The organism is Streptomyces sp. NPDC111802, from assembly GCF_055634335.1.
Window position 1 is genome coordinate 1 of sequence record NZ_JBVKCZ010000040.1, and the last position, 56300, is coordinate 56300.

At 70.5% G+C, this 56300-nt stretch carries 49 protein-coding genes and 2 pseudogenes (1 of these 51 running past the window's edge); 20 read left to right on the plus strand and 31 right to left on the minus strand.

Annotation, left to right across the window (positions count from 1 at the left end):
• Positions 1-122 precede the first annotated feature (122 nt).
• The 4 genes from ACZ7NC_RS34175 to ACZ7NC_RS34190 form a co-directional block, all read right to left on the minus strand.
• Positions 123-1175, minus strand: a complete 1053-nt coding sequence (locus ACZ7NC_RS34175) for an aminotransferase class V-fold PLP-dependent enzyme (protein WP_471494021.1) — start codon at positions 1173-1175, stop codon at positions 123-125.
• Positions 1176-1297: 122 nt separating this feature from the next.
• Positions 1298-2014, minus strand: a complete 717-nt coding sequence (locus ACZ7NC_RS34180) for a DsbA family oxidoreductase (protein WP_471494024.1) — start codon at positions 2012-2014, stop codon at positions 1298-1300.
• A 128-nt stretch (positions 2015-2142) separates the two neighbouring features.
• Positions 2143-2646: a GNAT family N-acetyltransferase gene (locus ACZ7NC_RS34185; protein WP_471494026.1), complete on the minus strand. Its 504-nt coding sequence runs from the start codon at positions 2644-2646 to the stop codon at positions 2143-2145.
• Entirely contained in the window at positions 2643-3638 is a 996-nt protein-coding gene (locus ACZ7NC_RS34190; RefSeq protein ID WP_471494029.1) for a GlxA family transcriptional regulator, read from the minus strand. Before ACZ7NC_RS34190 ends, ACZ7NC_RS34185 begins: the two co-directional genes overlap by 4 nt.
• 70 nt (positions 3639-3708) lie before the next feature.
• Here ACZ7NC_RS34190 and ACZ7NC_RS34195 point away from each other — a divergent pair, with 70 nt between their 5' ends.
• Complete coding sequence (locus tag ACZ7NC_RS34195; RefSeq protein ID WP_471494031.1) at positions 3709-5112, plus strand: MFS transporter; 1404 nt, start codon at positions 3709-3711, stop codon at positions 5110-5112.
• On the opposite strand, the gene ACZ7NC_RS34200 is transcribed toward ACZ7NC_RS34195, so the two are convergent.
• Positions 5072-5680 (minus strand): DUF1349 domain-containing protein, encoded by a 609-nt coding sequence (locus ACZ7NC_RS34200; RefSeq protein ID WP_471494033.1) that lies wholly within the window; start codon positions 5678-5680, stop codon positions 5072-5074. The two genes, ACZ7NC_RS34195 and ACZ7NC_RS34200, sit on opposite strands and share 41 nt — an antisense overlap.
• A 53-nt stretch (positions 5681-5733) precedes the next feature.
• Positions 5734-6330: an LURP-one-related family protein gene (locus tag ACZ7NC_RS34205; protein WP_471494035.1), complete on the minus strand. Its 597-nt coding sequence runs from the start codon at positions 6328-6330 to the stop codon at positions 5734-5736.
• Between the two features lie 220 nt (positions 6331-6550).
• Here ACZ7NC_RS34205 and ACZ7NC_RS34210 point away from each other — a divergent pair, with 220 nt between their 5' ends.
• Positions 6551-8275, plus strand: coding sequence for a sensor histidine kinase (locus tag ACZ7NC_RS34210; RefSeq protein ID WP_471494038.1), 1725 nt, complete (start codon positions 6551-6553; stop codon positions 8273-8275).
• A 92-nt stretch (positions 8276-8367) separates the two neighbouring features.
• On the plus strand, positions 8368-9030 hold the full coding sequence (locus ACZ7NC_RS34215) for a response regulator transcription factor (protein ID WP_471494040.1): 663 nt from the start codon (positions 8368-8370) through the stop codon (positions 9028-9030).
• A 281-nt stretch (positions 9031-9311) separates the two neighbouring features.
• Here the strand turns inward: ACZ7NC_RS34215 and ACZ7NC_RS34220 are convergent, their stop codons facing one another.
• Positions 9312-10841, minus strand: coding sequence for an aldehyde dehydrogenase (NADP(+)) (locus ACZ7NC_RS34220; protein ID WP_471494042.1), 1530 nt, complete (start codon positions 10839-10841; stop codon positions 9312-9314).
• A 131-nt stretch (positions 10842-10972) separates the two neighbouring features.
• Between ACZ7NC_RS34220 and ACZ7NC_RS34225 the strand changes: the two genes are divergently transcribed.
• The 6 genes from ACZ7NC_RS34225 to ACZ7NC_RS34250 all read left to right on the plus strand — a co-directional run bounded on the left by ACZ7NC_RS34225 (position 10973) and on the right by ACZ7NC_RS34250 (position 16713).
• Positions 10973-11746 (plus strand): IclR family transcriptional regulator, encoded by a 774-nt coding sequence (locus ACZ7NC_RS34225; RefSeq protein ID WP_037743746.1) that lies wholly within the window; start codon positions 10973-10975, stop codon positions 11744-11746.
• Positions 11747-11750: 4 nt separating this feature from the next.
• A complete protein-coding gene (locus tag ACZ7NC_RS34230; RefSeq protein WP_471494045.1) occupies positions 11751-12221 on the plus strand; it encodes a GNAT family N-acetyltransferase in 471 nt (156 codons plus the stop codon).
• 80 nt (positions 12222-12301) lie between these two features.
• On the plus strand, positions 12302-13303 hold the full coding sequence (locus tag ACZ7NC_RS34235) for a hypothetical protein (RefSeq protein ID WP_471494047.1): 1002 nt from the start codon (positions 12302-12304) through the stop codon (positions 13301-13303).
• Complete coding sequence (locus ACZ7NC_RS34240) at positions 13300-14556, plus strand: sensor histidine kinase (RefSeq protein ID WP_471494049.1); 1257 nt, start codon at positions 13300-13302, stop codon at positions 14554-14556. Before ACZ7NC_RS34235 ends, ACZ7NC_RS34240 begins: the two co-directional genes overlap by 4 nt.
• Complete coding sequence (locus ACZ7NC_RS34245) at positions 14553-15212, plus strand: response regulator transcription factor (RefSeq protein WP_471494052.1); 660 nt, start codon at positions 14553-14555, stop codon at positions 15210-15212. Before ACZ7NC_RS34240 ends, ACZ7NC_RS34245 begins: the two co-directional genes overlap by 4 nt.
• A 55-nt stretch (positions 15213-15267) precedes the next feature.
• Positions 15268-16713 (plus strand): peptidoglycan D,D-transpeptidase FtsI family protein, encoded by a 1446-nt coding sequence (locus tag ACZ7NC_RS34250; protein ID WP_471494055.1) that lies wholly within the window; start codon positions 15268-15270, stop codon positions 16711-16713.
• A gap of 53 nt (positions 16714-16766) precedes the next feature.
• Here the strand turns inward: ACZ7NC_RS34250 and ACZ7NC_RS34255 are convergent, their stop codons facing one another.
• Positions 16767-18218 carry an NCS2 family permease gene (locus tag ACZ7NC_RS34255; RefSeq protein ID WP_471494057.1) on the minus strand — a complete coding sequence of 484 codons (1452 nt, stop codon included), beginning with the start codon at positions 18216-18218 and terminating at the stop codon, positions 16767-16769.
• Positions 18219-18478: 260 nt separating this feature from the next.
• On the opposite strand from ACZ7NC_RS34255, the gene ACZ7NC_RS34260 reads away from it, so the two are divergent.
• Both ACZ7NC_RS34260 and ACZ7NC_RS34265 read left to right on the plus strand, forming a co-directional pair.
• Positions 18479-19048, plus strand: coding sequence for a SigE family RNA polymerase sigma factor (locus ACZ7NC_RS34260; RefSeq protein WP_471494059.1), 570 nt, complete (start codon positions 18479-18481; stop codon positions 19046-19048).
• Positions 19045-19893, plus strand: a complete 849-nt coding sequence (locus tag ACZ7NC_RS34265) for a hypothetical protein (protein ID WP_471494061.1) — start codon at positions 19045-19047, stop codon at positions 19891-19893. Before ACZ7NC_RS34260 ends, ACZ7NC_RS34265 begins: the two co-directional genes overlap by 4 nt.
• 174 nt (positions 19894-20067) lie before the next feature.
• On the opposite strand, the gene ACZ7NC_RS34270 is transcribed toward ACZ7NC_RS34265, so the two are convergent.
• The gene (locus ACZ7NC_RS34270; protein WP_471494063.1) at positions 20068-21222 is read right to left on the minus strand and encodes a right-handed parallel beta-helix repeat-containing protein; all 1155 of its coding nucleotides are present in this window, start codon (positions 21220-21222) and stop codon (positions 20068-20070) included.
• Positions 21223-21430: 208 nt separating this feature from the next.
• Between ACZ7NC_RS34270 and ACZ7NC_RS34275 the strand changes: the two genes are divergently transcribed.
• A complete protein-coding gene (locus tag ACZ7NC_RS34275; RefSeq protein WP_471494065.1) occupies positions 21431-23629 on the plus strand; it encodes a glycoside hydrolase family 43 protein in 2199 nt (732 codons plus the stop codon).
• Position 23630: 1 nt separating this feature from the next.
• Here ACZ7NC_RS34275 and ACZ7NC_RS34280 read toward each other — a convergent pair whose 3' ends face one another.
• The 16 genes and pseudogenes from ACZ7NC_RS34280 to ACZ7NC_RS34355 form a co-directional block, all read right to left on the minus strand.
• Positions 23631-24743 carry a right-handed parallel beta-helix repeat-containing protein gene (locus tag ACZ7NC_RS34280; RefSeq protein WP_471494067.1) on the minus strand — a complete coding sequence of 371 codons (1113 nt, stop codon included), beginning with the start codon at positions 24741-24743 and terminating at the stop codon, positions 23631-23633.
• A gap of 86 nt (positions 24744-24829) precedes the next feature.
• Positions 24830-25972 carry a pectinesterase family protein gene (locus ACZ7NC_RS34285; protein WP_471494069.1) on the minus strand — a complete coding sequence of 381 codons (1143 nt, stop codon included), beginning with the start codon at positions 25970-25972 and terminating at the stop codon, positions 24830-24832.
• Positions 25973-26062: 90 nt separating this feature from the next.
• On the minus strand, positions 26063-27382 hold the full coding sequence (locus ACZ7NC_RS34290) for a pectate lyase family protein (protein WP_471494071.1): 1320 nt from the start codon (positions 27380-27382) through the stop codon (positions 26063-26065).
• A 30-nt stretch (positions 27383-27412) separates the two neighbouring features.
• Positions 27413-28213 (minus strand): rhamnogalacturonan acetylesterase, encoded by an 801-nt coding sequence (locus tag ACZ7NC_RS34295; protein ID WP_471494073.1) that lies wholly within the window; start codon positions 28211-28213, stop codon positions 27413-27415.
• 108 nt (positions 28214-28321) lie between these two features.
• The gene (locus ACZ7NC_RS34300) at positions 28322-29671 is read right to left on the minus strand and encodes an ABC transporter substrate-binding protein (protein WP_471494076.1); all 1350 of its coding nucleotides are present in this window, start codon (positions 29669-29671) and stop codon (positions 28322-28324) included.
• Between the two features lie 50 nt (positions 29672-29721).
• On the minus strand, positions 29722-30018 hold the full coding sequence (locus ACZ7NC_RS34305) for a hypothetical protein (RefSeq protein WP_471494079.1): 297 nt from the start codon (positions 30016-30018) through the stop codon (positions 29722-29724).
• 91 nt (positions 30019-30109) lie between these two features.
• The gene (locus ACZ7NC_RS34310; protein WP_471494081.1) at positions 30110-31618 is read right to left on the minus strand and encodes a glycoside hydrolase family 43 protein; all 1509 of its coding nucleotides are present in this window, start codon (positions 31616-31618) and stop codon (positions 30110-30112) included.
• Entirely contained in the window at positions 31615-32460 is an 846-nt protein-coding gene (locus ACZ7NC_RS34315) for a DUF6807 domain-containing protein (RefSeq protein WP_471494083.1), read from the minus strand. The genes ACZ7NC_RS34310 and ACZ7NC_RS34315 overlap by 4 nt, the downstream gene beginning before the upstream one ends.
• Positions 32460-33614, minus strand: a complete 1155-nt coding sequence (locus ACZ7NC_RS34320; RefSeq protein WP_471494086.1) for a Gfo/Idh/MocA family protein — start codon at positions 33612-33614, stop codon at positions 32460-32462. The genes ACZ7NC_RS34315 and ACZ7NC_RS34320 overlap by 1 nt, the downstream gene beginning before the upstream one ends.
• A gap of 178 nt (positions 33615-33792) precedes the next feature.
• Complete coding sequence (locus tag ACZ7NC_RS34325; RefSeq protein ID WP_471494089.1) at positions 33793-34689, minus strand: carbohydrate ABC transporter permease; 897 nt, start codon at positions 34687-34689, stop codon at positions 33793-33795.
• Positions 34686-35621 (minus strand): carbohydrate ABC transporter permease, encoded by a 936-nt coding sequence (locus ACZ7NC_RS34330; RefSeq protein ID WP_471494092.1) that lies wholly within the window; start codon positions 35619-35621, stop codon positions 34686-34688. Before ACZ7NC_RS34330 ends, ACZ7NC_RS34325 begins: the two co-directional genes overlap by 4 nt.
• Before the next feature lie 113 nt (positions 35622-35734).
• A complete protein-coding gene (gene araD, locus ACZ7NC_RS34335) occupies positions 35735-37465 on the minus strand; it encodes an L-arabinonate dehydratase (protein ID WP_471494095.1) in 1731 nt (576 codons plus the stop codon).
• On the minus strand, positions 37462-38370 hold the full coding sequence (locus ACZ7NC_RS34340; RefSeq protein WP_471494098.1) for a dihydrodipicolinate synthase family protein: 909 nt from the start codon (positions 38368-38370) through the stop codon (positions 37462-37464). Before ACZ7NC_RS34340 ends, araD begins: the two co-directional genes overlap by 4 nt.
• Positions 38367-39035 (minus strand): GntR family transcriptional regulator, encoded by a 669-nt coding sequence (locus tag ACZ7NC_RS34345; RefSeq protein WP_471494100.1) that lies wholly within the window; start codon positions 39033-39035, stop codon positions 38367-38369. Before ACZ7NC_RS34345 ends, ACZ7NC_RS34340 begins: the two co-directional genes overlap by 4 nt.
• A gap of 290 nt (positions 39036-39325) precedes the next feature.
• Positions 39326-39919, minus strand: coding sequence for a TIGR03086 family metal-binding protein (locus ACZ7NC_RS34350; RefSeq protein ID WP_471494203.1), 594 nt, complete (start codon positions 39917-39919; stop codon positions 39326-39328).
• A 90-nt stretch (positions 39920-40009) separates the two neighbouring features.
• A pseudogene (locus ACZ7NC_RS34355) lies at positions 40010-40192 on the minus strand (DUF6010 family protein); the annotation flags it as partial.
• Positions 40193-40203: 11 nt separating this feature from the next.
• Between ACZ7NC_RS34355 and ACZ7NC_RS34360 the strand changes: the two are divergent.
• On the plus strand, positions 40204-41442 hold the full coding sequence (locus ACZ7NC_RS34360; protein ID WP_471494102.1) for an MFS transporter: 1239 nt from the start codon (positions 40204-40206) through the stop codon (positions 41440-41442).
• On the opposite strand, the gene ACZ7NC_RS34365 is transcribed toward ACZ7NC_RS34360, so the two are convergent.
• A complete protein-coding gene (locus ACZ7NC_RS34365) occupies positions 41379-42542 on the minus strand; it encodes a hypothetical protein (protein ID WP_471494105.1) in 1164 nt (387 codons plus the stop codon). The genes ACZ7NC_RS34360 and ACZ7NC_RS34365 overlap by 64 nt on opposite strands.
• Complete coding sequence (locus tag ACZ7NC_RS34370) at positions 42539-43492, minus strand: 5-dehydro-4-deoxyglucarate dehydratase (protein WP_471494108.1); 954 nt, start codon at positions 43490-43492, stop codon at positions 42539-42541. Before ACZ7NC_RS34370 ends, ACZ7NC_RS34365 begins: the two co-directional genes overlap by 4 nt.
• Positions 43493-43698: 206 nt before the next feature.
• On the opposite strand from ACZ7NC_RS34370, the gene ACZ7NC_RS34375 reads away from it, so the two are divergent.
• From ACZ7NC_RS34375 to ACZ7NC_RS34405, 7 genes are all read left to right on the plus strand, one after another.
• Positions 43699-44508 (plus strand): NAD-dependent epimerase/dehydratase family protein, encoded by an 810-nt coding sequence (locus ACZ7NC_RS34375; RefSeq protein WP_471494110.1) that lies wholly within the window; start codon positions 43699-43701, stop codon positions 44506-44508.
• A gap of 261 nt (positions 44509-44769) precedes the next feature.
• Complete coding sequence (locus tag ACZ7NC_RS34380; protein WP_471494113.1) at positions 44770-45540, plus strand: DeoR/GlpR family DNA-binding transcription regulator; 771 nt, start codon at positions 44770-44772, stop codon at positions 45538-45540.
• 114 nt (positions 45541-45654) lie between these two features.
• The gene (locus ACZ7NC_RS34385) at positions 45655-47025 is read left to right on the plus strand and encodes an ABC transporter substrate-binding protein (protein WP_471494115.1); all 1371 of its coding nucleotides are present in this window, start codon (positions 45655-45657) and stop codon (positions 47023-47025) included.
• Positions 47022-47960 carry a carbohydrate ABC transporter permease gene (locus ACZ7NC_RS34390; protein ID WP_471494117.1) on the plus strand — a complete coding sequence of 313 codons (939 nt, stop codon included), beginning with the start codon at positions 47022-47024 and terminating at the stop codon, positions 47958-47960. The genes ACZ7NC_RS34385 and ACZ7NC_RS34390 overlap by 4 nt, the downstream gene beginning before the upstream one ends.
• Positions 47957-48805, plus strand: coding sequence for a carbohydrate ABC transporter permease (locus tag ACZ7NC_RS34395; protein ID WP_471494120.1), 849 nt, complete (start codon positions 47957-47959; stop codon positions 48803-48805). Before ACZ7NC_RS34390 ends, ACZ7NC_RS34395 begins: the two co-directional genes overlap by 4 nt.
• The gene (locus ACZ7NC_RS34400) at positions 48802-49791 is read left to right on the plus strand and encodes a zinc-dependent alcohol dehydrogenase family protein (RefSeq protein WP_471494122.1); all 990 of its coding nucleotides are present in this window, start codon (positions 48802-48804) and stop codon (positions 49789-49791) included. Before ACZ7NC_RS34395 ends, ACZ7NC_RS34400 begins: the two co-directional genes overlap by 4 nt.
• 270 nt (positions 49792-50061) lie before the next feature.
• Positions 50062-51285, plus strand: coding sequence for a TerD family protein (locus tag ACZ7NC_RS34405; protein ID WP_471494205.1), 1224 nt, complete (start codon positions 50062-50064; stop codon positions 51283-51285).
• Positions 51286-51357: 72 nt separating this feature from the next.
• Here the strand turns inward: ACZ7NC_RS34405 and ACZ7NC_RS34410 are convergent, their stop codons facing one another.
• From ACZ7NC_RS34410 to ACZ7NC_RS34425, 4 genes and pseudogenes are all read right to left on the minus strand, one after another.
• Positions 51358-52395 carry a LacI family DNA-binding transcriptional regulator gene (locus ACZ7NC_RS34410; protein WP_471494124.1) on the minus strand — a complete coding sequence of 346 codons (1038 nt, stop codon included), beginning with the start codon at positions 52393-52395 and terminating at the stop codon, positions 51358-51360.
• 34 nt (positions 52396-52429) lie between these two features.
• Positions 52430-53386 (minus strand): annotated as a pseudogene (locus tag ACZ7NC_RS34415) (1-aminocyclopropane-1-carboxylate deaminase); the annotation flags it as partial.
• Between the two features lie 222 nt (positions 53387-53608).
• A complete protein-coding gene (locus ACZ7NC_RS34420; protein WP_471494126.1) occupies positions 53609-54331 on the minus strand; it encodes an LAGLIDADG family homing endonuclease in 723 nt (240 codons plus the stop codon).
• Positions 54332-54952: 621 nt separating this feature from the next.
• Positions 54953-56300, minus strand: the 3' portion of a protein-coding gene (locus ACZ7NC_RS34425; protein ID WP_471494128.1) for an alkaline phosphatase PhoX. Its footprint extends 107 nt past the window's final position; 1348 of the gene's 1455 nt are visible here — the last part of the coding sequence; its start codon lies off the right edge, out of view; its stop codon occupies positions 54953-54955.

The following is a 56300-nucleotide window of genomic DNA, read 5'->3' on the forward strand; positions in this document are numbered from 1 at the left end:
CCCGCCCACAACCTGACACCAGCATGGTCCCCACCCATGACCACACCAACGAGCGAACTGGCCAGCAGTCACGGCAAGCACCGTTGCAGTACTAGCGTCCCGGGCGGGCCCGCGCCAGTGGTTCAGGCGGACAGCACGTCGAGCAGCCGGTCGACGTCCGCCGGGGTGTTGTAGAGGTGGAAGGCGGCGCGCAGGTTGCCCGCCCGGTCGGAGACCTCGATCCCGGCCGCGCTCAGCTCGGGCTGGCGGTGGCCGAGGCCGGGCACGGAGACGATGGCCGAGCCGGGCGACGGCACCGGTTCGTGGCCGAGACCGGCCAGCCCCTCGCGGAAGCGGTCGGCGAGAGCCAGGTCGTGGGCCTGGATGGCGGCCACGCCCAGTTCCTCGATCAGCTCCAGGGACGCGCGCAGCGCGGCGTGGCTGAACAGGCTGGGGCTGATGTCGAAGCGGCGGGCGGAGTGGGCCAGGTCCTCGACGGGGCCGTAGCAGCTGTCCCAGGGCAGCTCACCGGCGACCCAGCCGGCCAGCAGCGGGGTCAGCCCGCCGAAGTCCTCCGGGACGACGCAGAACGCGGCCCCGTGCGGGCCCATGAGCCACTTGAAGCCGACCGCGGCGACGAAGTCGTGCTCGCCGGCCTCCAGCGGCAGCCATCCGGCCGACTGGGAGGCGTCGACGTAGGTGCGCGCCCCGTGCTCCAGGGCCGCCGCGCGCACCGCGGGCAGGTCGGCGATCCGGCCGTCGGCGGACTGCGCGGCGCTGACCGCGACCAGGGCGGTGTCCGGGCGGACGGACTCGGCGAGGCGCTCCAGCGGGACGGCGCGCACCTTGAGGTCGGCGCGCATGTAGAAGGGGTTCACGAGGGACGAGAAGTCGGCCTCGGCGGTGAGGACTTCGGCGCCCGCGGGCAGCGACGCGGCGATCAGCCCGCCGTACTCGGCGACCGAGGCGCCGGTCGCGACCCGCTGCACGGGCACGCCCGCCAGCCGAGCGAAGGAGGCACGGACGGCCTCCACGTCCTCGTACAGCGGGCCGAGCGGCGTGCCCTCGGCCCGCATCCGCACGGCCCGCTGCAGGGCGGTGACGGCGCGGGCCGGCAACAGGCCGTTGCTCGCGGTGTTGAGATAGACGTTCTTCGGGGCGAACTCGGCGCCGACGAGGCTCTCGAAGGTCTCCATGGCTCCACTGTGGGCCCTGAACACCTATCAGTCCATTGCGATTCTTTGCGTGGTTTCGCCAAGGAACGCTTATAGATGGCCCCGAACCGCGCCTTCGCCCAGCGGCTCAGCAGCCCGGCGGCTCAGCGCTGCGGCACCGCGCACCCGTCGGGACCGCACGCGTCCGCGTCACCCTGGTCGAGGAGCCGCAGCGGCGGCCGCTCGCCCCACGCCTGCGTCAGCGCCCGCTCGAAGACCTCGGCGGGCTGGGCGCCGGAGACGCCGTACTTGCGGTCGAGGACGAAGAACGGCACGCCCGTGGCGCCGAGCTGCGCGGCCTCGCGCTCGTCGGCGCGGACGTCGTCGGCGTAGGCGTCCGGGTCGGCCAGCACCTTGCGGGCGTCCTCGGCGTCGAGGCCGGCGGCGACCGCCAGCTCCACGAGCCGCTCGTCGCCCTCGGAGAACACGGACCGCTCCTCGGCGAAGTTCGCCCGGTAGAGGATCTGGATCAGCTCGTCCTGCCTGCCCTGTTCCTTGGCGAAGTGCAGCAGCCGGTGCATGTCGAAGGTGTTGCCGTGGTCGCGGCCCTCGGTGCGGTACTCCAGACCCTCCGCGGCGGCCTGCGTGCCGAGGTTCTCCTCACCGGCCTGCGCCTGTGCCGCGCTCATGCCGTACTTCTTCGTGAGCATGGTGATCACGGGCTGGATGTCGCCCTTGGCGCGCCCCGGGTCCAGCTCGAAGGAGCGGTGCACCACCTCCACCTGCTCGCGGTGCGGGAAGGCCTCGAGCGCCTTCTCGAAGCGGGCCTTGCCCACATAGCACCAGGGGCAGGCGATGTCGCTCCAGATCTCGACGCGCATGTCTTCGGCTCTCTCCAGGTCGTACGGGATGCGGAGACCCCCTCCGCCTGATGTATGAACGTTCAAACAGCGCCGTTCATTCCCGTCCCTCGTCCCCCTCCCTCGTCCCCCTCCCTCGTTCCCCGCCCTCACTCCCCCGCCGAGGAGAAGCGCAGATTCAGATGGTGATCCCCCTCGGCGGGCGGGTTGTCCGGGTCCGGGATCCAGCCCTGGCGGGCGTAGAAGGCCTGGGCGCGGCGGTTGTCGACATGCACGTCGAGCAGGGCCGTGCGCTTGCCGTCGGCCCGCCACTCCTCCGCGCAGGCCGTGTGCAGGGCCGTACCGACGCCGCGGCCCCAGTGCTCGGGGTCGACATGGAACTGGAACAGCTTGACCGTGTCGGCGGGGGCGCCCTCGGGGGTGCGGAAGGAGGCGAGCCCGATGATGCGGCTCTCCTCCACGACGCACAGCACATGCCCGTCCGGCCGCGCGATCGCGCCCTGCCAGGCGGCGAGCCAGTCGGTGCCGTCCTGCGGCAGTCCTTCGGGGTAGTAGGTCGCCCGGGCGCGTGCGTGCAGGGCGGCGACCGTCTCCGCTTCGGCGGGCAGGACGGTACGGATCACCCGGGTTCCGGTCGCTCTGTCGCTGATCATGCAACGGAGGACGTGCCCTCGACCGCCCCGGTTCCGAGCCGGCTGAACTGCGCCCGGTACGCGCTCGGCGTCAGCCCCGTTCGGCGGACCAGATGCCCGCGCAGCGAGTCGGCGGTACCCAGGCCGCAGGCACGGGCCACCTGGTCCATGGGCAGCGCGGTGGTCTCGAGCAACTCCTTGGCGCGCTCGATGCGCTGATGCAGCAGCCACTGCAACGGGCTCACCCCGCTCTCGGCGTGGAAGCGGCGGGTGAGGGTGCGGACGCTGACGCCGGCCTGGCGGGCCAGGTCGGTGAGGGTGAGCGGCTTGTCGAGGTTGCGCATGGCCCAGCCGCGGGTGTCGGCGCAGGCGTTGCCGCGCTCGGGCGGCAACGGGGTCTGGGTGAACTGGGTCTGGCCGCCGGGCCGTACGGGCGCGACGAGGGCACGCCGGGCCACCTCGTTGGCGACGGCGGCGCCGTAGTCGGTGCGGATGATGTGCAGGCACAGGTCGATGCCGGCGGCGTAGCCGGACGAGGTCAGATACGGCCCGTCCTGGACGTACAGCACGTCTCCGCGCAGGTCGACGCGCGGGTACCGGCGGTGCAGCTCCTCGGCGTGCGCCCAGTACGTCGTGGCCCGGCGGCCGTGCAGCAGGCCCGCCTCGGCGAGTTGGAAGGCGCCGGTGCACAGGGACGCGATCCGCCTGCCGTCGGCGGCCGCCTCACGGACCGCGCTCACGATCCGCGACTCCGGCTCGAAGGGCTCCCCGGTCCCCGCCACGAGCACGGTGTCCGCCTCGCGCACGGCGTCGAGTCCGTGCCGTACGTACAGGTCGAGTCCGCCGGTGGTGGGCACCGGTCCCGGCTCGGCCGCGCAGATGACCACCTCGTAGCCGGGCCGCCCGGCCACCTCGACCTTGCCGAACAGCATCTCCGGGATGGCGAGGTTGAACATCGCGACGGGCGAGGGCGCGACGACGGCGATGCGGTGCGGGGCGAGCGGACGGGGCATGGCCAGAACCTCCGGGTGCATGGCATTCCGGCCACTACTGTACGGCGGCGGAGATGCGCAGGCTGGGGGCATGTCGATGAACATGACGCGCCGCGGCGATCAACTCGCCCATTCCCAGGGTGAGTCGACCCCGAAGGCCAGGGAATCCAAGACGCCCTCCGCCGCCCTCACCCTCACCGCCGGACTGCTCGGCTTCGCCCTCGTCTGCCTCGACGCGTCCATCGTGAACGTGGCCCTGCCCGCGATCGGTTCCTCCCTCGGCGGCGGGATGTCCGGCCTCCAGTGGGTCGTCGACGCCTACACGCTGGCCTTCGCCGCGCTGATGCTGTCCACCGGGGCGTTCTCGGACCGGGCGGGCGCGAGCCGGGCGTACGCGCTCGGTGCCGCCGTCTTCACGCTCGCTTCGGCGGCCTGCGGTCTGGCGCCGAACCTGCCCGCCCTGATCGGCGCGCGGGTCGTGCAGGGCGTCGCGGCGGCGGTCGTGCTGCCGGCCTCGCTGGCGCTGGTGCGGCAGGCGTACGCCGATCCGGCGCGGCGGGCCCGTGCGGTGGCCATATGGGCGGCGGGCGGTTCGGCGGCGGTGGCGCTGGGCCCGGTGGTGGGCGGCGCGCTCACCACGGCCTGGGACTGGCGCGGGATCTTCTTCGTCAATCTGCCGGTGGGCGCCCTGATCCTCGCGCTGCTGGTCCGGGCCCCGCGTTCGCGACGCCGTCCGGCCCCGCTGGACCTGCCCGGTCAGGTGACGGCGGTGGTGGCGCTCACGGCACTGACGTTCGCGGTGATCGAGGGCGGCACGGCGGGCTGGGCGGCGCTTGCGGTGGCCCTCGCGGCCATCGCCTTGTTCCTCCGCGTCGAGGCACGCCGGCCGCACCCGGTCGTCCCGCTCGGCCTGTTCCGCAACCGGACCGTCGCCGTGACGGTGGCCGCCGGGGCGGCGGTCAGCGTCGCCTTCTACAGCATGGTGTTCGTCTTCTCGCTCTTGTTCCAGCAGGTCCAGGGCCGTTCGGCGCTCCAGGCCGGGCTGATGTTCCTGCCGATGACGGGCCTGATCGCGGTGACGAACGTGGTCGCGGGCAAGCTCGCGGGCCGCCACGGCGCCCGGCTGCCCATGGTGCTGGGGCAGGGCCTGGCCGTCGTGGGACTGCTCATGACGCTGTACGTCGACGCCGGCACTCCTGCGGTCCTGGTGGCCCTGCTCCTCGTCCCGATGGCGCTGGGCTGCGCGCTCACGGTGCCGCCGCTGACGGCAGCCATGATGGACGCCGTGCCGGCCGAGCGGGCGGGCCTGGCGGCCGGCGTGCTCAACGCGGCCCGGCAGATGGCGGGGGCGTTGGGCATCGCCGTCTTCGGGGCGCTGATCTCCGACGGCTTCGTGGCGGGGATGCGGCTGAGCGTGGTCGTCAGCGCGGCCCTGCTCACGGTGACGGGCCTGCTCAGCTTCCGTCTCGCAGGTCCTTCGGCCAGTTCGGCCTGAACTCGAGGTGGTCGTACGTCACCACGCACCCCTCCCCCAGCGGCGACTGCGTCATGAAGCCGACGAGGGCCGCGCCGGTCTCCTTCTCGTCGCCGAGGGTGAACAGCCGGACGAAGGTCCATCGCTCGCCGTCGCGGGAAGCGTGGAAGGCGAAGGCGCGGCCGGTGCGGCTCACCCGAAGCCACACCGAACTCCCCTCCACGGTGAAGGAGTTGGCGTCGTCGGAGTGGCCCCGGGTGACGACCGTGCAGACCGTGGGCACGTCCGGGGAGTACTCCAGGCACAGCTTGGCCCAGGCCCGCTCGCCGACATGGACGTACAGGACCCCGGCGTCGAAGGCGCCCGCGAATCCGACGGTGACCCGGGCTATCAGCTGGAAGTCGCCCTCGGGCGCGCCGAGCAGCCGGGGCGCGTCGGAGGCCGGGTCCAGGGCCTCCCCGGTGGGCGGCACGAAACGGTCCTGCCGGGGGCCGGCCCAGCCGCTGAGGATGCCGTCCTCGTAGGCCCAGTGGCCGTCGGGGCCGTATGTGCGGAGCAGGAAGGGCAGTTCGGGAAGTTCCACGTCCATGCGGGGATTCTTCCAGGCGGGGCCCGGCGCCGGGTGGCCGAGGGTGGTCCCGGTCAGCGCGACTGGAGCGCGTCCAGGGCCACGGCCTGGGCGATGGCGAGGCGCAGGTCCAGATCGGGCGAGGCCACGTCGAGCAGATAGCGGTCGCGCAGCCCGATCTTCTTGTCGACCTTCATCACGGCCTTGTCGCCCGAGGCGAAGTCGAAGTGGTACGGCCACACGAACGGTATGAAGTCGAGCGGCAGCAGCTCCCAGACCCGGCGCAGCACGGCCACGGCCCGGTTGCGCTCCTGTCCGACGGCCGAGACCGAGCCCGGCTGGTCCAGCTCCCACGTCGAGCGCAGCAGGGAGGCGGCGAACTTCTTGCGGAACGTGCCGACGGGGTTGTCCATCGCGTCCCGCACGTCGTACACGGCGCCGACGTCGAGCACCTGGCGGGCCTTGGCGGTGAACAGGACCCGCTCCTTGGTCTCGTCGGTGTAGAAGGTCATCTGCTCCTTGAGGGTCATCCGCTTCTGCTCGGCGAAGGCGACGACCCTGCCGTCGGAGCCGTCCGGCAGCGCCTCGGCCACGACATACCGGTTGATCATGAAGGTCGTCTTCTGCCGGATGGTGAAACGCTCGTTCGTCTGGCGTCCCGCACTGTCCACTGTTCCGCTCCCGAGCCGGTGATCCCTGCCGCCGCGGGCTTCCCCCGGCGGATCCGTCCATCCTCATCCCGCGCCCCGGGCCGGGGCAGTCTCCGTAAGTCGACATCCCCAGCGACCAAAGATGACGGGTCGGGGGGCGAGCGGGTGTCGACTTTCGTCGTTCGGGGCCGCGCCGAAGGGCGGATGCGGGCACCCGCGGGCGGCTGTCTATCGTCTGCGCGTGGACGCAAGCCAGACACCCCGCACCGACCGGCCGCTCCGCGCCCGGCTCGCCGCCGCCTCCCCGTGGTCCCGTAAGCGGATCATCGGGGAGAGCGTGCTCGCCGTCGTGCTCGCCGGGTCGGCGGGCCTCTTCGACGGACACGCCGGATTCGGCGGGTGGTCCGTCGTCGTGGGCCTGGCCGTCGCCGTACTGTCCCTGGCCCGCCGCTCGTTGCCGGCGACAGTGCTGCTCATCTCGTCGGCCATGGCCGGATCGGTGGCCGGCGCGGTACCGCTGCTGATGTACGCGAGCTGGTCGGCGGGCAGCCGGATCATGCGCCCCGGGCGCGCGCTGGCCGCGTACGCCACCGCGTTCGTGCTCTACCTCGTCGTCGGGGCCCACGCGGCGGCCGGGGAGGAGATCGAGATGCCGCTGCTCCTGACGGCCGGGCTGGCGGCGGGCTCGTTCCTGGCGCTGGTGATCGTGCCGGGCCTCGCCTCCCGTTACCGCGCCCAGCGCCACGCGCTGCTCGACGCCCTGCGGCGGCACAACACCCAACTGGTGCGCGAGCAGGCGATGGTGGCGCGGCAGGCCCGGCTCCTGGAGCGGCAGCGCATCGCCCAGGACATGCACGACAGCCTCGGCCACCAGCTCGCCCTGATCTCCGTGCACGCCGGGGCGCTGGAGGTGGACCCGGACCTGAGCGACCGCCAGCGGGAAGGGGTGGGCATCCTCCGGGAGGCCTCCAGGTCCGCGATGCGGGAGCTGCGCGAGGCGGTCGGCATCCTGCGGGACGGCGTCGCGGCGCCCGCCGGAGGGCAGCCGGACGTGGCCGACGCCGAGCCCTCGACGGCCCGCGTGGCGGCCACCGTGGACGACCTCGTCGAGTCGTCGCGGGCCGCGGGCGCCGCCGTCGAGCTGCACCGCTCCGGCACCGTACGGCCCCTCGCGCCGGCCGCCGACCACGCGGCGTACCGCATCGCCCAGGAGGGCCTGACCAACGCGCACAAGCACGCGCCGGGAGCCCCGATCTCCGTGGCGCTGCGCTACGAACCGGACAGTCTGGTGGTCGAGGTGGCCAACGGGCCCGTGCCGGCCGGCGCACCGACGGCGCCGCCCGCCGTGAGCGGTGGTCAGGGACTGGCGGGCCTGCGGGAGCGGGCCCGGCTGGTCGGCGGCATGGTGCACACCGGTGCCACTCCCGACGGCGGTTTCCGTCTCGCCGGTGTGCTGCCCTACGGCGGTGGTGAGCCCCGGCCCGGCCCGGACGGCGCGACCTCCGTCGCCGCTGACGACGACTTTCGGGGGCAGATCGGCGGGGGCGCGGCGGGCGACGGTGGAGCGGTCATCGACCGTTCCGATCCGCAAGGGGAGTTCGCCGCCATCATGAGCAGCAAGAAGAAGGTCGCCCTCGGTTGTGCAGTCGCCTCCGTCGTCCTCGTCGTGGGCGTTCTCGCCCTCGGGGCCTGGGGGCTGACGGCGCTGTTCGACGAGGTGGAGAGCGGCACCATATCGGCGAGCGTGTACAAGTCCGCGAAGGTCGGTGACGCCGAGAAGGACGTCAAGGCCAAGCTGCCGGAGGGCAGTTCCCTGCTCACCGAGGGCCAGGAGAAGCACGGCCCGCCGCTGCCCGAGGGCGCGACGTGCCGTCACTACCTGGACGTCGACGACGACATCGTCTACCGGTTCTGCTTCCGCGACGGGAAGCTGGTCGCGAAGGAGTCCTACAAGGACGAGATATGAGCGGTCACGACGAGGTCGCACAGGTGACCGATCGGGCATGATGGCGGGGCTTTGCCATCCGTTCATCACACCCACACCGTGCAGGAGGCCGCGTGATCCGGGTCCTCGTCGCCGACGACGAGCCGCTCATCAGGGCCGGCATCAGGATGATCCTCACCTCGGCCGACGACATCGACGTCGTCGCCGAGGCGGCGGACGGGCGGGAAGCGGTGGAGACCGCCCGGAGCACCGCGGTCGACGTGGCCCTGCTGGACATCCAGATGCCGGTGATGGACGGGCTGACCGCGCTGGCCGAGATCGGCCGGGCCGCGCCGCAGGTGCGCGTGCTGATCCTGACCACGTTCGGCGAGCGCGACAACGTCCTGCGGGCGCTCGGCCACGGCGGCGCGGGCTTCCTGCTGAAGGACTCCGCGCCGCAGGAGCTGATCCACGCGGTGCGCGCGGCGGCGGCCGGCAACGCCTATCTCTCCCCGGCCGCCACCCGGCACGTCGTGGACACCCTGGCCTCCCCCGCCGCCACCGCCCGCGGCGAGCAGGCGCGCCGCCGGCTGGCCGGTCTGACCGCACGGGAACGCGAGGTGCTGGCCCTGCTCGGCGAGGGCCTGTCCAACGCGGACGCGGGCGCCCGGCTGCATATGAGCGAGGCCACGGTGAAGACGTACGTCAGCCGCATCCTGACCAAGCTCGACTGCGACAACCGAGTCCAGGCGGCACTCCTGGCCCGGGACGCGGGCCTGGAGTCGAACGCGAGCTGACGAGCTGACCACCGACCCCAGCGGCTGCCGCGCCCCGAAGCGGAGCGCCTAGGGTCTGTCGTTCGGATCAGGTCGGCTGAGAGAGACTGCGCCTCTCAACCGACCCGAGCGGGGGCGATGGGGGTGCCCCCGCGCGAGCCGAGCGAAGCCGGTTCGAGCGTGGGGGAGCGTGCAGCTGCAAGGCGGAGGAGGGAGTCGACGCGGAGCGGCGACAACCGACGACAACGCGCCAGATGCGCATGCCAGACCCCGCGACGCCGGCATGATCCAAACGACAGGCCCTAGCGCTCCAGCGCGCCGTTGAACCTCCGGGGCAGCCCCAGCGGGTTGTCGTCCCGCAGCTCCGCGGGAAGCAGCGCCTCGGGCGCGCCCTGGTAGGCCACCGGCCGCAGCCACCGCTCGATGGCGGTACCGCCCACCGACGTCGAGGTCGAGGTCGTCGCCGGGTACGGACCACCGTGATGCTGGGCCGGCGCGACGGCGACACCCGTCGGCCACCCGTTGACCAGCACACGACCGGCCAACGGCGTCAGTTCCGCGAGGATCTCCGCGCCGCGTCCCTCACCGGCCGCCTCCTCGGCCGACAGGTGAACGGTCGCGGTGAGGTTGCCGGGCAGCCGGGACAGCACCGCCTGCGCCTGCGCGTCGTCGTCGTAGCGGACCACCACGGTCACCGGGCCGAAGCACTCCTCCAGGAGCAGGTCGTAGGCCCCCTCGTCGGCCAGCTTCTCCGCCGCGACCGACAGGAACCCGGCGCTGACCGTGTGTTCACCGCCCGCGCCCGGCGTCACCGGCGACTCCACACCGTCGAGCCCGACCCGCTCGGTGACCCCGGCGATGAAGTTGTCGCGCATCCGGTGGTCCAGCAGGACGCCCGCCTCGCTGTCGCTGACGGCGTCCGTGAGGGACTTGACCAGTCCGTCGCCCGCCGCGCCGGACGGCACCAGGACGAGGCCCGGCTTCACACAGAACTGGCCGACGCCCAGCGTCATGGACCCGGCCAGACCGGTGCCGATCGCCTCGCCGCGCTCGGTCGCGGCGGCCTCCGTGACGACGACCGGGTTCAGGGAGCCCAGCTCGCCGTGGAAGGGGATCGGGACCGGGCGGGCGGCGGCCGCGTCGAACAGGGCACGGCCGCCCCGTACGGAACCGGTGAAGCCGGCCGCGGCGACCTGCGGGTGCCTGATCAGCTCGATGCCGGCCTCGAAGCCGTGCACCAGACCCACGACGCCCTCGGGGATGCCGTGTTGGGCGGCGGCCGTCCGCAGGACCTTGGCGACCAGCTCGGACAGCCCCGGGTGGTCGGGGTGGGCCTTGACCACGACCGGGCAGCCCGCGGCCAGCGCGCTCGCCGTGTCGCCGCCGGCGACGGAGAAGGCGAACGGGAAGTTGGAGGCCGAGTACACGGCGACGACGCCGAGCGGCACCTTGTAGCGGCGCAGGTCCGGGATCGGCGGAGTGGCGGTGGCGTCGGGGTGGTTGATGACGACGTCGAGGAAGGCGCCCTCGTCGACGATGTCGGCGAAGGCCCGCAGCTGGTAGCAGGTCCGGGCGAGTTCGCCGGTGAGGCGGACCGGGCCGAGCGCGGTCTCGGCGTCGGCGGCCTCGACGAGGTGGTCCTTGGCGCCCTCGAGCCGGTCCGCGGCGGTGCGCAGGAAGGCCGAGCGGACCGTACGGTCGGCGAGGGAGCCGCGCGCCTCGTACGCCGCGCGGACGGTGGTGTCCACCTCCTGGGCTGTGGCCTCCACCGCAACCTGTTCACGCTGCTTCCCGGTACGGGGGTCGACACTCCAGACTGGTGCTGCTGCCACCGCAGGTCCCTCCACATGTAATGCCGCAGTGCTGGGTCATCCACCAGGGGTGTTCGATATACTGAACACTGTCTCTGATGATGAATACGCTGTCGGAGACTATTTCCCGTCGAACGAAGGGGTCAAGGGCGATGTCGGCTGGCGAGACGGGCGGCGGGGCGCAGGTCAAGTCCGCGGTACGGACGGTTGAACTGCTCGAATACTTCGCCGGACGCCCCGGCATGCACTCCCTCGCGGCGGTCCAGGAGGCCGTCGGATATCCCAAGTCCAGCCTCTACATGCTGCTGCGCACGCTGGTCGAGCTGGGCTGGGTGGAGACGGACGCGACGGGCACGCGGTACGGCATCGGCGTACGGGCGCTGCTGGTCGGCACGTCGTACATCGACGGCGACGAGGTGGTCGCGGCGGCCCGTCCGACGCTGGACCGGCTGTCGGACGACACGACGGAGACGATCCACCTGGCCCGTCTCGACGGCACGAACGTCGTCTATCTGGCCACCCGCCAGTCCCAGCACTACCTGCGCCCCTTCACCCGGGTCGGCCGCCGCCTCCCGGCCCACTCCACCTCCCTGGGCAAGGCGCTGCTGAGCACATACACGGACGAACAGGTCCGCAAGATGCTCCCGGAGACGCTCCCGGCGCTGACCGAGAACACCATCACCGACCGCGAGAAGCTCATCGAGGAGCTCCACCAGGTCCGCGAGCAGGGCTTCGCCGTCGACCGCGAGGAGAACACCCTCGGCCTGCGCTGCTTCGGCGTCGCGATCCCGTACCGCACCCCCGCCCGCGACGCGATCAGCTGCTCGGTCCCGGTGGCCCGGCTGACGCCCGCGCACGAACAGATGGTGAAGGACGCGCTGTTCGACGCGCGGGACCGGCTGACACTGGCAACTCGTAGGCTCTGACTCCATGGATGTGGAACTGCGCGCGGTGCACGACAGCGATCTGCCCGTCTTCTACCGGCAGATGAACGACCCGGAGGCGCTGCGCATGGCGGCCTTCACCCCCAAGGACCCGGCCGACCGGGACGCCTTCGACGAGCAATGGAAGCGGATCAGGTCCTCGTCGCACGTCCTGCGCACGATCCTCGCCGACGGTGACGTGGTGGGGAGCGCGGCCGTGTACGGGGAGCCGGGCGAGCGGGAGGTCACCTACTGGGTCGACCGCGCCTACTGGGGCCGCGGAATCGCCACGGCAGCCCTGCGGGGGCTGCTCGTCGAGGTGCCCGAACGCCCGCTGTACGCACGGGCGGCGGCGGACAACGAGGGCTCGCTCCGGGTGTTGCGCAAGTGCGGGTTCCGGGTGACCGCGCAGGAGAGGGGCTTCGCGAACGCACGGGGCGAGGAGATCGACGAGCTGGTCCTGGCGTTGCAGGGCTGAGCCCCTCTCCCCCGTACGGCGGAGACGGATCATCGTCGCGCAGGACGTGCCCTGATGTCGTCGCGCGGGAGCGTGGACGCATGACGCGGACATTCGCTCCCCCGCAGGTGACCCCCGCCGTCGGCGCCGGCCGGCCCCGTCGGCTGCTGCGTGCCGTCGCGATCGCCTCCTGTGTGCCGTACCTCGCGCTCAAGGCCGCCTGGATCGCCGGGAGTCACCTCGGGATCCCGCAGGGCAGCCGGCTCCTTGAGCACCGCGGGAGCATGGTCGTCGCCAACGGCGTCACCGTCCTCATGGACGGCGCGGTGATCGTGCTCGCGCTGGTGCTGACCCGGCCGTGGGGGCTGCGGGCGCCCGCGTGGCTGCTCGGCCTCCCCGCATGGGTGGCCACCGGGCTGCTCGCGCCGATCATGGCCGGGTTTCCGCTCCAGCTCCTCGTCGACCTGCTCGGCGGGTCCCCGGCGACCTCCGACGCCGGCGATGCCGAACCCTTCCTCGACGCCTGGGTCTTCGGGGTCGTCTACACCGGCTTCATCGTGCAGGGACTCACTCTGGGCGCCCTGTTCGCGCTGTACGCCCGCGACCGCTGGGGCCGGTTGTGGGAAGGGCGGGTGTGGGAGCTTCCGGTCGGCCTCATCGGGGCGGCCCAGCGTGCCGTCGCCGCCGCGGCGGCCGTATGCGCGCTGCCGCCGCTGCTGACCCGTCTCCTGTGGGCGTGCGGCGGCACGGCCGGGCTCGACGAGAGTCATGTCACCGGCCGCACCAGTGGTTTCTACGTCATGGAGGCCCTGTCCGCCGTGTTCCTCGCCATGGCCGTCACCGGCGGCCTCCTCCTCGCGTTCCGGCGCGGCCGGGCGCTGCCCGTCATGGTGCCGCTCGCCCTCGTCTGGGTCGGGTCCGCCGCCTCGGTCTGCTGGGCGGGCTGGCTGTCGCTGGCCCCGCTCACCGACGTCGCCGACGACCCGGCACCGCTGATGAACCTCACCTACGCTGGTCAGATGATCGTCGGCATCCTCGTCGCCTGCCTCGGCGTCCACTTCCTCGCGGAGCGCTCCGCGAGCCGGAAGTGTCGTTCGGTGTGAGCGAGTTCGTCCGCTTTTTGTTCGGGCGGCGGGCGCGGCGGCGCTGGATCCATCTGATCCTCGGCGGCGCGCTCGCCATGCCGTACGTCTTCGTCGGCCAGCTCGTCGTCGGCCCCGCCACCGACTCCCGGTACGTCTTCAACGACCTGCCCCTCCAACTCCTCTCCTTCGTCGTGGGGTTGCCCCTGGCCGCCCTCACCGCGGCGCTGTTCCCGCTGACCCGGTCCCTGGAGGCGGGTGCCGTGCGGTCGCTGTGCGGGGTGGACGCGGGCCTGCTCGCCCAGGGTCCGGCCCGGTCGCGGGCCGCGAAGGGGCGGGCGGCGGCCTGGTTCACGCTGCATCTCGGGTTCGGCGGGATCATCTCGGGGATGTCGCTGGCGGTGCCGCCGTTCGCCGGGTTCCTCACCGCGCTGCCACTGCTGGTGTGGGCGGGCGGCGATGACTTCGTCGGGTTGCCCGAGGCCCTCGACCGCACCTGGGTGCTGGCGCTCGCGCCGGTCGCGGGCGTGGCGACGATGCTCGCGCTCGCCGGCTGCGCGGCCGTCTGCGGTGCGCTGCTCGCCCGCTGGGCGCCCGCGCTGCTCGGGCCGACGCCGGAGGACCGGCTCGCGGCGGCCGAGGCGCGGGCCGCCGACCTCGCCGTGCGCAACCGGCTCGCACGCGAGCTGCACGACTCCGTGGGCCATGCGCTGAGCGCCGTCACCCTCCAGGCGAGCGCGGCCCGCCGAGTCCTCGACAGCGACCCGGAGTTCGTCCGCGAGGCGCTCGCCGCGATCGAGGACACGACCCGGCGCACGGTAGGCGAACTCGACGCCGTGCTCGGCGTGCTGAGGGACGGCGACGCACCCGGTACGGCCCCGGCGCCCACCCTCGCAGCCGACCTCTCCGGCCTGCTGCGCCGCACGCGCGCGTGCGGGCTGCGGGTGACCGCCACGGTCGGCATCGACCCCGACGCGCTGCCGCCGGTCCTCTCCCGCGAGGCCTACCGCATCGTGCAGGAGGGGCTGAGTAACGCGCTCAAGCACGCCGGTGACCGGACGGCCGTGTCCCTGCGGATCGAGACCGCCGACGGGCACCTGGAGATCACCGCCGAGAACCCCCTGGCCCACGCCCCTTCCTGCCGCCCCGGCGGCGGCCACGGCCTGCGCGGTATCGCCGACCGGGCGCGGCTGCTGGGCGGGACGGCTCAGGCCGGCCCCGCACACGGGACGTGGCGCCTGCACGTACGACTGCCCATGAAGGGACCCGCATGACGACGCCGCCCATCCGGATCGTCCTCGCCGACGACGAACGCATGGTGCGCACCGCCCTGCGCGCCATCCTCTCCGCCGAGCCGGACCTGGAGGTGGTCGGGGAGGCGTCGACCGGGGCCGAGGCGGTCACCGTGGTGCGGGAGCGGCGGCCCGACGTGGTCCTGATGGACGTACGAATGCCGGAGATCGACGGCATCCGGGCCACCGAGCAGATCCTGGCCACCCTCGACGCGCCGCCCCGGATCGTCGTCGTCACGACCTTCGAGAACGACTCCTACGTGTACGACGCCCTGCGCGCCGGAGCCGCCGGGTTCCTGCTGAAGCGGGCCGAGGCCGACGCGCTCGTGCAGGCCGTACGGCTGGTCTCGCGCACCGACACCCTGCTGTTCCCGTCGGCCGTGCGCGCCCTCGCGGCCGAGCACGCGCGCGCGTACCCCGCGCCGCCGCCCTGGGTGGCGCGGCTCACGGGCCGGGAGAGCGACGTGCTGCGGCTGATGGCGCGGGGCCTGACCAACGCGGAGATCGCACGGCGGATGGAGGTCGGTCCGGCGACCGTGAAGTCGCACGTGGCGGCTGTTCTGGCGAAGACGGGCACCCGGGACCGCACCCAGGCGGTCATCGCCGCGTACGAGGCGGGCTTCATGAACGCCCGATGAGAAAACGGGGCGCAAGGGAACGATTACGCCCATCCCGATCGTCCTCTCGGGTGGGATGAACAAGACGATCAGGCGGGCGTCCGTCTTCGCGCTGCTGCTGGTGTTCGCTCTGCTGGTCAGGGCGACCTGGGTGCAGTTCTACGAAGGCCAGGCGCTCGCGAACGACAAGGACAACCGGCGGAACACGATCGCGCTGTACAGCGAGCCGCTCGGCAACATCATCGTGGGCGGCGACGCGGTCACCGGCTCGGCGCCCACGAAGAGCGGTGACCTCGCGTACAAGCGGACGTACACGGACGGGGCGCGGTACTCGGCCGTGACCGGCTACAGCTCACAGGCGTTCGGAGCCACCCAGCTGGAGGGCATCTACCGGGACCTGCTGGACGGCACCGACAACCGGCTGAAGAGCGTGCTGGACACGATCACCAACAAGCGCTCCGACCCCGGCAACGTGATCACGACGATCGATCCGGACGTGCAGAAGGCGGCGTACGACGCGCTCGGCGACAACAAGGGCGCCGCCGTGGCGATCGACCCCACCACGGGGAAGATCCTTGCGGTCGTCTCCACTCCGTCGTACGACCCGGCGCGGATCACGACGGGCGACTCGGACGCCTGGAAGCAGCTGACCAAGGACGCCGACAAGCCGATGACGAACCGCGCGCTGCGCCAGCCGCTGCCGCCGGGTTCGACGTTCAAGCTGGTCGTCGCGGCCGCCGCGCTGGAGGACGGGCTGTACTCGTCGGTGGACGAGAAGACGGACAGCCCGGACCCGTACCCGCTGCCGGACACCAATCAGGACCTGGGCAACGAGAACCCCAACGCCCCCTGTGAGAACGCCTCGATCAGGGTCGCGCTCCAGTACTCCTGCAACAACGTCTTCGGGAAGATGGCCGTGGACCTGGGCCAGGACAAGGTGCGGGAGACGGCCGAGAAGTTCGGTTTCAACGACGACGCGCAGGACGTGCCGGTGCGGGCGTACGAGAGCGTGTACCCGAAGGACATGGACCGGCCGCAGACCGCCCTGTCCGGCATCGGCCAGTTCGATGTCACCGCGACCCCGCTCCAGATGGCCATGGTGTCCGCCGCCATAGCCAACGACGGCAAGCTGGTCTCGCCGCATATGGTGTCGCGGATCACCGACGGCGGCGGGGATGTGTTGGAGAACTACGACGACCGGACCGACACGCAGGAGATCGTCAGTTCCGACACGGCCGAGCAGCTCCAGTCGGCGATGCGGACGGTCGTCGAGGACGGCACGGGCACCAACGCGCGCATCCCGGGCGCGACGGTGGGCGGCAAGACGGGCACGGCCCAGCACGGCGAGAAGAACAGCAAGACGCCGTACGCCTGGTTCACGTCGTACGGGAAGGCCGACGGCAAGGAGGTCGCCGTGGCGGTGGTCGTGGAGCAGTCGAACGCGGCCCGGTCGGAGGTCAGCGGGAACGGGCTGGCGGCGCCGGTCGCCAAGGCGGTGATGGAGGCCGCGCTGAAGCAGTAGCCGAAGCAGCCGAAGCAGCAAAGGGCCCCGGCTCGACGCCGGGGCCCTCTTGCTCACTTCACGCCCAGCACCTGCTCGATCGGGTTGATCGCGAAGTACACCAGGAACAGCGCCGAGGTCCCCCACAGCAGCCAGTGGATGTCCTTCGCCCTGCCGAGGACCGTCTTGATCACGACGTAGGCGATGAAGCCCGCCCCGATGCCGTTGGTTATCGAGTACGTGAACGGCATGACGGCGATGGTCAGGAACGCCGGGATGGCGATCTCGTACTTGTCCCAGTCGATGTGCTTGACCTGGGTCATCATCAGGAAGCCGACGGCGACCAGGGCGGGGGCGGCCGCCTGGAGCGGGACGATGGTGAGCAGCGGGGTCAGGAAGAGGGCCAGGGCGAAGAGGCCGCCGGTGATCAGGTTGGAGAAGCCGGTGCGCGCGCCCTCGCCGACGCCGGCCGCCGACTCGATGTAGGAGGTCGCGGAGGACGACGAGGACGCACCGCCGGCGGCCGCCGCGGCGCCGTCGATCAGCAGCACTCGGCCGAGGTTCGGCACCTTGCCCTGCTCGTCGAGGAGACCGGCCTCGGCGCTGATGCCGACGACCGTGCCCATGGTGTCGAAGAAGTCGGACAGGACCAGCGTGAAGATCAGCAGGACGACCGTGATGGTGGTGGTCGCGCCGAACGCGCCGAACAGGCTGAAGTCGCCGATGAGTCCGAAGTCGGGGGTGTCGACCAGCTTGTCGGGCCACGCGGGTGTGGTCAGGCCCCAGACCTTGATGTCGGCGATCGAGTTGATGATCATCGCGATCACCGTCATGGTCACGATGCTGATCAGGATGGCGCCCTTCACCTTCCGGGCGAGCAGGGCGATCGTCAGCAGGACTCCGAGGCAGAACACCAGGATCGGCCACCCGGTGAGCTGACCTGTGCCGCCGAGCTGAACCGGCACGGTGGTGTTCGCGGCGTCCGGGATACGGCTGACGAACCCGGCGTCCACGAAGCCGATGAAGGCGATGAACAGGCCGATGCCGACGCTGATCGCCTGCTTCAGCGGTTGCGGGATGGCGTGCATGACGGCCTCGCGCAGCCCGGTGACCACCAGCACGCAGATCAGCAGACCTTCGAGGACGACCAGGCCCATCGCGTCGTCCCAGGACATCAACGGGGCGATCTGGAAGGCCACGACGGCGTTCAGGCCGAGGCCGGCGGCGAGCGCGAGCGGGAGGTTGCCGCCGACGCCCATGATGATCGTCATGACGGCGGCCACCAGGGCGGTGGCGGTGGTGAGTTGGACGGCGTCCAGCTGGTGGCCGAACTTGTCCTTCGCGCTGCCGAGGATGATGGGGTTCAGGACAAGGATGTACGCCATCGTGAAGAACGTGGCGAAGCCGCCCCGTATCTCACGGGCGAAGGTGGACCCCCGGTCGGAGATCTTGAAGAACCCGTCGACGCTGTTCACCCCTGGTGGCGGGGCACTTGACCGGTCGGCCACCTTCTGGGATTCGGACATGGCGGTTGCTCCTTGTTGCCTGGTGGATCGATGTGCGGATGCTGGCTGGATTGTTCCCGCGTTGAACGCGTTTCAGGTTTTCTTCGTGTTACGGAATCAGCGCTGCTCACGTACGAGGTACCACACAGTGTTCGAGACCCCGTACGAGCCAGGTGTTCGATCACTGCTACGCTTCCGGACCTCGCCCGGATGATCGCGAAATGATCGCCGGACGACCACACATCACTCACACACCACCGCCCAGGCAGGAGGGGTCGCCCGTGGGCACGGTCGTCGACGACGCCGCCTCCGTGGAGTTCCATGCCTTCTTCGAGCACCACTACGCCGAACTCTCCCGGCTGGCCCATCTGTTGACGGGCGAGGCGGACGCCGCCGACGATCTGGCGGCGGACGCGCTGCTGGCGCTGTGGCACCGCTGGGACCGGGTGCGCGCGGCCGACCATCCGTTGGCGTACGCGCGCGGCGTCGTGGCCAACCTGGCCCGCACGAGGATCCGCAGCGCGGTACGGGAGCGGCGGCGGATCGCCCTGTTCTGGTCGCAGCGCGAGGAGAAGACGGAGAACCCGGACATCGCGGGCGTCGTCGACGTCCAGGAGGCGTTGCGTAGACTTCCGTTCCGCAAACGCGCCTGTGTGGTGCTGCGGCACGCGTTCGACCTGTCCGAGAAGGACACGGCGCTCGCCCTGGGCATATCGGTCGGTACGGTGAAGAGCCAGACCTCCAAGGGGATGGCCGAGCTGCAACGGCTGCTGGGCACGCGGCAGGCTCCGCTCAAGGTGCATGCGGCAGCGATGGCCCGCACCGGCGGCGCCGGAGGAAGGAACCGATGATGCGGCGGGACGTGCACGACGAACTGCGCGCCCGGCTGCACGAGGCGGCCGAGGCGCACGAGCCCAACCGCGAGCGGATCCTGGCCCGTGTCGAGCGCGGCATGGCGGAGCAGACCCGCCCCGACCACCGGGCGACCCGGCCGCCGGCGTACGGCTGGTTCCGGGTGGTGACCGCCACGGCCGCGGTCGCCGGGGTTCTCGCGGTCGGCGGCTACGCGGTGGCCTCCGCCGTGAAGGAGGACCGCCCGCAGCAGTCGGTGGCCACGTCGCCGACGCCCGCCCCGTCCCCGGACGCGACGAGCCGCGCCCCGGCCCCGCCCGCCCCGCCGGCGGACCCCACGACGGAGTCCCGCGAGACGAGCGAGCCGCCGCCGTCGTCGAAGCCGAGCGCCACGCCCGCGCCGCCCGCGGCCGAGGGCGAGGAGGACGGCCCGCTGTGGTCGAACGCCTCGGTGGACCCGCACGGCAACGACTTCTGGGCACAGAGCAATCTGACGCTCAGGACGAGCGAGCAACTCACCGCGCTCACCGTGCGGTTGAGGATCGCGCAGACCGGCCAGGTCACCTCGACCGGCGCCTGGCGCTCGCTGCCGGAGGAGGACTTCACGCTGACGGTCGAGGAGAAGGACGGCTTCCTCGTCTACACCTGGGTGCTCAAGGAGGGCCGTACGGTCCGCGCGGGCGAGTGGGTGTTCGCCGGGCAGTACAACCATGAGCGCGGCGGCCGGGACGCGCAGGGCGACAGCTATGCGATGACGGCGACGGCGGGCGGCGCGCAGCTGTCCGTTGCGGGCGGCTTCGCACCGCCCGACGACAACGGCTCGGCGGCCGACGGGGATACGTGAGAACTCCGCACGGGTCCGGACGCAACCTCCCGCGCGTTCTCGTCATCTGACATCACGTACCAGTGATCACGCTGGTAACGGGCCTGCCGGCCTGAGCCCCCCTTCGGCCGGCAGAACGGAACGCCCCGTCGGTGACGGCCGACGGGGCGTTCGTCCTTCTTCCCGCTCCCACGACTAGTTCATGGTCGAGCCGATGGCCGTGGAGCCCGTCACCAGGAACGTCGTCGCGGGCAGCGCGCCGTCGGCCTTCCGGGCCCCGTACGCGGACGTCGCGTCGGTCGACCTGAAGGGCGGCGTGGCCACCCCGCTGTCCCAGTTGTTCGCCGCCGAGACGCTCGAAGGGCCCGGCTTCGACAGCCCCTTCCTGTTGCCCACGGCGAGATTGCGGGCAAGCCGCGCCTTCCCGGTGGCGAAGTAGAACCCGGTCTCGGCGTTGCCGTACGCGGTGTTGCGGTTGAGGACGATCGCCCCGGTGTTGGAGTTCTCCGTGAAGCCGTGCAGCGTGTTGTCCCAGGCCGCGTTGTTGTTGACCACATGGGCCACCGAGGCGCCCCCGCCGCCCAGCTTGAACCCGTTGCCGTTGCCCTCGAAGGAAGGGTCGCTCCACCGGTTCTTGCCGTTGCCGAAGGCCCAGGTGTGCTCGACGGTGACCGGCGAGGAGAACTGCCAGAGGTCGAGGCCGTCGTCCGAGTTGTCGTACAGGCGCGCCCCGGTGATCCTGTTGCCCGTCCCGGAGCCGAACTTCACGGCGATCCCGTCGGCGTTCTGCCCGTGTCCGGCCGGATCGTAGTTGCCGTGACTGTCCAGGTTCTGCACGAGGTTGTCCGTCGTACCGTCGCCGCGCAGGGTGAACCCGGAGTCGCCGTTGTTCGCGGTGACGAGGTTCTTGAAGACGCCGCCCACGGACGACGTGGCGACGAAGCCCTGGGCCGGCGAGTTGACGAAGGTGAGGTTCTGGACGGTCCAGTAGTCGCCGTAGATCCCGGCCAGCCAGGAGCCGTCGGGCAGCTTGGACCCGTCGATCCGCACCTTCTCGCCGCCGTGGGCCTGGAGCGTGATCCGGGCCGAACCGGTGCCGTTCGCCGTGGACTTGAGGGTGGCCGACGGGGTGTATGTGCCGCCGCGGACCTGAATGGTCGTACCCGCGGTGGCGCCGGCCACGGCCGACTCCAGTTGCGCGGTGCTGGTCACGGTGACCGTCGTCGAGGCGGCCTGGGCGCCGCCGTCGGACAGGCCGAGGTGGACGCCGCCCGCTCCGGCGGCTACGGCGATCGCGGCGGCGATGGAGAGGGTGCGGGTCCGGCGGTGGCGTCCGGTGCCGTGACGCACGGGGCGTTCCTTTCCTTGGGGACGGGACGCCCTGCTGTCGTCGCCGTGGCCGGACGAGGTTGCCGGGCCTCAACGAAAACGAGCGAAACTTTCGCTGCCCCTCATCCCCCCACTCCCCGATTGACGTGCTGTTCCCCACTGGTGACACTCCGAAGGCGCGCAGCCCCCAACAGAAACCCCCACACTCACACACTCACACAGGAGTGACATGCGCCCACGATTCCTCCTCGTCGCCTGTCTCCCGCTCCTGCTCGCCCTGATCACCGCCCCGCCAGGTTCCACCCACCCAGGAGCAAGACCCGTGCAGCAGCCCCAGTACGCCGGCTATCTCTTCGCCTACTTCACCGGCGAGGGCACCGCCGACGGAGAGCAGATCCGCTACGCCCTCAGCCGGGGCGACGACCCGCTGCACTGGCGGGAGCTGAACCAGGGCAGGCCCGTGCTCACCTCCACCATCGGTGAGAAGGGGCTGCGCGACCCGTTCGTGATCCGCTCCCCGAAGGGCGACCGGTTCTTCCTGATCGCCACCGATCTGCGCATGTACCGCAACAGCAGCGGCAGTTGGGACGAGGTCCAGCGGCACGGCAGCAAGTCGATCATGGTCTGGGAGTCCACCGACCTGGTCCACTGGACCGACCAGCGACTGGTGAAGGTCGCCCCCGACAACGCGGGCAACACCTGGGCGCCGGAGGCCTACTGGGACGACTCGCTCGACGCGTATGTGGTCTTCTGGGCGTCGAAGCTGTACGCCGCCGACGATCCCGGCCACACCGGCTCGACGTACAACAAGATGCTGTACGCGACCACGAAGGACTTCCGCGCCTTCAGCGAGCCGAAGGTCTGGGACGACCCCGGCTACTCGGTCATCGACTCGACGGTCGTGAAGCACCGGGGCACCTACTACCGCTACACCAAGGACGAGCGGGACCCCAGCTCCTCGAGCCCCTGCTCGAAGTTCATCACCGCGGAGAAGTCGACGAGCCTGACCGACACGTCGTACGACTTCGTCGCGGACTGCGTCGGCAGTGGCGCGATGGAGCGCGGCGAGGGGCCGACGGTCTTCAAGTCCAACACCGAGAACAAGTGGTACCTGTTCATCGACGAGTACGGCGGCCGCGGTTACGTCCCCTTCGAGACGACCGACCTCGACTCGGGCAGGTGGACCCCGTCGACCGACTACCAGCTGCCCGCAAGCCCCCGGCACGGCACGGTCCTTCCCGTGACGCAGGAGGAGTACGACCGGCTGCTGGCCGCGTATCCCGCGAGCCCCGCCTCGATCGTGGACGCGACGGCCAAGGACCAGAAGGGTTACGCCGTCGTCACCGACTCCGCCTCCAAGGTCGTACTGCCGATGCGGCCGGACGCCGACCTCGCGCGCCTGGCCCCGAGGCTGTGGGCCGGTGCGGGTGCGACCGTCAGCCCGCGCTCCGGCACCCGGCGCGACTTCCGCAAGCCGCAGACGTACACGGTGACGGCTGCGGACGGCAGCAGACGCGTCTGGACGGTCGAGGCCGTCCGCACCCGCAGCCCGATCCTGCCCGGCCTCAACGCCGACCCGGACGTCCACCATCTGAACGGCGAGTACTGGATCTACCCGACGACGGACGGCTTCCAGGGCTGGAGCGGGACCCGGTTCAAGGCGTACTCGTCCAAGGACCTGGTCCACTGGAAGGACCACGGGGTCATCCTGGATCTCGGTCCGGACGTGAGCTGGGCCGACAAGTACGCCTGGGCGCCCGCGACGGCCGAGCGCGACGGCAAGTACTACTTCTACTTCTGCGCCGAGCAGCAGATCGGCGTCGCGGTGGCCGACTCGCCGGCCGGCCCGTTCAAGGACGCGCTGGGCAAGCCGCTGGTGGCGAAGGGCGGGGCGTGGAGCGGCCAGATGATCGATCCCGCGGTCTTCACGGACGACGACGGCCAGGCCTATCTGTACTGGGGCAACGGGCACGGGTATGTCGTCCCGCTGAACGACGACATGGTGTCGTTCGACGCGTCGAAGGTGCGGGACATCACCCCGGCCGACTTCCGCGAGGGCTCCTTCGTGATCAAGCGGAAGGGCACCTACTACTTCATGTGGTCCGAGGACGACACCCGCAGCGAGAACTACCACGTCGCCTATGCCACGGGACCGTCCCCGCTCGGCCCGTGGACCAAGCGGGGCACGATCCTGCAGAAGCGCCCCGAGTACGGGATCCTCGGCACGGGCCACCACTCGGTGGTGAACACCCCCGGCACCGACGACTGGTACGTCGTCTACCACCGGTTCGCCCTGAACGGCCCCGGGAGGCCGGGCGGTGACGGCATGCACCGGGAGACGACCGTCGACCGCCTGGAGTTCGCGGCCGACGGCACGATCGAGCCGGTGGTGCCGACACTGGAGGGCATCGGGCCCGTGCGGCGTTAGCTCAGTCCATTGTCGCGCCGATGGTGGTGCTGCCCGTGGTCAGGAACGTGGTCGCGGGCAGCGAGCCGTCGGACTGGCGGGCGTTGTAGGTGGTCGAGGCGTCCGTCGACCGGAAGGCCGGCGTCGGGATCCCGGAGTCCCAGTTGTTGCCCGCCGAGACGACCGAGCCGCCCTTGCTGACCAGGCCGCCGCCGTTGCTGACGGCGAGGTTTCTGCCGAGCCTGGCCGCGCCCGTGGCGAAGTAGTAGCCCCACTTGCCGTTGGCGTAGGCCGTCGTGCGGTTGATGGCGATGGCGCCGGTGTTGGAGTTCTCGGTGAAGCCGTTGCCGGCGTTGTCCCAGGCGGCCGAGTTGTTGACGACGTGCGCGACGACCTCGCCGTCACCGCCCAGCTTGTAGCCGTTGCCGTCGCCCGCGAACGCGGAGTCGGACCAGCGGTTCCTGCCGTTGCCGAAGGCCCAGGTGTGCTCGACGGTGACCGGGGAGGAGAAGGACCAGAAGTCGAGCCCGTCGTCCGAGTTGTTGTACAGGCGGGCCCCGGTGATCCTGTTCCCCGTTCCGGAGCCGAACTTCACGGCGATGCCGTCGGCGTTCTCGCCGTGGTTGGCCGGGTCGTAGTGGCCGTAGGAGTCGATGTTGCGGACCGTGTTGTTGACGGTGCCGTCTCCGGTGAGGGTGAAACCGGAGTCGCCGCCGTTGATGGTCTTGATGTTGTTCCAGTTGGTGCCGGTGCAGGACTGGCAGACGACCGCGCTGTCCGGGGAGTTCTGGAAGGTGATGCCCGAGACGTTCCAGTAGTCGGCGGTCAGCTTGAAGATCCAGCCGCCGTCGGGGAGGTTCGAGCCGTCGATCTTCACGGTCTCCGAGCCGTACGCGGTGAGCGTGATCGGAGACGACGAGCTGCCGTTGGCCGTGGACTGGAGCGTGGCCGTCGGGTAGTAGGTGCCGCCGCGGACCTGGATGACAGTGCCGGCGGTGGCGTTCCTGAGGGCGTTGGACAGATCGGTCGAGTTGCTGACGACCACGGTCGCGGCCTGTGCCTGGGTGGGGAGCACGGCCAGCCCGGTACCCAGGGTCAGGGCCGCCAGGGCGGTGAGGGCGGTACGACGAGACATGGAGTGCGGGTCCTTTCGTCGTGCGGTGTGGGGATTTACGTGTGGAGATCTAGGTGTGGGGATCTAGGTGTGGGGATTTACGGGGCTCACTGGACTTCGCGGGCCCTCCACGGCGTCCAGTCCCCCAGATACCCCTCACGGGTCACCGACCTGGCCTGCTCGGCGGTGAGTTGGGGCCGGTTGGCGGGGACGGTGACGACCGCGCCGAGGCCGGTGTTGCGGTACTCGGCGAAGCGCTGGTCCTGCCACGGGAAGCTGTCCGACATGTTGGTGTAGGGCGCGCGGGCGTCGATGCCGGGGCCGAGGTGGGTGTCGCGGACGGTGAGCGACGGATGGGCGGTCGGGTCGGAGCTGGGCACCCAGGGGCGGGCCAGCTTGTAGTACGCGTCGTGGGCCTCGCTGGTGACTCGGCTCCGGGTCACCAGGTAGCCGCGCGGGTTGGCACCCGCCGTCGAGGGTGCGAAGACGAAGCCGTACGGAGCAGATGACAGGTCGGTCCGGGTCAGGGTCCGGAAGTGGCAGTGCTCGTACACGGCCGTGGCCCGCCCGAAGACGAAGTCGACGTCGCCCTCCACATAGCAGTGCGCGAAGTACTGGCGGGCGAAGACGCCGAGGGCCATGGAGTCCGCGTACAGCGTGTCCTGGTGCCCGAGGAACCGGCAGTGGTGGAACGCGGACCGGTCGCCCTGCACCTTGATGGCGACGGCCTGGGTGCCGCTGACGCCGGGGTGGTCGGCGCGCAGCCAGTCGTTGGCGAAGGTGATGTCACGGGCGGTGAAGCCGTCGCCCTGGACGAGGGTGGTGGCGGAACCGGTGGTGCCGTAGGTGCCGCCGCCCGGCTTCGGCGTGCCGGCGGCGTTGTCGTGGACGATGACGACGTCACGCGGGTCGTCGCCGGCGCCGAGCCAGGTCATCTCGGTGCGGGTCACATCGACCGCGACCGTCTCGCGGTACGTCCCCGGCGCGATCACCAGCGTCCAGCCGCTGCCCTCGGCCGCGGTCACGGCGGCCTGGACGGAGGTGAAGTCGCCCTGGCCGAAGGGGTGGACGTACAGGGTCTTCGGGGTCGGGCGGGCGTCCGGCGAGCCGTACCGGCCGAAGGCGCACGGCCTGGCCCCGGTGGTGGCCCGCGCGGGGACCGGCGCGAGCGCGAGAGCGGCTGCGGCAGCGGTGCTCGCGGTGAGGAATCCCCTTCTGGACAGGGGGAGTCGGAGGTGGGGCGAGGGCATGCGGGTGCTCCTTTCGCAGGGCGGCTCGTGCGGGAGGTTGCCGGGGAGGGGCGGCCAGGGCTGCTGTGCGCCCCTCCCCCACCGGGTGGGTCAGCGCAGGCGGCCGGCGCCCGCGCGGTGATCGACGATCCCGGGCACCGCCTGGGGGTCGTCGACCTTCGTCCGCAGAGTGGGCGTCCACCCGGCCCCCGACTGGAGGGTCTCGCCGGGGATCTCGGCGTTGTGGACGGCGATGAGGTCCGTCGGCTTGCCGTTGACGTAGTTGTTCTCGGCGGTGAGCGGTGCCTCGTTCCACTTCTTCAGCGCCTTGCCGACGCTGACGCCGGGGGCCAACGAGAGGGCGTTGTGCGTGGCGTACAGCTGGGAGGAGGCGCCGATGCCGAAGACGTACGCGAAGTTCTGGTCCCCGGTGACGACGAAGTGGTTGTTGTACGAGTCGACCTGCCCGAACCGCACGCGCGGCGCCCGCTCGACGATCCCCTCGAAGCGGTTGTGGTGCAGGGTGACCTTGAGCTTGCCGGTGTCGGTCGAACCCGCGCTGTCGCTGTTTCCGATCAGCATGGTCTTGTCGTGATCGGTGAACGCGTTCCAGGACACCGTCACATGGTTGGCGCCGCGCACGACGTCAAGGAGCCCGTCGTGCTGCTGGTAGACCTTGCCGAAGTACGACGGCAGGGAACTGTCGGGGTAGCGGCCGTCGGTGAGGGTGTTGTGGTCGATCCACACATGGGTGGACCCGTACACCACCACGCCGTCGTACTCGGAGTTCCAGGCGCCGGTCTTGTTGTCGTCGGTCGGGTCCCACTGCGGGAAGCAGTCGATCGGGGCCTCGATGGTGAGGTTGCGCAGGATGACGTTGTCGACGCCCTTGATCTGGAGGCTGCCGCCGAGGATCCCGGAGCCCTTGCCGACCCCGACGATGGTGGTGTTGGCGGGGACGCTCGCCTTGATGGCCTTGTCCTGGCCGGCGGCGGACGCGGCCCGCAGCTCCTCCTGCTCACCGCTGACGGGGCTGTCGTGCCCCCACACCGCGGGGTCGTAGTCGGCGAGGTACCGCTGGAAGTCGTAGCCCTCCGCGGCGAAGGCGTCACACCCCTCCGAGACGGCGTCGATCATGCCATTGACCCTGATGATCCTGGGCGCGCTGCCGCCGTCGGCGAGCGCCTGCCGGAACTGCGCCCAGGTGGTGACGGTGTGGACGTGCGCGGTATCGGCGGCCGACCCACCGGTCGTGCCCGCGCCCTCCGAGCCCCATCCGTCACCGGCGGCGAGGACCTCCCGCCCGAGGTCCCGACCTCCGGCCTGCGCCGCCCCGGCGCCGGTACCGGTGAGGCCGAGCACGAGCGCGGTGCAGCCGGCGAGAACGGCAGCCTTCTTTGTGGCATGCCCATGCCATATCTGTATGTTCATTGTGCGGCTCTCTCCTCCACGGTCGGGGGGTTATGCGGTGGCGGTGGCCTGCGGCCAGGTGATCCAGGAGTCCGGGATCCCGTCGTCCAGCCGGCACACGTCCCGCGCGTTCAGCATCCGCGTACGCAGCATCTCCCGGGCCACAAGACGCGCCACGGCGATCGCGCCCGGCGGATTGAAGTGTGTGTTGTCCTGCTCGGTGGCGGTCCAGTTGAAGTACGTCTTCGTACCCTCGACCCCGAGCTCCTGCCACAACGCGAGCGACAGCGCCTGGATGTCGAGCAGCGCGACGCGCTCCTCCTGGGCGAGCGCGCGCATCGCCGCCGGATAGTCGCCATGGGTCGGCACGGCGTTGCCGCCCGCGTCGAACCTCCGCCGCTCGACGGCGGTGGCGAGCACGGGCCGAGCGCCCCGCGCACGGGCGCCGTCGATGTACAGCCGCAGACAGTCCTGATACGTCGACCATGGCTCGGTGTACCGCGTCGGGTCGGTGACCTTTTCGTCGTTGTGCGCGAACTGGATCAGCAGGAAGTCACCGGGACGGATGACCTGAAGGATGGCATCGAGCCGCCCTTCGTCGACGAAGCTCTTCGAACTGCGCCCGTTCACGGCGTGATTGGAAACGGGCAGCTGCTTGCGCAGAAAGAAGGGGAGCGCCATGCCCCACCCGGTTTCGGGTGCGGCGTCGGCGTATTTCTGGGCGGCGGTGGAATCACCGGCGATATAGAGGGTGCGACGGGGCTGGCTTGCCTCGGCGGTACCGGTGCCCGAGAGGGCGAGAGGAACAGCGGCGACGGCCGCAAGACCGACCTGTCTACGGGTGAGCGACACGACAGTGCCTTTCAAACGCGGGGGGTGGCAACCCCCCAGGGGCGCGGGGAACCGCGCGGCCGGCCACGAACGACCCGCGGCCGGCCGCACAGCAAAGCGACCGGGCTCTCAGCCGTTACGCGAAGTCCACTCGGCCTGAGCCTCATTCAGCTGACCGGCCATCGTGTCCAGAAACTCCTTGGCGCCCATGTCCCCGTTCAGCACCTTCTGGAAGTTCGGCTCGTTGTCGGCCTTGGAGATGGTGTTCCAGTCAGGCAGGTAGTACGGCAGCTGCACAATCGTCGTGGACCCGTCGGACAAGGCCGCCGCAGCCAACTTCGTGGGCTCGGCCTCCGAGATCCACGCATCCTTGGCGGCGTCGTTGTTCGCCGGCACCTGCCCAGCCGCCTTGTTGAACTTCGAGTTCTCCTCGTGCGACGTGGCGAACTCGATGAACTTCCAGGCGGCCTCCTTGTTCTTGGAACTCTTGAACAGGCCCATTCCATCAACAGGGTTCGACACCTGGATCCGCTTGCCGGCGGAGCCGACCGGCTGCGGAATGCCCCGGAACTTCTCGGTCCCGAGCGCCTTCACATGGTCCTGGTACGACCCCAGATTGTGGTTCAGCATGCCGATCGTGCCGGAATCCCACTGGGCGACCATCTTGGTGAAGTCGTTGTTGAGGTCGGCGGCCGGCGTGACCTTCTTGAACAGTGCGGCGTACTTCTCCAGCGCCGCCACGTTCTTGGGGTCGTTGACCGTCGTCTTGTCCCCGCCGGCGTCCCAGAAGGAATTGATCCCGGACTGCCCGTACATGGCGTCGAGCGCCTGCGCGATCGAACCGGCGCCACCACGAATGGTGTAACCGAACTCGTTCTTGCCGGAGTTCGTCAGCTTCTCCGCGGCCGCGTAGAACTTGTCCCACGTGGTCGGCTCGTCCAGTCCCGCCTTCTTGAACAGGTCCGTGCGGTAGTACAGCACACCGTTGTTCGCGGAGGTCGGCACCGAGTACAGCTTGCCGTCACCGCCGCCGGCCGCCTTCAGCGAAGTGACCATGTCCTCGTTGAGCTTGCCGTTGAGCGAGGACTTGGCGAGCCGGTCGTCCAGCGGCTCCAGTGCGTTCTGCGCGGCGAACCCGGCGAGCATCGCCGCGCCGACGCCGCCGACGTCCGGCAGACCGCCGCCCTGGATGGCGGTGTCCACCTTGGACTGGTAGTCGGTGGAGGGGATCCCGACGTACTCGACCTCGATGTCGGGGTTCGCCTTCTCGAAGTCGGCGATGATCTCCTTCCAGATGTCGGTGCGGACACCGCCGTTGTTGTCCCAGAAGACGATCTTCCCTTTGCCGCTGCCCTCGGCGCCCTTGTCCCCGCCCGCACTGCTCCCGTCGTCACCGCAGGCGGTGGCGGTCAGGGCGAGGACGGACCCGAGGGCGACGGCCAGGGCGGCGCGCCTGCTTCTGCGGATGCTGATCTTCATTGGTCGGCTCTCTTCGTTTCTGGATCCAGCGGGGACATGACGTGTGGGGGTCAGTGACGGGCGTCGCTCATCTGCGGCCGGTCCGCGGTCACGGCCGCGCCCGGTCCGAAGTTCCGGTACTCGGCGAACCGGGCGTCCTTGCACCCCGGATCAGCACCGGGGCGACCGCCGCAGGGCTCATCGCCCGGGTGCCAGGGCCGCCCCAGGACCTTCGAGTCGGTGATCAGGAACCCGTGCGGGTTCCCCGTCCAGCGCCGCGCGGCCGCCGAAGGGGCGTGGGCGGCGGCCTTCGCCTCGCCCATCGCGCCCAGTCCCGGGGCCGCGACCAGCCCCAGGACGGCGGCCACGGTTCTGCCGGCGGACTCTCGGCAAGCGCTTGCTACGGAGGTGCGTCATTGCGGCTCCCAACAGGCTCGACAGGCCTACGAGTGCGGTGGGTTACAAGGCGCTGATCCTGAACTGCGTGAAGGTCGCCGCGCCGGCGTGTCCCTGGCCGGCGGGAGCGAGACCGAACAGGCCCAGCAGGGCGCCGACCCAGCGCCAGGGCGTGGCGGCGAACACCGGCCCCGAGGAACGCGGGCCGTCCCCGACGTCGTAGCGGAACCGGCAGCGCGCCCCGGCCCCGATCTCGATCCGCAGCCGCACCCGCCCCTCCGGCGCGAGCCGCGCGTGATCGGCGTCCCGTTCCCGCTCCGCGACGGCCTCCGCGAACCGGTGCACGACCCGCACCTCGCCGTCCGCGCCGCGCTGGAGCCCGATCCAGCCGAACGCGTCCCCGAGCACCGCGAGCCCCGCCCGCGCCCCGGGTTCCTCGCTGTCCAGCCGCAGCTCGACCTCGACCGCGCACGGTGCCCCGGGCAGTCGCTGGGTGAGGATGTTCGGCAGTCTGCGCAGGTCGTGCGCGTGGGCCGAGCGGACGCAGGCCAGTCTCAGGCCGTCGCCGGAGTGCTGGGTGGCCCAGCCGTCCTGGGGGTTGGCGGTCCATGACCACTGGCGTCCGAAGCGTCCGCCGGGGAAGTCGTCGTCGGTGGCGGGCGCGGCGGCCGGCTGCGGCGGCAGATCGGGCGTGCGGTGTACGGCGACGGGGGCGCCCTCGGCCCCGAGCACCGGCCAGCCGTCCGCGCTCCAGCGCATCGGCTGGAGGTGGACGACCCTGCCGTACGCGCCCCGCTGCTGGAAGTGCAGGAACCAGTCCTCACCGGACGGGGTGCGCACCCAGCCGCCCTGGTGCGGTCCGTTGACGTCGGTGTCCTTCTGTTCGAGGACGATCCTCTCCTCGTACGGCCCGAAGAACGCGCGCGAGCGCAACGCGCCCTGCCAGCCGGTCTCCACTCCCCCGGCCGGTGCGAGGATCCAGAACCAGCCGTCGTGCCGGTAGAGCTTCGGCCCTTCGAGGGTGAACCATCCGGGGATCCCGTCGCCGTCGACGATCACCTTGCCCTCGTCGAGGAGTTCGGTGCCGTGCGGGTGCATACGGTGGCCGGTGAGGCGGTTCTTCACCCCCGACCGGGACTTGGCCCAGGCGTGCACGAGGTAGGCCTCGCCGGTCTCGTCGTCCCACAGGGGGCAGGGGTCGATCAGGCCCTTGCCCGCCTTCACCAGGTGCGGGCGGGTCCAGGGACCTCGGATCTCGGGGGCGTTGACCTGGAGGATGCCCTGGTCGGGGTCGCCCCAGAAGATCCAGAAGCGGTCGTCGTGGTGCCGTAGGGACGGGGCCCAGACCCCGCAGTCGTGGCGCGGTGCGGTGAACTCCCGCTCCGGCTCCAGGCGTTCCAGGGCGTGGCCGACCAGCGTCCAGTTGACGAGGTCCCGGGAGTGCAGCAGGGGCAGGCCCGGGGCGCGGCCGAAGCTGGAGGCGGTGAGGTAGAAGTCGTCGCCGACGCGGACGACGTCCGGGTCGGACCAGTCGGCGTTCAGGACGGGGTTGCGGTACACGTCGGTCGTCACTGGCTCACCGCCTTGCGGACCAGGGCCGCCACCTCGATGCGGGGAAGGTGTCCGTCGGCGACGACGGTGACGATCCGCCGGACGACGGTCTCGCCCGGCGCGACGGCCAGCCGTTCCTCGGACGCCAGCGAGGACCCGACGCCCGGGTACTCCTCGGCGCGCACGAACCACGGGTCCTGCCGGGTCTGTTCGGTGGCCCCGGCGAAGGCGAGCGTCCACGTGCTGCCCGCGAGGGCGACCCAGTCGGCACGGGTGCCGTGGATGGCTGCCTCGCCCTCGCGGTCGACGGTGAAGACCTCCGGGGGCCGGCGCTCCTTGCGGGCCCGCCAGAAGAAGCCGCCGTAGGCCGAGCCGGGCCGTCCGTTGGTCGCCGGGCTGCCGATCGACAGCGGCTGCGCGGTCACGTTGGTGAGGGAGAAGGTGAAGTCCAGCGCCCAGGCCGTGGAGGTCAGTTCGGTGGACGCCACCGTACGGCGTTCGCGCAGCAGCTCGGCGCCCGCCGCCACCCAGCGCAGTTCCTCGACGAAGCCGTCGGGGTCGCGCAGCTGGAAGGAGGTGTGCCGCTGGGCGCCGTGGTTGTCGAGTTCGGTCGGGCCCCGGTCGCGGACGTAGGTGCGCCCGCCCCAGAAGTTGGCCCCCTCGACGTCGGGAACGGCCACACCGACGCCGAGGTGGTGTGTGTGGTCGGCGGGGCTCAGCTCGGTGACCGCGGTGCCGGCCAGGGTGGTGACGGGGTGCAGATAGGGGCGCGGGGAGAGCCGGGGCGGCAGCTCGGGCCGGGTGACATAGCGGCCGACCGGTCGGCCCGCGACGCGCAGCACCGGGGTGTCCTGGGGGGTCATCAGGTGCTCACCTCTTTCGTTCGTGCCGGGAGCGCCCAGGGGGCGCCCAGCTCGGAGTAGAGGGCGAGGGTGTCGGCGGCGGCCGCGACCAGGCCGTCGATGCCGGGCACCACCCGGCGCTGCTCGCCGGGGAGCAGGCGCCAGGCCTCGGCGGGCAGCGGGGCCGGGTCGGGGGCCAGTCGAATCGCTTCAACCACCTTCATGAAAGCGCCCGTCGTGTCGGGTGTGACCAGCGGGTCGGTGCCGTCGGTGAGGTGCTCGACGAGGTTTTCGAGCAGGTCGGTGCGGCCGTACTCGAACTCCTCGGGGCCGTGGTTCGCGCGCTGGAGCAGGACGCGGTCCTGCTTGTACCAGAAGGTGATCCGGCCTTGATCGCCGTGGACGACGACATACGGCTCGTCGGGGTCCTCGGCGCAGAGGGTGGCGGCGACGACGATCTGAGGCCCGCTCGTGGTGACTCGGACGCAGGAGGTGTCGTCGGACTCGATGTCGTTGGCCCGCAGCAGCTCGGTCTCGATGCCGGTGACGTCGTCGGCGCGCACGGTGCCGCCCAGGGCGAGCGCGGTGGCGACGGCGTGCGCGAGCGGGTTGGTGAGCACCCCGTCGATCACGTCGACGCCGTTCAGCCTGCGCTTGCCCGCCCAGGGCGCCCGCCGGTAGTACGCCTCGGGACGCGCCCAGGCACCCGCCCCGCCGATGCCGGAGATCTCGCCGATCGCTCCCTCGGCCATCAGCGTCCGGATCACGGGCACGGCGCCCGAGCCCAGCGACTGGAAGCCGATCTGACAGACGACCCCGGCCTCGGCGACCCCGTCCGCCATGCGCCGGAACTCGGCGTACGACGGGGCGGGCGGCTTCTCCAGCAGGATGTGCACGCCCCTGCGCGCCGCCGTCAGCGCCAGGTCGGTGTGGGTCGGGATCGGCGTGCAGATCACCGCGATCCGTGCGCCGGTGGAGTCGAGGAGGGCGCCGAAGTCGGCGGACTGCTGCGGCTCCCCCAGGCCCTCAGGGATCTCCCGCGCGGTGAGCGGAGTCAGCTCGCAGATCCCCGCCAGCCGCACGATCCCCTTGTCCTGGAGCCGCCGGATGTTGTCGAGGTGCCAGCGGCCGTGGCCACGCGCGCCCGCGAGGACGATCGGTACGGCAGTGCTCATGGGATCCTCCCTGCGCCCGCGCCGCGTGCCACCGCTCGGTCGGCCGCCGCGCTGTCGATCTTTGCGTGCAGGGTAGGTGTCCGGCCGACGCCGGCTGGGAGGTCACGCTCGCTGATGTCCAGCGGACCGTCGTGGCGGAGGCCCAACAGAGCGGTCGGTGCATCTGTGTGACGGAGGCTCATCCCTTCACCGCCCCCGCGCTGAAGCCCGTGATCAGCCATTTCTGGATGAAGGCGAACACGATCACGACGGGTACGGCCGCGATGATGCCGCCCGCGGCGAGCGCGCCCACGTCGACGCTGTCGGCGCCCATCAGGGTGTTGAGGCCGACCGGGATGGTCTGCTTCTCCTGGTTGTTGAGGAACATCAGGGCGAACAGGAAGTGGTTCCAGGAGTGCACGAAGGCGAAGGAGCCGACGGCGATCAGACCGGGCCGCAGCAGCGGCAGGACGACGATCCTGAACGCCGTCATCCGGTTGCAGCCGTCGACCCAGGCCGCCTCCTCCAGGGAGTAGGGCACGTTCTTGATGAAGTTGCTGATCAGGATCATCGACAGCGGCAACTGAAAGACCGTCTCCGCGAGGATGACGCTGCCCAGCGAGTTGATCATCTGGAGCTCGGCGAAGATCTCGAACAGCGGCACCAGGAGCAGCGCGCCCGGCACGAACTGGGAGCAGAGCAGGGCGAGCATGAAGGCACGCTTGATCCTGAAGTCGAAGCGCGCGAGGGCGTAGCCGCCGGCCAGGGCGACCAGGGTCGTCATCAGCAGGGTGACGACGCCGACCAGCACGCTGTTCTGGAAGTAGGTGCCGAAGCTCCGCTCCGTCCAGACCTTCTCGAAGTGGTCGAAGGTCATCGGCCAGGGCACCAGCGAGGTCGAGCCGGACGGGCGCAGGGAGAAGAGCAGGATCCAGTAGAAGGGGATGAGGGTGAAGACCAGGTAGATCGACAGCGGGAGATAGATCTGCCAACGCGGGACCTCGTCCCAGGAGCGGTGCTTCCTCTTCGGACGGGGCGGTTCGGGGGCGACCGGCATGGGCGCGGGCGCGACCTGCGTGGCTTCCTTCACGCTCACTTGTCCTCACCTCCGAACTTGCTCAGCCGCAGATAGACGATCGAGCAGAAGAGCAGAATCACGAACGCGACCGTGGTCAGGGCGGACGCGTAGCCGAAGTTGTGCGCGTCGACGCTGGTGTTGGCGATGTACAGCGGCAGGGTCGTGGTCACTCCCGCGGGGCCGCCGCCGGTCAGCGTGTAGAGCAGGTCGACGTTGTTGAACTCCCACACCGCGCGCAGCAGCGTGGACAGGACGATCGCGTCCTTCAGATGGGGCAGCGTGATGTGCCAGAACTGCTTGATCCGGCCGGCCCCGTCGACCTCGGCGGCCTCGTACAGGTCCTTCGAGACGGACTGGAGGTCGGCGAGGATGAGGATCGCGAAGAACGGCACGCCGCGCCACAGATCGGCGACGATCGCCGCCGGGAAGACGGTCGAGGTGTCCGACAGCCAGCTGGTGCCGTAGGAGCCGATGCCGACGTCCGCGAGGTAACGGGTGATGCCCGTCTGGGAGTTGTAGAGCAGCACCCAGATCGCCGAGGTCAGCACACCGGAGACGGCCCACGGCGAGAAGACGAGCGCCCGGCCCAGCGCCCGGCCCGCGAAGGTCTGGTTGACGATCAGCGCGAGCGCGAGCCCGAACAGCAGCTGCAACCCCACCTCGACGAACACCCACTTGGCGCTGAAGACCAGCGTGTCCCAGAACAGCGGGTCCTCGGTGAAGGCGTGGACGAAGTTGTCGAGGCCCGTGAAGCCGTTCCGCCACGGCTTGGTGGGGTTGTACTCCTGCAGACTGTAGTAGAAGACGCTGATCACCGGGTAGGCGATGAAGCCCAGCATGAGCAGGGCCGCCGGGGCGATCAGCAGATACGGGAGCCTGCGCGGCGTGGCGGAGGCACGGCGTCGCCGGGGTGGCGCGGGCGGTTTCGCCACGGCTGCGGCTTGGGCCATGACTGGTCTCCGTTCTTGTACGTCGTGCGTGCGTACGCTGTTCGGGAAGCGCTTTCTCTCGTTGCGTGGTTGGTTCTTGGCCGTGCCTGGTGGTGCCGTGGTGGCGCCGTGGTTCAGCCCGCGTAGGGATCCGCGACCTTGCCCGGCCGGGCCAGGAACTCGAAGTCGCAGCCGGTGTCGGCCTGGGTGATCTGTTCGTTGTAGAGCGCGCCGTAGCCGCGCTCGTACCGTGCGGGCGGCGGCGTCCACTCCGCCCTGCGGCGCTCCAACTCCTCGTCGTCCACGTGGAGATGGAGCGTGCGCGCCTCGACGTCGAGGGTGATCAGGTCCCCGGTCCGCACGAGGGCCAGCGGTCCGCCGACGTACGACTCGGGCGCCAAGTGCAGCACACACGTGCCGTAGCTCGTCCCGCTCATCCGGGCGTCGGAGATACGGACCATGTCCCGCACGCCCTGCTTGAGCAGGTGGTCGGGGATCGGCAGCATGCCGTACTCGGGCATCCCCGGCCCGCCCTTGGGCCCGGCGTTGCGCAGCACCAGCACACTGTCGGCGGTGATGTTCAGCGAAGGGTCGTTGATGGTCCGCTGCATCGTCCTGTAGTCGTCGAAGACCACCGCGTTGCCGGTGTGCTTGAGCAGGTGCCGCTCGGTGGCGATGTGCTTGATGACCGCGCCGTCCGGACAGAGGTTGCCCCGCAGCACGGCGAGCCCGCCCTCGGCGGCGACCGGGTTGCTCCGGGGCCGGATGACGTCGTCGTTGTGCACGACAGCGCCCTCGATCTGCTCGCGCAGGGTGCCGCTCACGGTCCGCCGGTCAAGGTGCAGCAGGTCGGTGATCCGCGAGAGGAAGGCGGGCAGACCGCCGGCGAAGTGGAAGTCCTCCATGAGGTACGGCCCTCCACCGGGCCGTACGTTGGCCAGTACCGGCACCGAGCGCGCGAGGAGATCAAAGTCGTCGAGTGTGAGCGGGACTTGGCAGCGTCCCGCCATCGCGATCAGATGGATGACCGCGTTGGTGGAGCCGCCGAGCCCGAGCACCGTGGTGACGGCGTCCTCGAAGGCCTCGCGGGTGAGGATCTCGGACGGCTTGAGCGCGGTCCAGGCGAGCTCCACGGCCCGGCGCCCGGAGGCGGCGGCCATCCGCTCGTGCCCGGAGTCGACGGCCGGGATCGAGGAGGCGCCTGGCAGCGTCACGCCGAGGGCTTCGGCTGCCGCGGTCATCGTGGACGCGGTCCCCATGGTCATGCAGTGACCCGGTGAACGCGCCAATCCTCCCTGGAGCTCTCGTAGTTCACAGTCCGTCAGATTGCCCGCGCGGCGCTCGTCCCAGTACTTCCACATGTCGGTGCCGGAGCCGAGCGTCTCACCGCGCCAGTGCCCCGGCAGCATCGGCCCCGCGGGAACGAAGATCGACGGAACGTCGGCCGAGGCAGCGCCCATGAGCAGCGCCGGTGTCGACTTGTCGCAGCCGCCGAGCAGCACCGCCGCGTCGATCGGATACGACCGCAGCAGCTCCTCGGTCTCCATCGCGAGCAGGTTGCGGTAGAGCATCGGGGTCGGCTTCTGGTACGTCTCCGACAGCGTGGCGACCGGGAATTCGAGCGGGAAGCCCCCGGCCTGCCACACCCCCCGCTTGACCGCCTCGGCCCGCTCGCGCAGATGGACATGGCAGGGGTTGATGTCGGACCAGGTGTTGAGGACGGCGATCACCGGGCGGCCCCGGTACTCCTCCGCCTCGTAACCCAGCTGGCGCATGCGGGCGTTGTGCGACCAGGTGCGCAGCTGGCCCTCGGTGCCGTACCACTGGTGGCTTCTGAGCTCTTCGGGGCGCTTTCTGTCGGTCATATGGACCATCCGGCGGCGATGGCGGCGACCTCGGCGCGCTCGTCCTCGGGCAGTTCCCTGCTGGGCGGGCGGACGTCGCGGCGGCACAGGCCGAGGGAGGCGAGGGCCTCCTTGACGACGGTGACGTTGTTGGCGGAGCCGTTCGCGGCGCGCAGTTCCTCGAAGCGGCGGATCTGCTCCCAGACCTTCATCGCACCGGGGTAGTCCCCGGATCGAAGCGCTTCGATCATGTTCATGGAGACGGCCGGGGCGACGTTCACCAGCCCGGAGGTGAAGCCGGTGGCACCCGCGGAGAAGTACGACGGCGCGTACGGTTCGGCGAGCCCGGCCACCCATACGAAGCGCTCCAGGCCGGCGTCACGGGCGAACGCGGCGAACCTGGCGGCGTCCGGGACGGCGTATTTCACGCCGATGACGTTCGGGCAGTCGTCGGCGAGTTCGGCGAGGCGCGCGCCGCCGAGCTGGGCGTTGCGGATGTACGGGACGACACCGAGGTCGGGCACGGCGGCGGCGATGGCACGGTGGTAGTCGACCCAGCCGTGCTGCGAGACATACGGGTGCACCGGCTGATGGACCATCACCATCCGCGCGCCCAGGTCGCGGGCGTGCCGGGCGGAGGCGATGGCGGTGGGCACGTCGTGGCCGACGCCGACGAGGAGGGCGGCGCGGTCGCCGGCCTCGTCGACGGTCAACTCGGTGACGAGGCGGCGTTCTTCGGGGGTGAGGGTGTAGAACTCGCCGGTGTTGCCGTTGGGGGTGAGGGTGGTGACGCCCCCGTCGAGCAGACGACGCAGCAGGGCCCGGTGGGCGTCCTGGTCCACGCGGCCGTCCTCGGCGAACGGGGTCACCGGGATCGCCACCACATCGGCCAGGGCCGTCCGCTGGGGCTCGAACGTCGTTGTCATGCCGGTCCGTCCTCTCCCTGGGCCTCGACTCCCGCGTCCGGGAAGGCGCGTCGCACGAACGACGCGATGTGGGCGTGCAGGGCACGTGCGGCGCCGTCTGCGTCCCCTTCGAGCGCCAGCCGCAGGATCTCCCGGTGCTCGCCGGCCTCCCGCTCCCAGGAGGGCGAGGCGGCCCAGGCGACGGCGGAGACGAGCGCGGCCTGATCGCGGACTTCGTCGAGCATGCGGCCGAGCAGCGGGTTGCCGCACGGCAGGTAGAGGGCGCGGTGGAACTCCCGGTTGGCGAGCGACCGTTCGGCGGTGTCGGTGGCGGCGTCGGCGCGGGTCAGCGCGTCACGGGCGGCGTCGAGGGAGGCGCCGCGCCGCACGGCCCGCTTGAGCGCCTCGGGTTCGAGGAGCAGCCGCACGTCGTAGACCTCGCGCGCCATGTCCGCGTCCACCATGCGCACCGTGACGCCCTTGTACTGGTTCATCACGACCAGCCCGGTCCCGGCCAGCGTCTTGAGCGCCTCGCGCACCGGGGTCTTCGACACCCCGAACTGCGCGGCGAGCTCGGTCTCCACCAGGGCCTGACCTGGCGTCAACTGTCCGGTGAGGATGCGGCGTTTGATCTCCTCCAGCACGTACTGCGTGCGGGAGGGGATCGGCGTGGGCACAGAGGTCATGCGCGCCTCTCGGATCTTCGCGGGATGGCTCTCGCGTATGGGATCTCACGTATCGCGTCTCATATATGACGTACGAAGTACGACGCGATGAAGGTAGGAGGGGGCGCATGATTCGTCAACGCTTCTGACAAAGGAAGTTGGGCAGGGGGCAAGGAGGTTGGGGGTGGACACCACGTCCCCGGACCGATCCGCGCCGGTCAGGCGAGGGAGGGATGCCACCGGGCGGGCGGCGACGGGAACGCCGGGTGATCCTCGCCGTCCGCCGGGAGACCTCGTACCGGATTCCCGCCCTACGAACCCCGCTTCCAGCCCGGATCCCGCCCGCTCAGCCCCACCGCCCGGTCCAGCAGGGGCGCCTCGTCCGGTACCGGGACGACCGGGCCGAAGATGCCGCCGCCGCGGTCGCCGGCGTCGGCTGCGGCGCGCAGGAAGTCGTGGGACATCCGAAGGGCGGCCGGGTCCGGCGCGTACGGCTGCCCTGTGGCCACCGCCAGGTCCCAGGCGTGGATCACCAGCTCGTCCACGGCCACCGCGCCGGCCACGGCACCCGGCAGGTCCACGCCGCCCGCGCGGGTCATGCCGGTCCAGGCGTCCGGGGCGCGCCACACGTCGGCCAGCTCGTCGAGCACCTTGGGCAGCTCCTCGCGCCAGCCCGGGCCGATGTCCGGGAGCGCGGATTCCGGGTTGGTGTCGGTGGTGGGGCCCAGGTCCTTGCGGCCGGCGTCACGGAAGGCGACGGACAGGCCGAGCAGATGCCCCAGCATGTTGCGCACCGCCATGTCAGGGCATGGCGTCGGCGCCGAGAGCTGCTCGTCGGTGACTGCGTCCGCGAGACGGGCGACGACGCGGGTCTGCGGTCCTAGGTCAAGGGTCGTGTCGGTCATGGGCAGGCTCCTCACAGATCTGTTCCTGAAAGGTGGACCGGCGGCGGGGACGAAACTCATCGGCGGCGTCTTCCCGCCCGCGAAGGGGATGACCAGGTTGCCCTTGATGTGATGGACGATGTCCCACGCGGTGTGCGGCAGCCAGGCGCTGCCGATGAAGGTCCACGACTCCAGGCCGCGATGGGCGACGTAGGCGGTACACACTCTGCCCAGCGGCTCCCCGCAGCTGATTAGGGCACTTGCCCGATCCCCGCACCCCCGCCTTAGCCGCACAGTGGCCAGGCATGACGATCAACGCTCCCCGGGCCCTCCCGCCCGTCCTGCGCGATCGCAACGCCGGTCTCTATCTCGCCGGCGTAGTGGTCTCCGGTTTCGGTACCTCGGCGCTGTGGCTGGTGTCCGGTGTGTGGGTCAAGGACCTCACCGGCTCCGACGGCCTGGCCGCGCTGTGCGTGCTCGCCATGTGGGCGCCCACACTGGCCGGCCCCCTGCTCGGCACGCTCGCCGACCGCGGCCGCCGCAAGCCCCTGCTGATAGCCACGAACCTGCTCCTGGCCGCGCTGCTCCCGAGCCTGTTCCTGGTCGACTCACCGGACCGGGTGTGGCTCGTGTTCGCCGTCCTGTTCGCCTACGGCGCCGCGGGCGTGGTCCATGACGCCGCCGAGTCGGCCCTCGTCGCCACCGCCGTCCCCGCCTCCCTGCTCGGCGACTTCAACGGGCTGCGCATGACCGCCACCGAGGGCATGAAGCTCCTCGCCCCGCTGGCCGGCGCCGGTGTCTACGCGGCGTACGGCGGCGCGAGCGTCGCGCTGCTCGACGCCGTCACCTTCGTGCTCGCGACCGGCCTGTACGCGTGCCTGCGGGTCCGCGAGAGCAGGCCGGAGCCGCCGGCCGGGGGCTGGCGGGCGCAGACCGTCGAGGGCGCCCGCTATCTGTGGGCGCACCCCCGGCTGCGTCCGCTCGTCCTGGCCGGCGGCACCACCATGCTGTTCGCCGGGCTCAACGGCGCGATGATCTACGCCGTCATCGACGGCCTCGGGCACGCTCCGGCGTACGCCGGTGTGCTGTACGCCGTCCAGGGCGCCGGTTCGGTGGTGATCGGGCTGCTGTCCGGCCCGGCGCTGCGCCGCCTCGGCGAGCGCCGTTTCGCCGCGTACGGCATCGCCCTGACGGCCGTCGCCGCGGGCCTGCGGGCGATCCCGTCCGACCCGGTGGCGCTGGTGTGCAGCGCGGCGGCCGGCGTGGGGCTGCCGTGCGTCCTGATCGCCGCGCTCACGGCCGTGCAGCGCGAGACGCCGGAAGCGCTGCTCGGCCGTACGGCCGCCACGGCCAACACGCTTGTCTTCACGCCGAACGTCGTCGGGCTTGCGGTGGGCGCGGCCCTGGTCGAACTGCTCGACGTACGGCTGCTGTTGGCGGTACTGGGCCCGGTTTGGCTGCTGAGCGCCGTACCGCTGCTTCAGAGCGCGGCGAGACCTTCCCGTACCGCTGCCAGGTCCCCGTCCGACGCCAACCCCGCGTGATAGAGCCGGAGCTCCGTGGCCCCGAGCTCACGCGCGCGTGCCGCGTCCGACGCCAGCGTGCCGGGGCTGCCGCCCATCCCGGAGACCACACCGAGGTTGGCGGCGACGACCGCGCCCTCGCGCCCCTGCTCGGTGAAGGGCGTCAGCAGACCGGGCCCGCCCGCGCAGGGCACGACCACGCCGTCCGCGACGGAGAGGATGTGCTCGGGGTCGACGCCCGGGTTGGCGCCGACGTGATACGTCACGGGGTCGGCGTGCAGCAGGATCTGGAAGCCGTCGGGGGCGGCGGCACGGACCGCCCGGACCGCCGTCTCCTGGAGTGTGCGGGCGGTTTCGTCGCGCCACGCGCGCGTGGCCGCCGCCGTCCGCGAGCCAAGCAGCTTCTCGACACCGGCCCAGCCCCCGTCGTCCGGCGCCCCCTGCCAGAGCGGCTCCAGGGCGGCGCGTACGGCGGCCGCCAGCTCGTCGGCGTCGAGGCCCTGGGCGCCGTAGCCCTTCTCGCAGGTCGGGCAGAAGCAGAGGGACATCAGGTACATCCCGGCGTCCCCGAGCGGGACCCCGGCCGTCTTGTCGTGGGCGTGCAGATGCTGCAGGCCGTACCAGCCGAGGGACTCCAGTTCGGTGCCGCGCGCCCCGGGGCGTACGGCGGCCTCGGCGGCCAGGTCGACGAGGTACGCGCGCGTGGCGGGCTGGGCGATGCACGGGGCCCAGGGGTAGCGGTCGCCGTAGGCGTTGACGACCGAGGTGGCCGGATGCTCGCCGCCCAGGCGGGAGTTGTGCGCGATGACGACCCAGGTGTGCACCTCCAGACCCGCGTCCGCGAGCGCGGCGGCCGCCTCGCCGAAGGCGTCGCCGGGTGCCCAGTCGCCTGCGGCGTAGGGGTGCAGCTCCCGGCCCTTCCAGCGGTCGTCCGCCGGGTAGAGCACGGCCGCGTGTTCGGCGGTGACGATGCGGTGGCGCGGATGGCGGGGGGTGAGGGCGCGGGTGGAGTGGTAGGCGGCGGCGAGCGTCACCTGGCGTACACCGAGGGCGGCGATCCTGTCGGGTGCCTGCGGGTCTCCGTTGACGTCCCAGGGGTAGACGAATGTCGACGCCTTCACTTGGCCGCCTCCGGGTCCTTCTCCAGCAGCGCGTAGCCGCGCTCGATCACCTGGGCGAGCTGCTTGACATGATCCTCGCTGGGCTCGTGCAGCGGCGGCCGCACCTCCCCAACGTCCAGCCCCCGCAGCCGTACGCCCGCCTTGACGAGGGCGACGGCGTAGCCGCGGCCCTGGGCGCGCAATTCGACGAACGGCCGGTAGAAGCCGTCCAGGAGACGGGTGACGGTCGCCTCGTCGCCGGCCTCCAGCGCCCCGTAGAAGGCGAGGGCGATCTCGGGGGCGAAGCAGAACACGGCGGAGGAGTAGAGCGTGACGCCGAGGGCGCGGTAGGCGAGCTGGGTCTGTTCGGCGGTCGGCAGGCCGTTGAAGTAGAGGAACTCGCCGGAGAACTCGGTGCGTACGGCGCTGACGATCCGCTGCATGAGGTCCAGGTCGCCGAGGCCGTCCTTGAGGCCGATGACGCCGTCCGTGCGGGCCAGTTCGACGACGGTGGCCGGGGTGAACACGGCGTTGTCGCGCTGGTAGACGATGACGGGCAGCGCGGACGCCGCCGCGATCTCCTTGTAGTGCCGCAGCAGCCCCTCCTGCCCGGCGACGACGAGATACGGCGGCATGGCCAGCAGGCCGTCCGCGCCTGCCGCCTCGGCGAGCCTCGCGTACCGCACCGCGAGGGCGGTGCCGTACCCGGCGCCCGCGACGACCGGCACACGTCCGTCCGCCGCCTCGACGGCCGCCCGCACGCACGCCTCGTACTCCTCGGGCGTGAGCGCGTGGAACTCCCCGGTGCCACAGCAGGCGAACACGGCGGCGGCCCCGGCCTCCACGCCCCGGCGCACATGGGTGCGGTAGGTGTCCAGGTCGACCGAGCCGTCGGGGCCGTAAGCGGTGACGGGGAAGAACAGCGGCCCGCCGGGGATGCTCAGGCGTGCGGCAAGAGGGGCTGACGTCACGGGCTCTCCCTAATAACGAAGACGACTGCACAACGAGGACGGCTGCGTAGCGTGGACGAACTCCATGCAGAATTCTGATCAGAGTTTACATTTATGAACACGTACCACACCACCCTTGACGGGCAAGGTCGGTGATCCTTAGCTTGTCCATGAATGTGAATATCGTGCGTGCATACAGACGGTCCAGGACTCAAGGAGAACCGAGGATGCCAGCCCCCCGCACCGTTCTGCTCACCGGCGCCGCCGGCGGCCTCGGCACCCTGATGCGGGACCTGCTCCCGGCGTACGGCTATGAGCTGCGGCTGCTCGATCTGCGCCCCATCGAGGGCGAGCCGGACGCGATCGTCGCCGACCTCGCCGACCGGGCGGCGCTGCGCGAGGCCGTACGGGGCGTCGACGCGATCATCCACCTCGCGGGCATCTCCCTTGAAGCTCCGTTCGAGAAGATCCTCAAGGCGAACATCGAGGGCACGTACAACCTGTACGAGGCCGCTCGCGAGGAGGGCGTCGAGCGGATCGTCTTCGCCTCGTCCAACCACGCGGTGGGCTTCACACCCCGCCCCCAGGGCGACGACCCCCTCATCCCCGTCGACACCCCGCGCCGCCCGGACACCTTCTACGGCCTGTCCAAGTCCTTCGGCGAGGACCTCGCGCAGTTCTACTGGGACAAACACGGCATGGAGACGGTGTCCGTGCGCATCGGCTCCTGCTTCCCCGAGCCGACCAGCGTCCGCATGCTCTCGGTGTGGATGAGCCCCGCCGACGGCGCCCGCCTCTTCCACGCGGCCCTGACCGCCGAGGACGTCGAGCACACCGTCGTCCACGGCTCGTCCGCGAACACACGCCTGTGGTGGGACCTCACCTCCGCCCGCGCGCTCGGCTACGAGCCGCAGGACGACTCCGAGCCGTACGCCGAGAAGCTCATCGCCGAGCAGGGCGAGCTCGACCCGGAGAACATCGCGCACGCCTACCTGGGCGGCCACTTCGTGAGCGACCCGCCGACCTGGCCGTACTGACCGAAACGGATTGCCGGGAAAGAGCGGGCGGGCACCGAACGGGCCCGCCCGCCGCACATTCGGGCACCGTGCGCGCCCGATCTCACCCGCCGCACCGCAACCGTGCAGGTCCGAGACGGACACTGCACATGGTGAACGGGCACATACGGGCAGCATCGGACTCGCAAGAGAGCTGGTCAGTGCCCGACACCCGCTGTAGAACTTCCCCCATGGGCCTCACCGGGCCCGAACGGGCAGCGAAGCGGAAGGCAGATGTCGGTCATGAGCACGAAAACGGCGGAAGAGCGCCAACGCGAGATCGTGCTGGCCGCACGGCGTGACGGCGCGGTCGACGTCACCGCGCTCGCCGCCGAGCTGGGCGTGGCCAAGGAGACCGTACGGCGGGATCTGCGCGTTCTGGAGGACCACGGCCTGCTCCGCCGTACCCATGGCGGCGCCTACCCGGTGGAGAGCGCCGGCTTCGAGACGACGCTCGCCTTCCGCGCCACCAGCCATGTCCCCGAGAAGCGCCGGATCGCGGGCGCCGCGGCCGAGCTGCTCGGGGACGCCGAGACGGTCTTCGTCGACGAGGGCTTCACCCCCCAGCTCATCGCCGAGGCCCTGCCCACCGACCGGCCGCTGACCGTGGTCACCGCGTCCCTGCCGGTCGCGGGCGCGCTCGCCGAGACGGAGCACGTCTCCGTGCTGCTGCTCGGCGGCCGGGTACGGCCCGGCACCCTCGCCACCGTCGACCACTGGACCACGAAGATGCTGGCCGGCTTCGTCATCGACCTGGCGTTCATCGGCGCCAACGGCATCTCCCGCGAACACGGCCTGACCACCCCCGACCCGGCCGTCAGCGAGGTCAAGGCGCAGGCGATCAGGGCCGCGCGCCGCACGGTGTTCGCGGGCGTGCACACCAAGTTCGGCGCGGTCAGCTTCTGCCGGTTCGCGGACATCGGCGCACTGGAGACGATCGTGACGAGCACGCTGCTTCCGGCCGCCGAGGCGCATCGGTACTCGCTGCTGGGACCGCAGGTCATCCGCGTCTGAAACCGAACCCCATAAGTCCGAAAAAGCATAAGTCCGAAAAGCAAACTCACTCCCCTTGGGGCACGCGCACGCCTCCGCGCGCCCCTTATCCCCCCAAACGTCCAGGAGCGATCCATGCGAACCCAGAGCCGACGGCGGCCACCGCGAGCCACGCTCGCCATGGCCGCCGCAGGGACGCTGCTCGCCCCGCTGCTCTCCGGCTGCTGGGTCGGCGCCGGCGGGGCGGGGTCGGGCGGCAACTCGATCAACGTCCTCATGGTCAACAACCCCCAGATGACCGAGCTCCAGAAGCTCGCCCCCCGCTTCACCGAAGAGACCGGCATCAAGGTCAACTTCACCGTCCTGCCCGAGAACGACGTCCGCGACAAGATCAGCCAGGACTTCGCCAACCAGGCGGGCCAGTACGACGTGGCCACCCTCTCCAACTACGAGATACCGATCTACGCCCGCAACGGCTGGCTCAAGGAGATGAACTCCTACGTCGCCAAGGACCCGGCGTACGACGAGCAGGACGTCCTGGGGCCGATGCGCCAGTCCCTGACCGGCGACGACGGCAAGCTCTACGGCCAGCCCTTCTACGGCGAGTCGTCCTTCCTGATGTACCGCAAGGACGTGTTCGAGAAGGCGGGCCTGACGATGCCCGCGCACCCCACCTGGCAGCAGGTGGCGGACCTCGCGGCGAAGGCGGACGGCGCCGAGTCGGGCATGAAGGGCATCTGTCTGCGCGGTCTGCCGGGCTGGGGCGAGGTGATGGCCCCGCTCACCACCGTGGTGAACACCTTCGGCGGCACCTGGTTCGACAAGAACTGGAAGGCGCGGCTGAACTCCCCCGAGTGGGAGAAGGCGACGAAGTTCTATGTCGACCTGGTGCGCGAGCACGGTGAGTCGGGAGCGGCCCAGTCCGGCTTCGCCGAGTGCCTGAACAACATGACCCAGGGCAAGGTCGCCATGTGGTACGACGCCACCTCCGCGGCCGGGTCCCTGGAGGCCGCGAACAGCCCGGTCAAGGGCAAGGTCGGCTACGCACCCGCGCCCGTCGACAAGACGGAGTCCTCCGGGTGGCTCTACACCTGGGCCTGGGGCATCCAGCAGGCGTCCCGCAACCCGGACAAGGCCTGGCAGTTCGTGTCCTGGGCGTCCAGCAAGCAGTACGAGCAGCTGGTCGGCGACGAGATCGGCTGGTCCAACGTCCCGGCCGGCAAGCGGGCCTCCACCTACGCCAACCCGGCGTACCGCCAGGAGGCGGCGGCCTTCCAGGAGATGACCAAGGAGGCCATCGAGGGCGCCCGCCCGAAGGACCCCGGCGTTCAGCCGCGGCCCGCGCCCGGCATCCAGTTCGTCGGCATTCCCGAGTTCACCGACCTCGGCACCAAGGTCTCCCAGGAGATCAGCGCGGCCATCGCCGGACGCCAGTCCGTCGATTCGGCCCTGAAGAAGTCCCAGCAGCTCGCCGAGAAGATCTCCGAGGAGTACGAGGGGCGATGACAGCGACCACCACGGCCCCCGTGGCCACGACTCCCGTGCGTACGACACGCCAACCCTCCGCCCGGCTGCGCGCCTGGGCCACCCGGGCCCCTCTGCTGCCCGCCCTGATCTTCATGGTCGTGGTGACCCAGCTGCCGTTCGTGGCGACGCTGGTGATCTCGTTCTTCGACTGGAACTCCCTGTACCCGGACGCCCGCCACTTCGCCGGCATCGACAACTACCGGGAAGTCCTCACCGACGCGGATCTGCGCCATTCGGTGTGGACGACCGTGCTGCTGACGGTCGCGGTGGTGCTGGCCAGCCTGGTCCTCGGCCTGGTGCTCGCCCTGCTCCTGGACCGTAAGTTCCGCGGCCGGGGTGTGGTCCGCACCCTCCTGATCGCCCCGTTCCTCGTGGTGCCCGTGGCAGCGGCACTGCTCTGGAAACACGTGCTCTACAACCCTGAATACGGCTTGCTCAATGGGTTGTTGCACTATGTGGGCGGCCCACAGCCCGACTGGATCTCCAACACACCGCTGCTCGCGGTGGAGGCCTCCCTGGTGTGGCAGTGGACGCCGTTCATGATGCTGATCCTGCTGGCCGGCCTGCAGAGCCGCGACCACGAGCAGATCGAGGCGGCCCGCGTCGACGGCGCGAGCGACTGGCAGATCTTCCGCCACCTCACGCTCCCGCACCTGCGCCGCTACCTCGAACTCGGCGCCCTGCTGGGCTCGATCTACATCGTCCAGAACTTCGACGCGGTCTTCACGATCACGTCCGGCGGCCTGGGCACCGCCAACCTCCCCTACACCGTCTACCAGAGCTTCTACCAGGCCCATGAGAACGGCCTCGCCTCGGCCGCGGGCGTCCTGGTGGTCATCGGCTCGATCATCATCGCGACCTTCGCGCTGCGCGTGGTGTCGTCCCTGTTCCGCGAGGAGGTGTCGCGCGCATGAGTGCCGTGGCCGTACGACTTCGCAGCCGCCGCAAGGGAGCGGGCCTCGGCCTGGTGGCCTGGCTGCTCGGGATCGCGTTCTTCCTGCCGATCGCGTGGATGGCCCTGACGTCCTTCCACTCCGAGGCGGACGCGGCGACCAACCCGCCGTCCTTCGCGGCGTCGCTGACACTGGACGGCTACCGCGAGTTCTTCGGTGCGGGCGGCGGCGCGAGCCCCTGGCCCGCGCTGATCAACTCGACGGTGGCCTCGGTGGCTTCGACGCTGTTCGTCCTGGTCCTCGCCCTGCCGGCGGCGTACGCCCTGTCGATCCGGCCGGTGAAGAAGTGGACCGACGTCCTGTTCTTCTTCCTGTCGACGAAGATGCTGCCGGCCGTGGCGGGCCTGTTGCCGCTCTACCTGTTCGCGAAGAACACGGACATGCTCGACAACATATGGCTGCTGGTCATCCTCTACACCTCCATGAATCTGCCGATCGCGGTGTGGATGATGCAGTCCTTCCTGGCCGAGGTCCCGGTCGCGATCATCGAGGCGGCGCGGGTGGACGGCGCGAGGCTGCCGACGATCCTCACGCGCGTGGTGGCCCCCATCGCCCTGCCGGGCATCGCCGCGACAGCCCTGATCTGCTTCATCTTCAGCTGGAACGAGCTGCTGTTCGCCCGTGTGCTGACCGGCGTGGTGGCGGAAACAGCCCCCGTCTTCCTGACCGGCTTCATCACCAGCCAGGGCCTGTTCCTGGCGAAGGTGTGCGCCGCGTCGCTCGTCATTTCCCTGCCGGTGCTCGCCGCGGGGTTCGCCGCCCAGGACAAGCTGGTCCAGGGCCTGTCGTTGGGAGCCGTGAAATGAAGGCCGCCGTCATCGAGTCCGTGGGCCGCGCCGTCGTCTCAGAGGTCCCCGACCCGACGCCGGGACCGCGCGAAGTCGTGGTCGAGGTCGCCGCCTGCGGCCTGTGCGGCACCGATCTGCACATCCTCCAGGGCGAGTTCGCACCGAAGCTGCCGATCGTGCCCGGGCACGAGTTCGCCGGCGCGGTGGTCGGGGTCGGCACCCAGGTCACCGAGGTGTCGGTGGGCGACCGGGTGGCGGTGGACCCGTCCCTCTACTGCTACGAGTGCCGCTACTGCCGTACCGGCCACAACAACCTCTGCGAACGCTGGGCGGCGATCGGAGTGACGACGGCCGGGGGCGCGGCGCAGTACGCGGTCGCCCCGGTGGCGAACTGCGTGAAGCTCCCCGAACACGTCCGCACCCAGGACGCGGCACTCGTCGAGCCCCTGTCCTGCGCGGTACGCGGCTACGACGTCCTGCGGTCCCGACTCGGCGCGCATGTCCTGATCTACGGCTCCGGCACGATGGGCCTGATGATGCTGGAGCTGGCGAAGCGGACCGGCGCGGCCAGCGTGGACGTGGTGGACGTGAACCCGGCCCGCCTGGAGACCGCACGCAGCCTCGGCGTCTCGGCCTCCGCCGCGAACCCGGACGAACTGGACCGCCCGCAGGGCTGGGACCTCGTGGTGGACGCCACAGGGAACGCGGCGGCGATCCAGGACGGCCTGGGCCGGGTGGCGAAGGCGGGCACGTTTCTTCAGTTCGGGGTGGCGGACTACGCGACACGGGTGACGATCGATCCGTACCGCATCTACAACCAGGAGATCACGATCACGGGCTCCATGGCCGTCCTGCACAGCTTCGAACGCGCGGCGGAACTGTTCGCGAACGGTGTCCTCGACCCCGAGATCTTCATCAGCGACCGGATTCCGCTGGAGCGGTACCCGGAGGCGCTGGAGCAGTTCGCGTCGGGGGTTGGGCGGAAGATCGTGGTCGTGCCGTAGGGGTTCTCGCCCCCGCCGCCCCTACCCGTCCCGTCCCCTGGGGGCTGCCGCCCCCAGACCCCCGCTTCGGCCCTGAACGGGCCTCGTCCTCAAACGCCGGACGGGCTGAAAAACTCAGCCCCTCCGGCGTTTGAGGAGCGGGGTCTGGGGCGGAGCCCCAGAAGGATGGGAAGGGTAGGGGCGGCCGGGGGCGAAGAAACTCCTCGCCACCGAATGGCCCGGGTAAGGGAACGGTAAAACGGCCTCGCTCGTTCACGGGTCATGACAGCTATGACCCCCGGCTCGAACATCCCTCTCTCCGCCGCGCGCGTGACGGTGGACGTCGCCGCCCCGGTGCGGCTCGACGTATCGGGCCTGCTGCTCACCGCCGACGGCAAGGTGCGCTCGGACGACGACTTCATCTTCTACAACCAGCCGACAGGGCAGGGCGTGACGTACCGCTCGGGCGGCGGCACCTCCCCGGACGCGATCACGGTCGACACGGCGGCCGTACCCGCCGGCATCGAGAAGATCGTCGTCACCGCCAGCCCGGACGCCGCCGGCCAGACCTTCCAGGGCATCGAACCGACGGCCACCATCCGCAACGCGGACGACAACAGCGTCCTTGCCACCTTCACACCCCCGCAGCTCGGCGCCGAGACCGCACTGGTGATCGTCGAGGTCTACCTGCGCAACGGCGCCTGGAAGGCCCGCGCGGTAGGCCAGGGCTACGCCAACGGCCTGGCCGGCATCGCCACCGACTTCGGCGTCACGGTCGAGGAACCGGCCCCGGCCGCCCCCGTGCCCCCGCCGCAGCCCAGCATGCAGCCCCCGGCCACCCCGCCGGCCCCGCCCATGTCCACGCCGCCCGCGCCTTCCGCGCCCCAGGCCCCCGCCGCTCCCCCGGCCCCTCCCGCGCCTCCCGCCCCCGGCGCCGGAAAGATCAACCTCGACAAGGGCCGCGTCAGCCTCCAGAAGAACCAGACCGTCTCCCTGGTCAAGGGCGGCCGCCCGCTGCTCTCCCAGGTCAAGATGGGCCTCGGCTGGGAGCCGGCGTACCGCGGCAAGGACATCGACCTGGACGCCTCGGTCATCGCCTACGGCCCGCAGCGCAACCACATCGACAGCTGCTACTTCGGCAAGCTCCAGATCGTGCAGGGCGCCATCCGCCACTCCGGCGACAACCTCACCGGCGAGGGCGGCGGCGACGACGAGGTCATCACCGTCGACCTCGGACGCCTGCCCCAGGACGTCACCGGACTGGTCTTCACGGTCAACTCCTTCTCCGGCCAGAAGTTCACCGAGGTCGCCAAGGCCTACTGCCGCCTGATCGACGCGGCGAGCGGCGAGGAACTGGTCCGCTTCGACCTGACCAACGCCGAGGCGCAGACGGGCGTGATGATGGCCAAGTTGATCAAGCAGTTCTCCGGCGAGTGGGAGATGACGGCGATGGGCGACTTCGTGAAGTCCCGCACGGTGAGGGGGATGGTGAAGCCGGCCGCGCAGGCGCTGTAGACAGCCGTACGACGTCCAGGGCGCCCCCGGCCGAAGGGGGCGCCCGACGGACCGGAGCCTCGGAGCCCCACGTCAGGCGGAGGCCCGCACCACCAGCTCAGGCACCACCCAGGCGTCGGCGCCGCCGATCGGCTCCTCCCCCGCCCGCAGCCGCGCCACCTGCTCCACGGCCAGCCGCCCCAGCTTCCGCTTGTCGATGTGCAAGGTGGTGAGGGCCGGCTGGACCAGTTCCCCCAGCGACAGCCCGTCGAAGCCCAGCACGGCCAGATCGCCCGGCACCGTCCGGCCACGGCGTCCGGCAGCGCGCATCGCGCCGACCGCGATCAGATCGTTGAAGCCGAACACCGCGGTGATCTCGGGCCGCGCGTCCAGCAGTCGCTCCATGCCCTCCTCGCCGCCCCGGACACTGTGCTCGGGGCACATGGCGACCCAGCCCTCGTCGACGGGCAGACCGTGCCGCCGGGCCTGCGCCAGGAAGGCAAGCCGCCTGGGGGCGGGACCGTGCACACCGTCCAGCATGCCGATACGGCGGTGCCCCGTTCGGACCAGATGCGCCATGCCCTGTTCGATGCCGGCCGCGGCGTCGATGCCCACCGCCGCGAACCGCGTCCGCTCCGGGCCGCGTTCCAGCAGTACCAGCGGCATGCCACCGAGATGCCGGGCGAGCACGTCGTCCGGGTTCTTGAAGTAGCCCACGACCGCGTCCGCCTGGTGGGAGAGCACGTCCAGCGCCTCCCGCTCACGGGCCTCGTCGGTCCGCGAGTCCCACACCACCACCTGCCAGCCGCGCTGCTCGGCGGCCTCCAGCACCCCGGCGGCCACCTCGGGGAAGAAGGGGTTCATCAGATCCGGGATCACCAGCCCCGTCGTGACGGTCCCCTTCCGCACCAGCCCGCGCGCGAACCGGCTGGGCCGGTAGTCCAGCAGACGGGCCGCCTCCAGGACACGCTGCTTGGTGCCCGGGTCGATCTCGCCCTTGTCGTTCACCGCACGGGAGACCGTCTGACGGGACACTCCGGCCAGTTTGGCGACGTCGTGGATCGTGGCCCGTCGGCGGGGGCCGTCGGTCCGGTCGACACGCGGCTCCCGCTGCTGTTCGTCCGCCAACACGCGAGCACTGTATCCGGCCAGTTGGACGCCACGCCTAGAACAGCGCGCTGTAGGCGTTCAGCGCCGGCTGCCCGCCCAGGTGGGCGTACAGCACGGTCGAGTCCCGGTCGATCTCCCCGCGCGAGACCAGATCGATCATCCCGGCCATCGACTTGCCCTCGTTCACCGGATCCGTGACCATCCCCTCGGTCGGCGCCTCCAGGCGCATCGCCTCCAAGGTCGGCTCGTCGGGAATGCCGTACGTGCCCGCGTGATAGCGCTCGTCGAGCTCGACGTCGGCCTCGGTCAACTCACGCTGGACGCCGATGAGTCGGTCGGCGTTGTGGGCGATCCGGGCGATCGGCTCACGGGTCGGGACGGGCTTGGCCGAGGCGTCGACGCCGAGGACGCGGCGCGGGCGGGCGCCCGCCTCCTGCAGGTCGGCGAAGCCCGCGACCATGCCCGCCTGGGTGGAACCGGTCACCGAGCAGACGATCACCGTCTCGAAGAAGACGCACAGCTCCCGCTCCTGCTCGGCGACTTCGTAGGCCCATCCGGCGAAGCCGAGGCCGCCGAGCGGATGGTCGGAGGCCCCGGCCGGGATGGCATACGGCTTGCCGCCCGATTCCTCCACCTCCCGCAGGGCATGCTCCCAGCTCTCCTTGAAGCCGATCCCGAAACCGGCCCGCACGAGGCGCACGTCGGCGTCGGCCAGGCGGCTGAGGAGGATGTTGCCGACCTTGTCGTAGACGGAGTCGGGCCAGTCGACCCAACTCTCCTGGATCAGCACGCACTTGAGCCCGGCGCGGGCGGCCACCGCCGCGACCTGGCGGGTGTGGTTGGACTGCACGCCGCCGATGGAGACGAGCGTGTCGCAGCCCTGCGCGAGCGCGTCGGCCACCAGCTACTCCAACTTGCGGGTCTTGTTGCCGCCGTAGGCGACACCGGAGTTGCAGTCCTCGCGCTTGGCCCACAGGGAGGAAAGGGACATGAGTCCTCCCAGATCAGTCGTCGTCGGGCTGGTTCACGAGCTCGGCGAGGCTCCGCCAGATCTCCGCGGTGACGCGCAGAGCCGCGTCCGTGTCACTGGCCTCCTTGGAGCGCCATCTCGGAGAGACGGCCAAGGATTGATAATTCCCCGGCGTGAACTTCATGCCCCGAACCAACTACCCGCCTGTTTGCACGGTGCTTCCCCGCACCCAGAGAGGCGCGGAGGAGGCGCTGCGTCATCTCCTTATCGGCTTGCAACGGCCAGCTGATGCACAGCTCCCGTCACTAGGCCATTGACCACGAACAGACCGGATGGACTCACCGCGACGCCATACACAGGGCGATCCCCGATCACGGAAACACTCTTCACACGATCCAGTGCCACGGACTCGTCGTAGCCGTGCATCTCGCTGCGCGCCGGAGCGACATGCCCGACCGAGTACATCAGCCTCTTCAGCCTGGATGCCTTGTAACCGATTCGAAGGTCCAGGACGGCAGCGAGGCGAACAAGTGCCGTGGCTCGTGAGACCTCCACGATCTGGATTGGTCGTTGACTGACGACGGCGTAGCCATTGATGGAATGCCCTCCTCTCTGCCGCCTTTGATCCAGACGAACTCTGTTCGCTACACCCAAGCGCAGGAAAGCGTCAGACACTTGCCTCGCAAGCAAAGGCGAGACCGTTGCAAACTCGACGCAACCGTGCACTGTGCCCCGAGCATTGATCCGCTCACGAACACAGCCATCAGTGTCCACAAGCCCCGACAAGCATCCGATCCAGAATTCGCGGCTGAACTGCGCATCAGGAAGGTGCTTCTCATTGCAGCGCTGACCCCATACTCCAAAACGCCGCAGACAATCTGTGATCGGGTTCCGATGCCCCGCCTTGAATGGAAACCGCAGACGCACGATGGTGCCTTGCTGAATCTCACGCACGCAGCACCCGTGCTCCGCGGCGAACTCACGCATGAACTCCACCGCGCCATCCAACGGATCCCCGTGGAACTCCGGAGTGCAGGACGTCATCCCACCGTCCCCGAGCATAGCTCCGACGAAATATCCCTCGCGAGCCTGACCCTCCGTTCCGAAGCAAGCAGCAGTCAACGGAAACGGTACGCGATCCCCTGGAAGCAGAGCGCTGGTCCGCTTCCACTCCCATGCTTGTCGCCCCGTCCGCCGTTGTGTTACCCACTGCTGGTCAACGGCAGCTTCGACGGTACGACCGGAAACAAACGTGATCCTCATGCTCCCGCATGGAATTCCATCCCACCAGGCCATCGGAGCCGATGCGCCGAGGTCACCCACCGAATGGCCCCGAGGACCTTGGTTCGCGCCGTACCGAACGGGCCTCGTGTCCCATTCCTTGCTGTAAGAAAGTACTGGGAGTCGCCTGGCTACTACCTCCTCGATCGCGCAAACCGAGCCATCGGGCAGCCACACCCGCGAACCATGGACAAATCCGCTCTGTGGTTCCGTGACCACAGCCCACCCCCGCATCGAACGACAAACATGCGAGACAAAAACACTAGTCCGACGCGGGAATGAGCTGGACAAACCGATCGAAGGTCACTCGTTTGAGGGACCGAAGCCTTACCGCCGCTGCCGCTTCCAGGGCCCGGTGATGGCGAGCATGATTCCGGGCGTCTGGATGTTGGCGTAGAGGGTCCTGCCGTCGCACGAGAAGGTCACGCCGGTGAACTCGCTGTATTCCGGCTCCTCCTCGGTGCCGATGTTCAGCTCGTTGCGGGCGAGGGGGTAGGTGCGGCCGCTGTCGGTGGCGCCGAACAGGTGCTGGATGCCCTCGCCGTCCTCGGCGATGACCAGGCCGCCGTACGGGGAGACGGTGATGTTGTCGGGGCCGTCGAAGGCGCCGTCCTTGGACGGGTCGGCGTTGACGCCGATCAGGACCTTCAGGGTCAGGGTGCGGCGCTTGGGGTCGTAGAACCAGACCTGGCCGTCGTGCGGCTGTCCGGGGCTCTCCGCGCGGGCGAAGGAGGAGACGATGTACGTGCCGCCGTCACCCCACCACATGCCTTCGAGCTTGCGGCAGCGGGTGACCTGGCCGGCGGCGAACTGCTTGCGCACGGACGTCGTCTTCGCGTCACGGTCGGGCACGTCGATCCAGTCGACGCCGAGCACCGTGCCGATCTTCGTGGCGCGGGAGAGGTCGTCGACGAACTTGCCACCGGAGTCGAAGCACTTGAACGCCTCCAGCCTGCCCGCGTCGTCGGCGAGGGTGCGCAGCTTGCCGCGGCCGTGCTGGAACTGCTCGGGCGGGGTCCAGCGGTAGAGCAGGCCGTTGGGGTTGGAGGCGTCCTCGGTGAGGTAGGCGTGGCCGCGCTTGGGGTCGATGACGACGGCCTCGTGGGCGTAGCGACCCAACGCCTTGATGGGCTTGGGGTCCTTGTTGGCCCGGTGGTCGGCGGGGTCGACCTCGAAGACGTAGCCGTGGTCCTTGGTCATGCCGTTGGCGCCGGCCTTGTCCTCGGTCTCCTCGCAGGTGAGCCAGGTGTCCCAAGGGGTGCTGCCGCCCGCGCAGTTGGTGGCGGTGCCCGCGATGCCGACCCATTCGGCGACCCGGCCGTCGGGGCGCACCTCGACGACGGTGCAGCCGCCGGACGCGGCCGGGTCGTAGACGAGGCCCTCGGTCAGCGGCACCGGGTAGGGCCACTTGGAGCGGGGGCCACCCAGCTCGTGGTTGTTGACCAGCAGGGTGGTGCCGCGCGGGCCGTCGAAGGCGGCCGTGCCGTCGTGGTTGGAGGGGGTGAACTCGCCCGACTCCAGCTTGGTCCTGCCGCTGTAGGTGATGACGCGGTACTTGAATCCGGCGGGCAGCGCGAGCAGGCCGTTGGGGTCCGAGATGAGCGGTCCGTATCCGACACCGCCGCCGGGGCGGGCGTCCGCGGACTCCTCGCTCGCGATCTCGGACTCGGTGGAG

What these genes read in the sequence shown, in the direction of transcription:
- ACZ7NC_RS34395 (WP_471494120.1), top strand. Translation starts at nt 47,957, where the DNA reads ATGAGTGCCGTGGCCGTACGACTTCGCAGCCGCCGCAAGGGAGCGGGC.
- ACZ7NC_RS34285 (WP_471494069.1), bottom strand. Translation starts at nt 25,972, where the DNA reads ATGCCCTCGCCCCACCTCCGACTCCCCCTGTCCAGAAGGGGATTCCTC.
- ACZ7NC_RS34175 (WP_471494021.1), bottom strand. Translation starts at nt 1,175, where the DNA reads ATGGAGACCTTCGAGAGCCTCGTCGGCGCCGAGTTCGCCCCGAAGAAC.
- ACZ7NC_RS34190 (WP_471494029.1), bottom strand. Translation starts at nt 3,638, where the DNA reads ATGCCCCGTCCGCTCGCCCCGCACCGCATCGCCGTCGTCGCGCCCTCG.
- ACZ7NC_RS34390 (WP_471494117.1), top strand. Translation starts at nt 47,022, where the DNA reads ATGACAGCGACCACCACGGCCCCCGTGGCCACGACTCCCGTGCGTACG.
- ACZ7NC_RS34385 (WP_471494115.1), top strand. Translation starts at nt 45,655, where the DNA reads ATGCGAACCCAGAGCCGACGGCGGCCACCGCGAGCCACGCTCGCCATG.
- araD (WP_471494095.1), bottom strand. Translation starts at nt 37,465, where the DNA reads ATGACCGACAGAAAGCGCCCCGAAGAGCTCAGAAGCCACCAGTGGTAC.
- ACZ7NC_RS34420 (WP_471494126.1), bottom strand. Translation starts at nt 54,331, where the DNA reads ATGCGTGAGTTCGCCGCGGAGCACGGGTGCTGCGTGCGTGAGATTCAG.
- ACZ7NC_RS34265 (WP_471494061.1), top strand. Translation starts at nt 19,045, where the DNA reads ATGATGCGGCGGGACGTGCACGACGAACTGCGCGCCCGGCTGCACGAG.
- ACZ7NC_RS34195 (WP_471494031.1), top strand. Translation starts at nt 3,709, where the DNA reads ATGTCGATGAACATGACGCGCCGCGGCGATCAACTCGCCCATTCCCAG.
- ACZ7NC_RS34255 (WP_471494057.1), bottom strand. Translation starts at nt 18,218, where the DNA reads ATGTCCGAATCCCAGAAGGTGGCCGACCGGTCAAGTGCCCCGCCACCA.
- ACZ7NC_RS34400 (WP_471494122.1), top strand. Translation starts at nt 48,802, where the DNA reads ATGAAGGCCGCCGTCATCGAGTCCGTGGGCCGCGCCGTCGTCTCAGAG.
- ACZ7NC_RS34250 (WP_471494055.1), top strand. Translation starts at nt 15,268, where the DNA reads ATGAACAAGACGATCAGGCGGGCGTCCGTCTTCGCGCTGCTGCTGGTG.
- ACZ7NC_RS34375 (WP_471494110.1), top strand. Translation starts at nt 43,699, where the DNA reads ATGCCAGCCCCCCGCACCGTTCTGCTCACCGGCGCCGCCGGCGGCCTC.
- ACZ7NC_RS34350 (WP_471494203.1), bottom strand. Translation starts at nt 39,919, where the DNA reads ATGACCGACACGACCCTTGACCTAGGACCGCAGACCCGCGTCGTCGCC.
- ACZ7NC_RS34280 (WP_471494067.1), bottom strand. Translation starts at nt 24,743, where the DNA reads ATGTCTCGTCGTACCGCCCTCACCGCCCTGGCGGCCCTGACCCTGGGT.
- ACZ7NC_RS34340 (WP_471494098.1), bottom strand. Translation starts at nt 38,370, where the DNA reads ATGACAACGACGTTCGAGCCCCAGCGGACGGCCCTGGCCGATGTGGTG.
- ACZ7NC_RS34300 (WP_471494076.1), bottom strand. Translation starts at nt 29,671, where the DNA reads ATGAAGATCAGCATCCGCAGAAGCAGGCGCGCCGCCCTGGCCGTCGCC.
- ACZ7NC_RS34275 (WP_471494065.1), top strand. Translation starts at nt 21,431, where the DNA reads ATGCGCCCACGATTCCTCCTCGTCGCCTGTCTCCCGCTCCTGCTCGCC.
- ACZ7NC_RS34245 (WP_471494052.1), top strand. Translation starts at nt 14,553, where the DNA reads ATGACGACGCCGCCCATCCGGATCGTCCTCGCCGACGACGAACGCATG.
- ACZ7NC_RS34380 (WP_471494113.1), top strand. Translation starts at nt 44,770, where the DNA reads ATGAGCACGAAAACGGCGGAAGAGCGCCAACGCGAGATCGTGCTGGCC.
- ACZ7NC_RS34320 (WP_471494086.1), bottom strand. Translation starts at nt 33,614, where the DNA reads ATGAGCACTGCCGTACCGATCGTCCTCGCGGGCGCGCGTGGCCACGGC.
- ACZ7NC_RS34290 (WP_471494071.1), bottom strand. Translation starts at nt 27,382, where the DNA reads ATGAACATACAGATATGGCATGGGCATGCCACAAAGAAGGCTGCCGTT.
- ACZ7NC_RS34405 (WP_471494205.1), top strand. Translation starts at nt 50,062, where the DNA reads ATGACCCCCGGCTCGAACATCCCTCTCTCCGCCGCGCGCGTGACGGTG.
- ACZ7NC_RS34345 (WP_471494100.1), bottom strand. Translation starts at nt 39,035, where the DNA reads ATGACCTCTGTGCCCACGCCGATCCCCTCCCGCACGCAGTACGTGCTG.
- ACZ7NC_RS34200 (WP_471494033.1), bottom strand. Translation starts at nt 5,680, where the DNA reads ATGGACGTGGAACTTCCCGAACTGCCCTTCCTGCTCCGCACATACGGC.
- ACZ7NC_RS34330 (WP_471494092.1), bottom strand. Translation starts at nt 35,621, where the DNA reads ATGGCCCAAGCCGCAGCCGTGGCGAAACCGCCCGCGCCACCCCGGCGA.
- ACZ7NC_RS34180 (WP_471494024.1), bottom strand. Translation starts at nt 2,014, where the DNA reads ATGCGCGTCGAGATCTGGAGCGACATCGCCTGCCCCTGGTGCTATGTG.
- ACZ7NC_RS34225 (WP_037743746.1), top strand. Translation starts at nt 10,973, where the DNA reads ATGTCGGCTGGCGAGACGGGCGGCGGGGCGCAGGTCAAGTCCGCGGTA.
- ACZ7NC_RS34230 (WP_471494045.1), top strand. Translation starts at nt 11,751, where the DNA reads ATGGATGTGGAACTGCGCGCGGTGCACGACAGCGATCTGCCCGTCTTC.
- ACZ7NC_RS34235 (WP_471494047.1), top strand. Translation starts at nt 12,302, where the DNA reads ATGACGCGGACATTCGCTCCCCCGCAGGTGACCCCCGCCGTCGGCGCC.
- ACZ7NC_RS34315 (WP_471494083.1), bottom strand. Translation starts at nt 32,460, where the DNA reads ATGACCCCCCAGGACACCCCGGTGCTGCGCGTCGCGGGCCGACCGGTC.
- ACZ7NC_RS34185 (WP_471494026.1), bottom strand. Translation starts at nt 2,646, where the DNA reads ATGATCAGCGACAGAGCGACCGGAACCCGGGTGATCCGTACCGTCCTG.
- ACZ7NC_RS34360 (WP_471494102.1), top strand. Translation starts at nt 40,204, where the DNA reads ATGACGATCAACGCTCCCCGGGCCCTCCCGCCCGTCCTGCGCGATCGC.